Consider the following 57,671-nt stretch of genomic DNA (forward strand, 5'->3'; position numbering starts at 1 on the left):
GGCGATCTGGTAAAAGATGTAATGGGCAAACCCGTACCATCGCAACGCTTAAGTACCGGTGAGCTGGCTTTTGTGGCGACGGGCGTTCCGGCGTTTGGTAAAAAAACTTATACGGTTAGCGCGGGTAAGGCTTTTGCGGCAGGATTTGCCAGGATCTCTGAAAGTGGGTTAAGCAATGGCGTTTACGCTATTAAGATTGACCCACAAACCGGGGACATTGACCACATCGTAAAAACACAAGCCGATAAAGACTTAATTTTAGTCGACTCTGCCGGATTTAACCAGTACACCTACATGCCCGGCGATTCATTGCAAAAGATAGAGTCAACATCCGGTGCAACTATCAGCATCAAAGAGAACGGACCACTGGTAGTGAGCCTGTCGGTAACTTCAAAAGCACCCGGAGCCAATGGCCTTACGCGCGAGATCCGTTTAGTAAGCAGCCTGGATAAAGTCGAACTGATCAATACCATAGACAAAAGAGCTATCCGCCGTAAAGAAAGCGTGCATTTTGCATTTCCGTTTAAAGTGCCGGGTGCGCAGGTGCGTTACAGCATTCCCTGGGGAAGTGCAGAGGCCGAGAAGGATCAACTACAAAATGCTAACCGCAACTGGTACACCATGCAGCGCTGGGTTGATATTTCCAATGCCGGATTCGGTGTAACCTGGTCTAGTCCTGACGCGCCTTTGTTCGAAATTGGCAAAATCACCACTGCCGATTTGTTGGGCGGCCTGCATCATGCACCGCAGTGGATCACTTACACACCGCAGTCGTCACAAATTTTTTCCTGGGTGATGAACAACTTGTGGCATACTAACTTCCGTGTAGAGCAGGAGGAGGGTCCGGCTACGTTCCGCTATATTTTCAGCGCACATGCATCAGCCTTTAATAGTTTTAAGACCGAACAAACGGGCTTAGCTAATCATCAGCCATTAATAGCTGCCGCTGCTTCTGCCGATGCCGGTAAACTGTTCTTCAAACTAAGCGGCAATAATGTTTATGTAGAAGCCATTAAACCTGCCGATGACGGTAAAGGTGTGGTAGCGCAGTTGGTAAACGCGGGTAGTGTTGATGCACATGTTAGCATTACTCCTCAAACAGTGCCTGCCGTTAAAATCTGGCAAAGTAATTTGACAGAGGATAAGAAAGCGGTGCTGGCTAACAGTTTTGTTATCCCGGCGAAGGGGATGATGACGGTACGGGTGGAGCGGTAGACGTTTACCTTAGCACGTTGTCATTGCGAGCGTAGCGTGGCAATCGCAAGGAGAAAGTCTAAACGCGTGCGATTGCCGCGCTCGTTCCTCGCTCGCAATGACAACGTGAGTTTTCCCCTAACATCACAGCAACTTTACAAAACCATAATCAATCTGCCGTTTACAATGCTTTATATTTGCACAGGCAATCTGATCGGATTACCTATAACACATCAACACAAAAGCATCCTATGATTACTGCACTTGACCCTAAAACCGCACTGGTTTTAATCGATTTACAAAACGCTATTGCCGGTATGCAACCCGCGCATCCTTTTAATGACATTGTCGAAAAATCAAAATTATTGATTGATGCTTTTCGCGAGAAACAGCTACCGGTAGTTTTTGTCAGGGTTAGCCCTTTAGGCGCTAAGTGGACCTTAGTACGCGCCGATGTATCGCAGCTGCCAAAAACCGAAGAAGCTATCCGTGAAGCTAAAGCCGGTTGGGATGCTAACGGTCTCAGCAATATCGTATCGGCGCTGGAGGTTAAAGAGGATGATCTGCTTATCACCAAACATACCTGGAGCGCTTTCCCAAACACCGGCCTGCATGACGAACTGCAAAAACGCGGCATCACCGGCATTGTACTGGCAGGCATTGCTACCAGCATAGGCGTTGAAGGCACCGCCCGCGACGCGAGCGTATTGGGTTACAATTTAACTTTTGTGACCGATGCTATGAGCGATTTGACCATGGAAGCACACGAGCATAGCCTGAGTCGTATTTTCCCGCGTATTGGCGAGTTGGGTACTACAGAAGCTGTTGTTGCTAAAATAAAGGAATAACCTCTCCCGGCCTTCCGCCAATTGGCGGAAGGTTAGGAGGGGGCGCCTAATTAAAACTTGCCCTAAACTCCAGCGGAGAAAGGCTGGTCTTGGTTTTAAACAACTTACTAAACGATTGCGGATGTTCAAAGCCCAGCTGATAAGCTATCTCACTTACGGTTAAACCTGTGGTAGATAGCTTTTCTTTTGCTTTGGCGATGAGTTTTTCGTGAATGTGCTGCTGTGCGCTTTGGCCGGTTAGCACTTTTAACAATCCGCTTAAATAGCTGGTAGAAATGTTTAGTTTTTCGGCGATGTAGGTAACCGAAGGGAGGCCCCGGGTCATGATATCGTCCTGATTAAAATAGTCGGTCAACACTTCGTCCAGGCGGCCCAATAGCTGGTGATTAACAATTTGCCGGGTAATGAACTGGCGATTATAAAAGCGCTCGGCATGTTTGAGCAGTAGCTCCATTTGAGCAATGATGATAGACTGGCTAAACTTATCAATCCTCGACACATATTCCTGCTGAATGCTTTTCATCATGTCGATGATGGTAAGCTCTTCCTTCTCAGACACAAAAAGGGCCTCATGTACCGAGTAGTCAAAAAACTCATACTGCCTGATGGTTTTGGCCAGTGCGCTGTTCCATAAAAAATCGGGATGAAAGAGCAGCAACCATCCCGATCTTTTTATCACCTTAGCAACCTCGGCACTGATGCCAAACACTTGTCCCGGCGAAATGAAAAACATAATGCCTTCGTCAAAATCATACTCCTGCTGGCCGTATTTTATCTTAGCGTTAAAATCGCGCTTCAGCGAAACCGAATAAAAATCAAACACCATATTATACGATTCCTCGGCTATCGGTACATTGATAGTCGATAGATCGATCACGCTAATAAGCGGATGCTCAGGCTTGGGCAAGCCCATAACCTGGTGATACTCGCTGATGGTTTTTATCCGGTGTGGTTTCATGCTGATATTTTAAAGATACGCGTTATTGATTATAGACGGCGGCAAATTCTTGAGCAAAATCTTCCAATTTAACTTTGCCTAAGGTGGGTTTATGCTTTTCATAATCCTCATGCAACAGGCCGGTATGGCAAGCCGCGTACAATTCTGTCAGCTCGGCAGACAGTACAGGCGATACGCCATTGGCTTCCAGGTTGCTTTTAAATTGTTCATCGCTGATGATGATCCATTGAATTTCTTTGCCAATGGCATTACCCAAAACTTTGGCTGCCTCGTTACAGGTGCGTTCGTCGCTGGCTACATAAACTACCCGGCGGCCGTTTGCTGTCGATACTAATTCTTTAGCAGCAGCTTCAGCAATATCTAACGGCGATACAAAGGTTACCAGATCGTCGCCGCCATAATTAGTGTAAATATTACCGGTGGCTTTGATCATTTGCACATAAGCAAACGTGTTATAATAAATGTAGGTAGCGCGCAGTAACACCAGCGACTCTAAATTCAGATCACTTAAATCATTCTCAATAAAATGGTGATGTTTAATTAAGCCCGTGCCTTCGGCTAAATGCGCACCGTAACTGCTTACATACAGCACACGCTGTACACCCGATTGTTTGATAGCCTGCACCAATGCCTCGCCTACTACTTTGGTACGTACAACCGGGTCGGGTGCCGAAAGATCAGGCGGTACCATGGCGTGTATCACATCGGCGCCGGTAAAAGTTTTGGTCAGGAAATCTATATCATCCACATTACCAATGGCGGCTTTAGCGCCTAAGGCTTCAATCTCTGCTACGCGGTCTGCGCTCCTGGTGATTACCGTTACTTCATGCCCTTTTTTTACTAAATCTTCGGTTAATGGTCTGCCTATATGGCCCAGTGAACCTAATACAATGATCTTCATAATTTTCTGTTTTTTAAGATGATGTAAAGATCGGCAGACCCTGAAAAACAGAAGTAGCCAAATCGACTATTGTTGTAGCCGAAATTGTTGACCGCGCCAATTTGGCTAAAGCCATTTTTGTTTGCCTGGTTATCCGTCCCATAAATGGGACGGCAATGAATTTGAAATGCGCCTTACTATAGCGGGGGCTGTTTGTCAGCATTTCTATTCATTGCCGTTGGCTTCAGCCAACGGTTAATAATTAAATTGGTAAGAGGGCTTTAGCCCAAATCCCGTTAGCCAAAAACAAAATTTATAAACTACTGTAATTTATTATAGCCGACTGCAACCAAATCCCTTATAATCGTCGTATTGCATAACAGAACTGCATTAACCAAATCGTTATATTCGCTATAAACCCATTTACCATGACCCAGATTAAAAAAGAAGACATCAGCCAGGAAGTTTTTGATTTATATGACGATTACGCACACAATCGCTTGGATCGCCGTGGATTTATGCAAAAGCTGTCCTTATACGCCGTTGGTGGATTAACGGTGCCGGCACTGATGAGTTTCCTGATGCCCGATTATAAAAACAATATCCAGATAAAGGCGGATGATCCACGCTTGGAATCGGGCTATATTCATTACGCATCGCCAAAAGGCGGCGGCGATATCAAGGCCCTGCTATCAAAACCTAAAGATGCCAAAGGCAAACTGGGTGGCATTGTGGTAGTGCACGAAAACCGCGGACTGAATCCATATATTGAAGATGTGGCCCGCCGTGCGGCCGTAGCCGGTTTTATCACCATAGCGCCTGATGCATTAACGCCACTGGGGGGCTACCCCGGCAACGACGATGCCGGCCGCGATATGCAAGCCAAACGAGATCAGGGCGAAATGCTGCAAAACTTCATCGATGCTTTTGAATATCTGAAAAACAACAAAGATTGCAATGGCAAAATAGGTGTGGTTGGCTTTTGTTATGGAGGTGGTGTAGCCAACCAAATGGCCGTGCGCTTGCCTGATCTGGCCGCTGCTGTACCTTTCTACGGCGCACAACCGCCAGCTGTTGATGTGCCCAAAATACATGCACCATTGATGCTGCACTACGCATCACTAGATACTCGCATAACCGGGGGCGCGGCGGCTTACGAGGAGGCTTTAAAAGCCAACGGCAAAAAATATGAGGCCTTTGTTTATGAAAACGTAAATCATGGTTTCCATAATGATACCACGCCACGTTACGACAAAACTGCCGCGGAACTGGCCTGGAAACGGACCATTGAGTTTTTTAAAGAGCATTTAACGTAGTGTAAGGCGTGGGACTCACCCCGACATCGCTTTGCTCGTCGACCCTCTCTTCCGCAAGCGGGAAAGAGGGTGAAAAATTCTTGTCATTGCGAGCGTAGCGTGGCAATCGCAAGGAGGACGGCTTAAACGCGTGCGATTGCTTCGTCGTTCCTCCTCGTAATGACAAATAATATAATCCTCTTTCCGCCGAAGCAAAGACCGGGTGAGTCCCCCGCTATGCTTACTCACCCTGCCTAATCACCTGTCGTCCTCTCCAAAAACCTCTCAAATCGCACCCCTTTCTAATCTCATTTTAATGCTATAGTTAAATAATGTTAAAAACCCATAGCATAGCGGAGACTGGCTAACCAGCACCCAATTTATAGCCTATAATTGCCTCTATTATTACAATTATTTGCGATTGAACCAAACTGATATTGATAAAAGAGGATGAGAAAACTACTACCCCTATTGGTACTTGCAACCCTAACCACCCATGTACTGGCCCAACAAACGCAAAGGGCTTTAAAAAAAACCACCATTAACAAACTCTTTACCTGTTCGCTCGATCTGATGTTCGACACGTTGTCGAAGGACTACAATTTAAAGATTGTTTTTGAGCGCGATTCGGTAAGTCGTTATCACGTGGTCGATCATTTTTTGAATGAGTCTTTAGGGCATGTATTAGACGAGGTTTGCGGCAATAACAAGCTGCATTACTGGATCGAAGCCGACGGTACTATTTACATCCTGAAAAACATGGATGACCTTTCGCGGTTAAAGAAAATGTATGCGCTGGCAAGTGCCGGGCAGGGTGCCAATTTAAAACGAATAGCACCGCCTGAAGCGCCTCCTAAAAACTTCGACTTCTCCATCTCTGGCAAAGTGGTCGATCAAACTACGGGCGAGTCGGTGCGCTCGGCAACCATACGGGTCATGGGTACAAATTTGACGGCAACTACAGGTGCCGACGGGCAATTTGTGTTCTTCAATATACCGTCTGACACCTGCGTTATCGAGACCAGCTATTCGGGCTTTCAGACAGATCGTTTCAGGCTAACCGCTCAAACTATTAAGCTTCCTATTACTATTCCGCTGTACCCTTCATTGAACACCCTGAACGAGGTAAGCATCCTGGGTAAGAAGAGCGGTGTAATGAATACCGATGCTAAAAAAGTAGGCGTGCTACAATTAACCCCTGCGGCGCTGGATAAGCTGCCGGTAATGGGCGAAAAGGACGTTTTAAAAGCCTTCCAGTTAATGCCGGGTGTAAGCGGCACCAACGAGTCGTCTTCGGGCGCTTATGTGCGCGGTGGTACGCCGGACCAAAACCTGGTGGTTTTTGATGGTTTTACGGTATACCAGGTTGATCACCTGTATGGTTTTTTCAGCGCGTTTAACGCTAATGCAGTTAAGGATGTGCAGTTGTATAAAGGCGGCTTTTCGTCAAAATATGGCGGTCGTCTATCTAGCGTAACAGAAATAACAGGTAAGGATGGCAATACCAAACAATCTATTTTTGGGGTAGATCTGAGCTTGTTAAGCTTCAATGCTTTCCTGGAAACACCGGTAACTGATAATTCATCATTACTGGTGGCCGTTCGCCGCTCATACCAGGGGCCTTTTTACGATAAGATCTTTAAGCAATTTAACGCTACTACTGTTCCCGGTGGTGGTGGGGGCGGTGGCTTTGGCGGCCGCAGAGGCGGCGGTGGTTTTGGCGAGCAGGTTACCCCGGCGTCGCATTTTTATGATGTGGATTTCAGGTACACCTATAAAATCAATGCCGATAATACAATAGCCTGGAGTTTTTATGCCGGCGACGACAATACAGACAATAGCCGCGATCTGCCTACATTTTTCACCTCGACCATTACCGATGGTAAAATTACTGACTATACCAAGTATGGCAATACAGCCAGCAGTATTAAATGGTCATCAACCTGGAGTAAAAATCTGCATTCAAATACTTACATCACTTACTCGTCCTATTTTAATGATCGTAATCGTGGCACATCGGGCACCAATACCGACGATGGTGTTTCGACGACATTTGATAACGGAACGAACGAGACTAATAATTTAAAAGACATTGGCATAAAGTCTGAGTGGGAGTGGCAGTTGAATAACACCGTGAAACTGTCATATGGCGGGTTTGCAAATCATCAGCAGGTTAACTATCAATATGTACAAAACGATACCAGTAAATTGATAGATCAGCACGATAAAGCATTTTTAGGCGGCGGCTATGTTGAGCTGGAGCTTGACCCTACCGGTAAGCTGCATCTGCAACCCGGCGTACGCGAAACATGGTTCCAGCCTACGGGTAAATTGTATACCGAGCCGCGCTTTTCGGCTAGCTATACATTAGATAGCCATTACACCTTAAAGTTTGCAACCGGCCAGTTTTACCAGTTCATGAACCAGGTTACGCGCGAGGATCTGTTAAACGGCAATCGTAATTTTTGGGTGATATCCGACGGCAGCACCGTGCCCGTAGGTATGGCCAGGCACTATATGGGCGGCGCCAGCTATGAAAATGATCAGTTTTTAATTGATGTAGAGGGTTACTATAAAACACTGGATGGGCTGACCCAGTACACCATTGGCCAGCAAGGCGGCGGTGGTTTCGGGCCGGGAGGTGGCACTGCAACTTTACAGCAAAACTTTTATACCGGTACCGGTAATGCAAAAGGCATCGAGGTGTTGGTGCAGAAAAAATTAGGACTATACACCGGTTGGTTAAGTTACACGTTGTCGCAGACGCAAAATAAATTCGCGGTTTACGGCAATACCTATTACCCGGCCGATCAGGATGTGACCAACGAGTTCAAATCTATCAATATGTATCATTATGACCGTTGGAACTTTGCAGCAGTATTTTTATTCAGCACCGGGCACCCTTACACCGCGCCATTGTCAAGCTATACCGTAACCGGCACCGATGGCAACCGAATTACCGCGTTTAATGTTGGCGCAAAGAATGGCGAACGACTGCCGGATTATCACCGCCTGGATCTATCGGCAACTTACGACCTGCTCAAGATCAATGGTAACAAAATAGGCAGCATCGGCGTGTCGTTATTTAATGTTTACAATCATAAAAACATCTGGTACCGCGAGTACCAGTTTCAAGACAACCAGGTTATCACTACCGATGTTACTTACCTGGGCTTTACCCCAAACCTAACGCTTAGCTTAAGATGGAAATAAGAAGATCATCCCCAATCATATTCGCGCTTTTTGCTGTCGCGATATTTTTTACGGCCTGCACCAAGTATAACCCCGACGTTAAGAGTACCAACCTGCCGGTTATTGAATCGTACCTGGTACCCGGCCAGCCCATATCGGTTAAATTGTACCAGCAAAAAGCCCTGACCGATACTGCACAGTACGGCGCCCCTATTACCGGTGTACAAATGTTCCTTTCGGACGGTACACAGAAAGTGTCGCTTACAGAATCGGCAACAAAAGGTACTTATACTTATGCCGACAATAGCATTTTGGCTACCGGCAAGACGTATACGCTACAGTTTGATTATAATGGCTATCCCGTGTCGGCCAGTTCTACCATGCCTGCCAAGCCGGTAAATTTTGTATCGCAAAATGGCGGTATTACCATATCATCTGGCCAGGGGCCCGGCGGTGCAAGCACGGTATTGAATGTTTTTAGCTGGTCAAACCCCGACTCGTTGTACCATGTCCTGGCATTTAAGGCTGTCGGTGCCGTAGCGGCCAGCAACAGCTTTGGCGGCAACCGGCCAATTAACCTTGAGCTAAATGCCGCTAAAGCATCGTATTACAACATAACCAATGGTACGTTTTTCTACCTGGGTAATTACCAGGCTATTTTGTTCAGTGTCAATAAAGAATATTTCGACCTCATCAGCAATAATACCCGCACGGCGACGTCACAATCATTAATACAAACACCAACCAATATTATTAACGGCTTTGGTGTGTTTACAGCTATGCAGGCAGATACTTTGAGTTTTGTTACCTATTAACAAACATGTCGCTTAAGGGCGCAATCCGTGGCTGTTTTAATATGGTCACGGATTTTTTTTGCCGAATATCTAGCTGATATCCATACCCGCATTAATAATCAGGTCCACACCATTAATGTGGTTAGAAGCATTAACCAGTTGGAGTATAGATTGCGCAGCCTCATCCGTAGTTAAGAGTTTTTTAAGCGGGTGATTACCTGTCATTTGTTCGACAATCCGTTCATCCATGTCGCTAGTGAAACGGGTAAGCATGAAAGACGGCGAAACTGAGTTTGAGGTAATGTTATACTTACTGTTTTCTGTTGCCCAAACTTTGGTCAGTTGCTTTAAATAAGCTTTATTAGCCAGGTATATGGAGGCGCCCACCGGCGGTACATTTACTAATGCCGATGTTAAAATGGTGATTATTTTGCCGGCTTTCTTTTTTCTGAAAGCCAGGATAGCGGCTTGGGTAATAGTTATGGTGGGGATGATGTTTTGCTCAAATTCTGATAAGAAGTCATCAGCAGGCAATTTGTGAAAATGCGTTTTCAGAAACGACCCGGCGTAGGCGTTGTTGATTAGAACATCTAAATCAAGTCCGGCTATTTTGTCTTTGAGCGTCTCGACTTCGTCAGCAGCTTTAAAATTGCATTTAATGGCTACGGCGTTGGGCAAATCAGCCTCAATTGCTTTGGCTTTGTCGGCAGAACTGCTGTAAGTAAAATATACAGTATTGTCGCTATCGCTTGCCAATAAACGGGTTATTGATTCGCCCAAGCCCGATGATCCGCCGGTTATGAATACATTCATGCTAATAAACCAATTTGAATTTGACCTTTTGAAACAACTTTGCCTGCCGGGTTTTTAAAAGTAAACTTAAACTCCACAGCTTTTACCGCCTCCGAAACATTGGTTATCTGCGCGTTAAACAGCAATTCATCATGAAGATATACCGGCTTTTTAAACTGAATTTCCTGCGAAAGGATAATTACATTTTTATCAGGCAGGCACTCGCCAATAAAGTACGACAGAAAACCATTCAATATATTGCCATGCATTACCCGGCCTTCAAAGCCATGTGCTATGGCAAAAGCTTCGTCGGTATGTAGTGGGTTGGTATCCTTAAAGGTCGCGATAAAGCCATTGTAGACAGTCTCTGTAACCAAAAACTTTCTGTCAAAACTATCGCCGTTTTTAAAGATCATGCCCCTTTACTCAAAATGCAATCTAACATTTCGCCTACGTTATTCCAACTTTGTATCTCTTGCGAGGTGAAGCGTATTTTAAACGCCTTTTCAACAGCTACCACCAGTTGTATATGATTTAATGAGTCCCAATCTTCAACGTCATCTGCACTGGTAGTGTAATCAAGCACCAGATCTTCATCGTCAAGCACATCAATAAAAATAGCATTCACCTTTTGCAGCGCTTCGCTTTTGTCCATTTCGTTATCTTTCTTTTATGAAAATCTCTTTGTCGGTATAATCTTCGGTAGCTAATATCCATAAATTATCCTGAGGTTTAAATCCCAGGTTTAAATAATGATCGCGTACCATTTCATTTTTTGCTGTTGCGATGTATTCGCCTTTTACATACTTGAAACCATTTTGCCCGGCTATGGCTACTATCGAATTTAATACAAAATCTTCCATTCCGCGTTTTAACACCCGGCAACTCATAAACCAGGTGTCTATAAATAGGGTTTCATTATTCTCTTTATGGAGTATTATAACGCAAATTAAGCCATTGTCGCCAAACTTATCCTCGAGGGTGAAAGATAAGGTGTAATTGTTTTTTGATTGCGCCAGCGCTTCGATATCGGCTTCGGTATAACGCACGGTGCGTAAGTTAAATTGATTTGAGCGTTGCGAAAGCTGGGCTACCCGCGGGGCGTTAAATTTATTAAAAGGCTCTACCAGCGAAAGCATGTTCAGGCTTTTTAAAAAATCGTTTTCACTGCCGTGCGAAGCCTGCTCAACAGTACGCTTAATTTCTGTTTGATATTGTTTGGTACGTTCTGCATCCTGCTCCGAGTAAGAAGCCGTCTCAAACAAATTAAGGGTGTACAAATATTCCAGGTACTCGGCAGGATCTGCCGGTAATTCGGGCACGGTGACGTCCGGGATCAGCTCCCGAACGATATTTCGTTCAAAAGGGTTATCATCCAAAAACACCATCGAGTCGAAGCCGATATTTAAAGTGCGTTGTATGTACTTGATATTTTCGGCCTTGTTTTTCCAATTGGCTACAAATACCGCTATGTCATCCAGGTGCAGCACCATATCGGGGTGCTTTTCAAAAGGCTCTTTAGCTACCGACTCGGTATTTTTACTGCAGATTGCTAAAATGATGCCCCGGTTTTTCAGCTTCTTCATCCAGTATTGAAACTCGGTAAAAGCCTTGCCGATGCCCAGCGACCCAATCTGTATGTTCTCTAAACCGTCGTCGCCAATAATGCCGCCCCACATGGTGTTATCCAGGTCTATAATTAAACACTTTTTAAACTTACCGTACAGGGCGCCTATAATATCGAGTGTCGCGGTGGCAACCAGGGGTAGGGCATCAATGCTCAAAACCATCTCGGCATTAACATAAACCGATGGTTGAAACATAAATAATTTACCCACCTGGTTTTGAACGGAAGAGATGTCGCAAATGTAAAAGTTGGCGGTATTTGCCGCGTATTGCATCAACTCAAAATTGAGTTTACGCAGTTGAAATAAAAACGACTGTGCTGTTTTGTTGGCGTAGTTACCAAATACGTTATCGTTTATTTCCGGATAGTTGTAATAAATGATTTTGGCGCTTATTTTTGAGCGGATGGCCGTGCACAGGCTATCTATCAGTTGCAACTGGGTCCCGGCTAACGTGGCCTGAGCGTCGGCCGCCGATTTATCGTACCTGGCCAATAATTTATGAGTCGATTGAAATATGATAATCACTTCAGGTGCAAATTCGTACAGTTCAGACGCAGGGTCAAAAATCTGCCGCTCTATCTGGTTAAAATCTGCCTCGAAAATTTGTAGATCATATCCATAGTCATAGCCGGTGCCGCGCAAGGCATTTTGCAAAAACTGGGTAGCGGTATCGCCCAATAAAGCTATTTTAATTGCTTTTAGCTGCGAAAAATCTCTTTTTAGGTTTTTCTTTAAAGCAGAGAAATCTTTCATGCAAGAGATTGATTATTGAAGGACAAATAAAGCTAATTTTTTTAAGCTGTGGTAATTTGTTGCGCAAATTACCCCCTGTTTTTGTCGTAATTACACCCGATTGCTAAGTTACTTGTTGCAGATATTTGTGATAGAAAAACAATCACTAAAAAATATCATGAGAAAGTTAAAATTACAGGTACAAATGAGCCTTGATGGTTTTGTAGCCGGGCCAAATGGCGAAGGGGATTGGATATTTGCAGGAGGGCCGCCGGATGCAACGGCCTTACAAAAAGTAATTGACCTGGCCGATAGTTGTGATATCATTTTAATGGGCCGCGGCATGAGCGAAGAGTTTATTACTTACTGGGAAAACGTGGTAGACAATCAGCCTGACAGCCCACAACTGGCTTTGGCGAAAAGAATGGTTGATATGCACAAGATTATTTTTAGCCACACGCAAACCACCATAGAGGGCCGCAACGCCGAAATGGAAAATGGCGACCTGGCTACTGCAGTAAATGCGCTTAAAAATAAGCCCGGCAAAGACCTCATGGTTTATGGCGGCGCCAATTTTGTAAGCTCGCTAATAAGCGCTAACCTGATAGACGAGTATTATATTTATGTTAACCCGGTTGCATTAGGTAGCGGGCTTCCAATTTTTAAGGAAAAGAAAATATTGAAGTTGGAAAGCTCGACCGCCTTCAGCCATGGGAAAGTGCTTAATAAATATGTGTTAATATAAAGTCTACAGGTATTCGGAATATCAAATAGACCGTTGTCATCCTGAGCAAAGCGAAGGATCTTATATAATTGACAAGTTTCGGATATCCGTCTACCGCTCATACATCAGGTATATAAGATTTTTCACTTCGTTCAAGAGAATAGTTCTTCGCTTTGCTCAGAATGACAATAAATCCAATCTTTCGAACATATGTGCTGATATAAGGACTAATAACTTTAACGGGTAAGCTCGGCTGCTTTGGCAGTTGGCTTACCTATCCTTTTATCCCTGCGCGATACAAGTTCGCAAAGCTGAATGGCGGCGGTTTCAAAATCGTCATGCTCATCGCTAAGCAGCAGCCAGGCGGTATCAAACACTTCGCCTTCGTTAAATACAAAATCGGTGATGGCCGGTATGTCGGCTTTAAGGCTGGCATGATGCTCGCGCGTAGTCGCTATCCAAACGCCATTGTGGTGGCTATTTTTATTGAGCTTCCTGAAAATCAATACAATCTTTTTCTCCCAGTAAATATAATACATGCCTATGGCCGGTTTAATAACTACACTAGCCGGTAAATAATCTATCAAAAAATCAAAAGGCATTGGTTTTTTCACTGACGATTTATTTAATGTTTTTACTTTCCACGCGCTTTCTTATCCGGCTTAATGAGGGATTTGTTATACCCAAATAAGAAGATATATGGTAAGCCGGGATACGTTCAACAATATGCGGATGCTGCTCTAATAACCGGGTATAGCGTTCCTCGTGCGAGAAGAAAATAAATTCTTCAGTACGTGATTGGGCAATGGTAAAAAATGATTCTGCCAGCAACCTGCCAAATTTAGCCCAATGGGGGTGGGTTTCATAAAGACCGTCAAGGTCTTTATAAGAGATGAAGAATATTTCAGAATCTTCCATCGCTTCAATAAAATACCAGCAAGGGTTGCGCGATATGAAACTCCTGAAAGAAACTACAAACTGGTTTTCAGAGAAAAAGTAGATGTTCTTATCTTCTTCCGTATTTGGGTCGTGGTAGTAGATCCGGAATATCCCTTTAATAACCAAGCCCAAATCATTACAAACCATTTGCTGCATATTGAAGAAATCGCCCTTGTTCATCTTCCGGGTCTTCCAAAAAGGTTGGCTATCGCTGATGTCTTTATCAGTTAATGCGGCAAAATTTCTGAGGTGTTGCGCCAGGATTTCGTTTTTATCACTCATTTTTTTCTGCTATACCGGGTAGGTGCTAAAGCTCAAAGGTATCATCGTTTGTTATATTTCAAATATAACATCAATAGCACACAGGTAATTTCACTTAAGTTAAAATTACTACTGTAATGTAAACGTCAGTTTTAAGACTGTTTTCACTTAAGTGAAAAACGCGCCGAACGATACTCATGACCTTTGGTATCAGAAATCAATAATTAAAATCATGACATCAAACTCATCAACCAATGCAATAGCAGAAGTACAGGCTGTTGATACTGCCAGATCATTGCAAAAACTTTATTTTGTCCGCGCCGGCTTTTCCATACTTTGGGTAATTCTCGTCGCCCTTTTTTCAAAAAAATCGGTGGATGTTGCTACCGTACTACTAGTTATTTACCCTGCATGGGATGTAGCAGGCACCTTTCTTGATATCCGCGCAAATAGGGGATCTAAATCTAAAATGCCGCAATATATTAATGTGGTAATCAGTGCTGTCACTACGGTGGCTGTTGGGATTGCTTTGCAAAAGGGCGTGCCAGAAGCATTAATTGTTTTTGGTGCCTGGGCAATCGGAACAGGACTGATCCAACTGATTTTAGGTTTACGCCGTCGTAAACTTTTGGGCGGCCAATGGCCCATGATAATTAGCGGCGGCCAATCTATGATAGGTGGAACATCTTTTATCCTGCTGGCGCACGACCCTACAAAGGGAATAGCCAGCCTGGCCGGGTATGCGGCATTTGGCGCTTTTTATTACTTGCTTACCGCATTTCGTCTGTCAAAAACTATTAAGGGTAACATTCAAATCGCCTAAAGAAATAAAATCTTAACAACAAAAGCCCTGCACAAATGTGGGGCTTTTAATAAGTTAATGGCTGATGATTTACCATCCGTACAACTTTAGTTACCATATCTTCAACATCAAAGGGTTTACTGATATAGTCGTTTGCATCGCATTCGGCAGCAATTAATTCAATATTATTGGCTGTAGACAGGATGATAACCGGGACGATTGATAAAGCAGGGATTTTTTTAATCTGCCTGCATAAACGATGTCCCGGACGGCTATTAATAAATTCATCCAGGAGTATTACATGCGGGCCAAAAGGGATGATCTCCGAGAGATCTTCCGGCTCTGGTATGCTTAATGTTTCAAAACCTTGTTCTTGTAAAACAAACTCAACGATATGCCGGATATCCTGGTCATTCTCTATTATCAACACCTTCTTCTTCACGCACGCGGGATTTAATCTTTACTAAGATAAAATACCTAACGGTAATAAGCAACATTTATACTTAATTAAAATTGGCTGTTTTTACCTGACAAGGCAAAAAGCACTTTCAGGACATTAAGAATGGTTTATATCACTGAGAAATAGCCTGCTTAACTTATCCGTCGCCCTATGCCATTAAACAGCATGCTCATTTTAGGCAGCTGCCCGTCTTCATTCAGCTTTTTGATGTAAGGCAATAGTGATTTAGAGCTAAAGTTTTGCTTAACGATATACAAGGTAATATCGCATAACCTTGCCACAATGCTAACATCCGAAGTTGATTTACCAGGCGCGGTATCAACTATAATATGGTCGTAATTTGCACGCAGCCATTCAAATAAATCTTCAATTCTTTTACGGTCAAGCAGTTCTGAGAAGCTGGAAATATAAGCGCCGCAGGTAATAATATCCAGGTTGCGGTAAGTAGCAGAGGTTTGTATCACATCTTCTTTTAACGAGTTCCAGTCTAAATAACTGCTCAAACCCGGATGCTGCTCGGGTAAATTAAAAAACTCGTGAAATACCGGGTTGTATATATTCAACTCAATCAACATTGTTTTTTTGCCCGATGCAGCCAACGCAACCGCCAGATTTGCCGGAATAAAGCCATTGTCCTCGCCTTCCACACTTGAAGCAATCAAAGTAATGCGGCCCTTATTTTCGTTGTCATGCAAATAATGAAGCTGGGCGCGCAGGCGTCTAAACTGCTCAATTAGCTTGATGCTTAATTTTTCATTTATTGCATCAAAAACAATGGGCGATCTTAGTTTAACTTTTTTAAACTCGCCAACAATAGGCAGGCCGGTACCTTGTTCTATCTCGCTGCGGGTAAGCACGCGGTTTCTGATGGTGTCGCGTGCAAAAATAATCACCAATGGTATCAGCAGTCCCAGCAATAAAGCAGCGGCAAAAGGTATAAGCGCTTTGGTAGATTTTAATGGTAATACGTGCGCTTTATCAACCAGGCGGGCGTTTGCAAGGGTAGAGGCATAGCTTAATCCAATCTCTTCGCGTTTTTGCAGCAGGTAGGTATATAGATCGTCTTTAATTTTTTGTTGGCGCTCCAGATTTGTCAACTCTCTTTCCTGACCCGGAATTTGTTCGATAGACGATTTGTAGCCCGAGCCAAAGTTTTGCAACTGCTGCTGCATGGCCAAAAGCGATGACTTGATATTCTGTATATTGTCTTTTACAGCACTTTTAGTAGTTGCAATTTGCTTGTCTAAAGGTTCTAAAGCCGGGTTCTTGTCGGGCGTGGTTGCGGCCATCCTGCTGCGGTCTTGTTGCAGCTCGGCAAACCGTTGTACCAGGGTGAGCAATCCCGCATCTGCAATACCTAAAGTTGAAGGAATTTCGCGGTTGCCCGGGTTAGGCGAATTAAAATAATCTTCAATTTTGTTAATTACGTTTAATTGAACTTTAATGTCATTTAAACGGCCATCATTTGACTGCTGGTTTTGCAAAAATACCTGTGACTGTAAGCCTATGTTGGTCAACCCTCTTTTGGCCCTGAAGTCTTCAACCTTACCTTCGGCGTTGTTTAACTCAAGTGTAAGCGAATCAAGCCGCTGATCAATAAATTTAAGCGTGTTTTGCGTAGTGGCATTCTTTTCGGCAATGTCTGCTTTGGTATAAAAGACAATTAAATTATTTAAAAAATCTTTGCCGCGCTGCGGGATCTCGTCTGTTACCGAAATATCCAGCACAGATGCCAGTTTATCTGTCAGTACAACATCAATAGATTTTTGATAGCCATCAACTGTGCTTTCCGGATCATTGATTTTAATGGGCATAGTTGACCCTATATAATCTCTGATATTTACATTAGGATCAATTTTAAACGACCCCAGGCCATTGTTTATGGTGTCTTTAAACTGATACTCGGCTGTATCTGCATTAGGCATCTTGAATAAAAACGACTCGGAGTTTTTTATATAGATAACAAAACCCTTTGCTTTAACTGCCGCAGGTAAATTAGCCAGGTTGCTAAAAAGTTTGAAAGTAACAGGGCTTCTTCCGTACAGGTTCTGTTTACCAAGTATTTCGTTATACTTATAGTAATCTACATATAATTGTAAGTGATTAACTACTTCGGTAATTAAGTTTCGGGATTTTAATAGTTCAATTTCATTGTCAACAACTTTGTCGTTGCCGGTTACGTCAAGTTCTTGTAAAACAGAGCCGGCCGACTTGGGGGTGTTATTGACGTCGTTATGTTCCTTGATAATGATGGTGGTATCTACCTCATAAACCGGCTTTGCAAGTTTTGAATATACAATGGCTAAAGAAAGTGCAATGGCAATTGTTAATACAAACCAGGGCCAATAAAAAGTGTACTTTTTCAGTACATCCTTAATTTTAAAGGAATCATCCGTGACGAATGACCTTACTACTGGATAATTATCTGGTTGTTTAGACAGCATGTAGCATTAACTCCTGTAACCCAAAATAGTTGTGATTTTCAATGGTAGCGCCTAAAAAAGAAGGCCGGCGGTTATCAACCCAACAGTTAGAAGTTAAACTCAAAGAGTTTAGGTGTATATTGAAAAAAGTATTGCAATTCATTTGGGTTGTATTATTAAAACCACTGTCGATTTTAAACTAAAGCTATCTGCAAAAACCTGATGCCATTTCTTCTTGTAATAAACAGCATAGTATTGATTATCAATACCATGCTGTTTATCTGTTTTTGTCTACTTATTCTTGAAAAAATAGTAGGCACAGCATACTTAAAATTAAGCCTGATATTAGTCAAATATATAGATAAGATGCCGTTAAAATACCCTATGTGTAAAAGAAGATGCAATGTGTAAAAGTTATAAGCAGATTTGGTTGACCCCAATAATTGAAGAATTAACAAATAAACACGCTACACTGTTGATGCTAAAAAAAGACAAAAATTAAGTCAATATTGATTTCGGCTTTGAAACGTTGAGCTGCTTTAAAAAAAATAGCTTAGTTTTAGGCTACAGTTGATCACTGTCTGCTACCTGTATGAAAATAATTATTACTTCTCCATCGCTTGACATTAATACCAACGTCAGCGGTATATCGGCAGTTACTAACTTTATTATAAAGCTCAATACCCAACATACTTATATCCATTTTGAGATAGGCAAGAAAGACGGCGAGAGCCGCGGACTAGCCTGGTTACTGGGTTTACTGGTAATGTATTGGAAATGGTTTTTCCTGATGTGCACCAGTCGTGATTTTATTCATTTCAATTTTCCTGTAGATAAGCGGTCCATCATTCGCGATGGCCCAATGATATTATTGGCTAAACTGTTTAGAAAAAGAATGTTGCTGCATTTGCATGGCGGCGAATATTTAATGCATGATGACCATCCGGGTTGGGTAAAAACAATGATCCCGGCTATACTGTCAGGCAATAATCCCAAAATTGTTTTAAGTACGGTTGAGGAAGAATATATCATTAAAAAATACAACTGTAAAAACGTTTATACGCTACCAAATTGTATTGATTTGACAGAGGCGGAGAAGTTTGAACGCACAGAGCACCCCACCGACGGGTTAGTTTTATTGTTTTTAGGTAGAGTTGTTACCGATAAAGGGCTGGAATATATTTTTCAGGCATTAAAAGCATTGAAAAATCAAGGTTTACCATTTACATTTGTGCTGGCCGGTAAGGGGCCTGACGAAGAAGAATACAAAACGAAGTTTAACGACCTTTTGGGAAAATCATTCGACTTTAGAGGCGTTGTGGGCGGCAAAAGCAAATCAAACGCATTTAAAGATTGCGATGTTTTTTTATTGCCATCTTTTTTTGAAGGTTTACCTATTGCGTTGCTCGAAGCAATGTCATTTGGGTTGGTGCCTGTTACTACCGATGTTGGATCAATCGCGAATGTTGTGAAGCATGATATTAACGGCATATTAGTCAGAACAAAATCGAGCGAGGATATTGCGGACGCTATAATAAAATTAAGTAGCGACAGGGGATTTTTGCATCAATTAAGCACCAACGCGCGAAACACCATTTTTGAAGAATACAGCCCGGCCCGGTATTTTGATTTGTTGAATAACATTTATCAATATGAATAGAATTTTAAACTTTCATTTGGTTAATAATATGGATTGGTTTGAACGAACCATTCTATATATCAAATCTAAGTTTGACCTGGTGAGTACAGACACACTTGATCTGTACTATCAAGGTAAAGTTGATCTGAAAAATGCCGTCCATATCACTGTTGATGATGGCGACGAAACGTTTTACCGTATTATTTACCCGGTTTTAAAAAAACACCAGATACCGGCTTCGTTATATGTTTCTCCAAAAATTTTTAAAGAGCGAATAAATTATTGGTTTCAGGAAATTGAAGGATATGATAAACACGTTATGCGCGAAATCATTTCTGAAGTTACCAATACACCATTGAAAAACCTGGATTCGTTACCCAATGATAACCTGATGAAGGTGATGAAGATTGAAAGAATTCATGAAATTTTAGCCGAATACCGCAAACGTACTAATACACCATTAAAACCTTATCAAAACATGAGCATTGATGAGCTTAGGGAGGTAGATAGGGAAGGACTTGTAACTATTGGTGCGCATACCATGAATCATCCTATTTTGCATAATGAAACCGACGAGGTTAGCAACGACGAAATAGGTAGTTCTATAACAGAGCTTGCCGAACTATTAGGTCATGAAATTACCTGTTTCTCTTATCCAAACGGAATACCTGACTATGATTTTACAGACAGGGAACGTAATTGCCTTAGAGATAATAGAATAAAGCTGGGTTTTTCGACAGAAGCAACAGGTTTCTCAAGGAAAGACAGTATTTACAGTATCCCGCGTATTGGTGTTTCAAATAACGAAAGCAGCGCTTACTTTAAACTGAAGCTATTTGCAGGCCCTGCCTGGATTGTGATAAGAAAACTGAAGCCAAGCGGCGAGTATGTTAACCGTACCGAGATAAAACGGATTATTGTGAACCGATAACCGTATTGTAAAAGTCTAAATATTTTATTGCTGCCTTATCAACCTGGTATTTTTCTAAACTGGTTTCGCGTTCTTTTTTAATCTGCTCCCTGCTTAACGACAAACTTAATGCCTCATCAATTTTAGGGACAAATGCTTCGGGATCAAAGGAATCGGCAATGTAACAATAAGGCATTTCTTCGCCAATATCTGTAAGCGACAAAATAGGTGCTAATACACAAGGCTGCCCAATAAAAAAGGCCTCTAAAATAGTAATAGGCAAGCCCTCAAAAAGCGAGGTGTTTAAAAAACAATCACATCTATCCATCAACGAGTGGATTTGATCCGGCAACTTCACACCCAGGAAATGAATGTTGTTAACGGTTTTAAACAGGGCCAGGTCGCGCTCGCTGGTTTCTTCAAGAATACCGCAAATCAGGAATGATACTTTTTTATCCTGGTATAATGATGCTATGGCTACCGCCAGGGGATAGTTTTTCTGCTCTGAGAGTTTCCCAACCATCAGCACCAGTTTATGATCTTTATTGACTTTATATTCTTCAATAATTTTATCCGCGCTATCATTTACAACCGGCGGAATTATTCCATTATCAATAACCGTTTTTAAGCAATCTCTTTCAATACTGGTTTTAATAGATGCGTTTGAACAGTAGATGCCGGGCGTATGTAAATTTGTCAATAACGTTGGTTTGCTCCATGGTTCTGGCGCGTTGTGAATTGTTGCAATAACCCTGGCCTTCATGATGTTAAATTTGAAGGCTTTTTTATAGAGGCCCACAAACAAGTGCGATATTGGCAAATGTGTGTTAACAATATCGGGCTTAAATTCTTTTAAATATTCGCGGAAAAGCGTGAGGCTTTTAATAATGGTGAAGTTTCGGCCGGGTTTTCTTTGCAGTGTAAAAACCTGTATATCGTGTGCTTCAAGTTCGCCTATTAAAAAAGTTTCAAAAGCAGCGTTCTTACGTTTGTCAATTAAAACTATAGATACGTCATTGCCCAGTTTTTTCTGCTCAAGGGCTAATAAAACCAAAAAAGTTTGTGCCCCACCCGCATACAGGTTGCAAATAACATGACATATCCTCATACCAACAAATAACGTACTAAAGGGTATTAATATTTTTAATATTTAAATGTGTTCAATATAAAAATATTTCAAACAATAATCCCGCCCATTTCTGGTCATTAATTAATAGTTACTTTATCTGAAAGTAAATACCAGTTGTTAGCTATCTTATTGGTATTGGCCAACTTATAAGCTGGGTTAGCATCGGTTTGGCTGGCAAACAAACCAATAGCCAGTTTATATTTTCCGGCAGCAATACCTAAAAAACTGGCAGAACTTTGTTGTTTAACATCTGTATCTGATAGCCACTGCGACGGTTTTAAATCATTTAACCATTGTTTTTGAACAACATTGCCCGCATTATCAATAAGGGCAACAGCAGCAAAGCACGACTGATAAATTTGCGTAACGCCTTTATTTAAAACTTCGGTTTGTATAGTAAAACGTTTGTAATTACTAATTGATGTTGGAATAACAACGCTTTTCATAACAAAATGATAACCAACACGATTACCTATTTTTGTATACAGCGCCTTATTGGCGTTGTACATATCGTTATCAAATTGAATATAGCTGGGTTTGCCAATTTCAACGTCACTACTTAATAAATCGCTTACATTAATTCCGGCCGAAACGTCCCAGTCATAAGACGATGCATACTCAAACACAGATGGCTCTTTGCCTGCAGCCCTGGTGCATTCTTTACCATCAGAATATCTTAACAGCCCGTCTTCGCGCATGCCTATGCCGTTATTTACTGCCCAGTCGTAAGTGCTGTCAAAATCATCAACTCCCCAGGGAGTAATTAGCTGTGTATTTGGGAAGGCTGATTTATAAACTTGCAGATATTGATATTTTAATTGGTCTGCTGTTACGGCAGTTCCATCAATGCCATAAAGGTGCTGCTCGCCCCAGTTGCCGTACGATCTTATGTCAACAAATGCAATGTCTTTATTACCGTTATAACGTAATCCTAACTGTAATATAAATTTATCAAGAGCAGCAAGGAATATTGCATCTGTCCATACCGGGATAACCTGAACAATGGGGTTAGCGGGGTCAAAGTCAGTAGTAACCGTTCTGCTTTTAGCGCCCATGTTAAACACCCATTTGGGGGTTACGTATTGTCCTCCGTCAGGCGTGTCAGACGAGCGGGAAGTGTTTGCACACATAATGCCGAACGAGAATTTCTTTCCGGCAGCTTTGTATTGTTGTATTTGGTCATCAATAAGTTTCCAGTTGAAAACGCCGTTACCTGGCTCAATGTCGGCCCAATCATATCTGATGTAGCCGGTATTAACATTATCGGCATATGTGGCATCATATCCCCAGTATTGAACAAACCCTTTCCCCGGATTGGTGATTAATTCGGTGCTTTCTGCAGGATATACCGTTTGCGAACCAATGGTATCGGCTGGCGCAATTATTGAAGTGATTGTTTGTATAGTGCTGCCCAGGGTTTGGGGAACGGGCCTTAAGTCTGATTTCTGACAAGCAGTAATCAAGAGCATAAAAACTAGGTTAACCAATAGCATAGCTGGGGCCTTCATATTCCTTATTTTTAGGGGAGAACACGTATAATGGTGTTATACGGACACGTACCAAAATAAGTTGCGAATTTAATGATTATTGATTGAGCACAAGATTACTGTTTGATAATGAACAGTTTTGAACAGCATACTCGCTGATTTGCTGCCTGTTTTTTTCCAATAACGCATCGTTATTTACCAAATTTTGCATTTTATGGATAAGGCTTTGCAAATCTTTGTTTTTGAAAGAAAAGTTTTCTTTGTCGATGCAATATTCCAGCAGGCCCGGGCAATCTGATACCAGCACGGGTAGGTTAAAAGCATAACAGGTCATGATAACGCCGCTTTGCGTGGCATCAAAATAAGGCAATACGCATAGATCGGCATCGTTCATAATCTCGGCCAACTCTGCCAGGTCAATAAACCGATTACGGATATCAATATTAGGATAAGTATTACCCGTTAAAAATGACGGATTATATTCATCGCTTGCTTTACCGGCTATGATAAATGTTAATTGATCATTTGTTTTTGAAAGCGTAGTGGCGGCATCATAAAACAGCTCTACACCTTTATATGGCGATATGCGCCCAAAGAACACTATCTTCTTTGTTCCCGCTTTTTTTGCCGGTGTTTTTATGTTGAGATTTTGGAGCGTAAAAACCGGCATTTTAAAAGTCAATACCTTTGCCGCATAATCCGGATAATGCAATTTAAACTCCTGGGTTGAATAGGCCGAATACGTTATAAACTTTTGGATATAAGGAAAATATAATTTTTTAATTATCTCCACACGGCTCTTTTCTTCGCCGGTATGCTGTTTAGGGTCGTGGATGATATAAAATATTTTTTTTCGGCGAAGTCTTAATAAAAAATACCAGTCGGCCAGGCTTAGGTTTTCTATAATGTTAAAGTCGGCTTTAAGTATTTTATACTTTCGTAATAGCCTCATCCAGCCCAGTGCGTTTTTATAACTGCTTTCTTTATGCTGTTCAAACTTGCAAATAACATTTGCGCCTTCAAAATATGGCCGCAGGCGGTTGCCTGTTTCACCTTTAAGCACTTCATCTAATGGTAGTTCTTTGTCTAAATAAGTCTTAGCATCGGCAGCGCTTATGCCCAGGTAATTTGCAGTTTCGGGGCTAACTACCATGATAACGGTTAGGTTTACTTTTTTCTTGAACTCTTTGATAAACTCAACCGAAATGTCAAGAAACCAGGGGCGTGTTATATAATTAACGGTTAGCATAATATCTATAGGTTGTTATTCGGGCTGAGGGGTGTATCTTCCGGTTTTTTCTTTGATAAATCCAGAGATCCTTTTATCAGTTGTGGCTACCACGGTAAGTAATATTATCCAGAACGAAATAAACAATAAGTAGTTGTTGAGTAGGGGTGCCAAAAACACATATAAAGCGAAGCAGACCACCAAAGCAATATACCCATAGCAAACTTCCAGAAATGTTGAGACCTTATTTTTGATCAGGATATAATCCTGCAATAAGTGGAATACAAAAAACGAGATCAAGATGGATAAATTAACCACATGCAAGCTCCTGAAAAACGAACCGTAATTTTTAAGAAAAATAAACCCGGTTAAAGCCAGCGACACATTTACCAGCAGGCTGATGATGTTTAGCCACATATCCTTTTTTTCCAATTTTAAAACGATCAGGATGTTGGCCTGCAAAATTACGGTAGGATAGAAGAGCATGGTTAAAAACATCTCTTTGGTATAGAAAGCTGCGTCGGCAAAGTTTTTGCCGAAAGCAAGCTGGATAATAATATCGGCAAAAGAGTATAAAAACGTAAACGTTAAAAAGCCGTAAAGAAGGTATAGTTTAAAAAAGAAATGATAATGCTTATTAAACGTAGCCTGGTCATCTTCGCGGTATGATTTTAATAGTACAGCGAAGATTGTTGACGACACAATAACCGGAATAAGCTCTGCAACGGCAAAAAACTTAAATGCAACCTCATAAGTAGCGACATTAACAACCGGCAAAAATTTCGATATTAAGATACTGCCTATGCGCCAGTAAATAACAGATATACTGCCTACAATAATAAAGGGCCAGTTGGTGCGTACCAATTGTTTAACATAAGCTGCAGGCACTTTATGGTTAAAGATTGATTTAAATGTTGCCAGTTTAGAGGTTGAGATGGCAAGAAACAGGTTGAGCGTAAACAGCCGGATAAGTACCAGCAAAACAGATAAAGCAACGATGGTATACGGATAAAAGAAAACCACACAAGCCAGAATGACTTTTAATACCGCCTCGATGGTTAAAACGACAAAAGTTTTGTTTTGCTCAAATTGGGCAATGTTTAAGTTTTTAACGGTATAGATAATGTTATCGAAAATAATATTCAGACCAATCAATGCCGTGAGTACTTTGATCATTGGGTCGTCATACAAAAAGAAAGCTACCACAACGTTAACTACGTAAAAGAACACGCCAGAACTTATTTGTATTTTGAGGAACTTATTCAGAAATGCCTTCAGATCCGGTTCGTCCGGCAGTTGCCTGATAAACCACTGGCCCAACCCCAAAGCCGAAAACGAAGCCATGACCTGGTAAAGGGTGTTGGCAATTAAATAACAGCTAAAGTCTTTTTTCGGAAAGTTACGGGCAACAATCACAAAGAAAACCATCAGCAGCACATTCTGAATAATTTGGGATGCAAGCCCCCATATGCTGTTTTTTAATACACCTTTCATTTATTGTTCAATAATGACTACGCCTTTGTCGTATCGTTTACTATATGCAATCAGGATACAGACAATGGTTGCAACAAGCACTATTATCCGTTCGTCGCCCAATGAATATACCGAGTAAAAGCCGAATAGCCAGGTAATAATGGCCGAAATAAGGAAGATGATATAGAAATCTTTCACCCTGATAAAGAAAACTTTAAGCGCATTATAAATAGCGCCAAATATAAAAGCAAACACACCAAAGGTTCCTAAAAAGCCAAGCTCAACCAAAAATTTTAAATAACCGCTCTCTGGTTGGTCAAAGTATACTTTTTGTCCATCAACCAGCCAAAACTGATCTTTTAAAAAGAATTCGGCGTACTTTGAATAGTTACCCATGCCTATCCCAAAAATTGGATAGGTTTCGACTATTTTATAGGCTTGCTGCCAAATTTCATACCGTACCAGGTACGATTTCTCTAACGACTCGCCACGGTTAAAAATAGCCAGGTAGCTGCTTAATACCAATCCCGCTAAAAATAGCGTGGCGCCTCCTAAAAGGGTTGCTGCGCGTACTTTAGGGCTGCTAAACAGTGCTATAAAAGCTATGCCGCCAACTAAGCCCAATAATGCTGCACGCCCACCGGTTAAAAATAAGCCGATAATAGCAAATGCAAAAAGCAAATATTTATACCTGGTAAACTTAGGCGACGAGGGTGAATCAATCAACGTAATAAAACTCAGTGCGGATAAAAACTGGGCAAATTTTTGCGGGTCCTGGAAAATCCCGGGATATCTGATACTCTCAAAAGCGATGTTTGGATTATCGGTAATAAATAAGCTGAAATCTAGGCCCAAAGCCAGCTGAAACATCAAAAACACCAGCGAAACAACCAGGTTTATTTTCAAAAGATCAATTACCCTAAACAAAAACTTTTCATCATCTATACACTCATAAAGCAGTACATGGATGTATAGGATAATAGGTAAAAACCTGATAATATAAAGCAAAGAGTTGGCTATAAAATCTGATAGGAACGTGCCGATGAGCATGACACCTAATATGTACAACGTTAGACGGTGCGTATGCTTGGAGAATATGCGTTTATCTGTCCTTAACGAGTAAAAGAAAAAGAAATAGGTTGCTATCTCAAATACGCTGTACACGTGATCGGGCGAATAGATGACCGGAAAAAACAACAATACAAATACCACATAAGCACGCGACGGATTTGTATCTCTTAACAGATGATAAAAAAATAGCAGAAGTGTGATATAGGGTAATACCCCTAAAATGATTGGTTTCAAATCTCTGTAAAATTCAAAAATAGCATTATTTGACGTGCGTGTTTAAAACTACAAACAATGTGCCTATGTTTCTATATTACGATCAATTTAAAAATAAGCTTTTACCAATCACTTTCAATAATAAAATCACCTCTTTATAAAAAATCGGCTAATTCCATCCTACCTGTTGTACGGTACTTCATTAATCATATGAAAGCCGCGGCAGGTGCAACGGTACCTGATCCGGGTACCGACATGGTTTTATGTACCAGCACGGCTTTGACGACCTGGATGGCCACCATTGGGAATATATGTGGATGGACCCTAACGGTGTGCCGGAGCATCAGGCGTAATGAATGTTAATAGAAATTGCATGTAAACAATAAAGCCTCAAAGACATGTGAGGCTTTATTATTAAATTGGAATAGCCTGCATTAAGGTGGGGAGTAAATTGACTCGTTATTAACAGTGCCAAAAATTAATATGTGTTTATTTGTATATGACTGAATTCTGGGAATCTGCCTTTAACGACAAACAGGAAATGTGGGGGTTTGAACCTGCAAAATCTGCGGTATTGACCAAAAACTTTTTTTTGCAACAATCTGTAAAGGATGTATTGATTCCGGGTTTCGGCTATGGAAGAAATGCGCAGGTTTTCCTAGATGCAAAAATGAACGTGACGGGCATCGAGATATCAAAAACCGCCATTGATCTCGCACATCAGCATTATAATGCTGATATGATCATTTATCATGGCTCAGTTACGGATATGCCGTTTGACCAAACCGCATATGATGGAGTCTTTTGTTATGCCTTAATTCATTTGCTTGATAGTGAGGAAAGAGCAAAGCTAATCCATGATTGCTACGCGCAACTAAAACCAGGCGGCTGGATGGTATTTGCGGTGATCTCGAAGACAGCTCAAACTTATGGTCAGGGGAAACCAATTGGTAAAGATCGCTTTGAATTGTTTGGCGGAGTTAATATGTTCTTTTATGACCAGGAATCCATAGACGAAGAATTCGGTCAGGCAGGATTGGTCGAGGTTATTGAAGTAAAAGAGAACTATCCTTTCTTTCTGATAAAATGTTTAAAGTGACCCTGATATGGAGAAAAGGGTAACTATATAAAAATTTATAAAATTGCATGTTAAACAAAAAAGCCCCGCGGACGTGCGGGGCTTTTTATATCAAATCTATTCCATCACAACAGCTGTTATGAAGTAATCAAAAATACAACTCAACCATTTTTCGCCAACTGCGTGCGGTATGGGCGTAACCTTCCCAGGTGTGAAAGCGGTGCTGCGTGCCTTTCCAGCCTAATATTTCGCTAAACTCATAATTGTCGCCAATAAATGGGTCGGTTTCACCAATAGCAAGCAAAATGTCAATATTGCGTATTTGCTGCAATTGCTTTTCATTGTCCATATTGGCCATAAACTGAAGCGGCATATTAAAGTAAATGTCTTGATTATGATAGCCGTGAAAAAGGTCCTCAAAATATTTTACCGCGCGGGTAAGGTCATAACGGCCGCTCATGCAAACAAGCTTGCTAAACAGTTCGGGGTGCTTCAGGCTAATGTTAGCAGCATGATAAGCTCCTAAACTGCAACCTGCTGCTCCAAAATCGTTGTTGGCGTTCTTTGAGCGCATTAGTGGCAGCACTTCGCATAAAATATATTGTTCGTACTGTAAATGGCGATTTATTTTTTGTTGAGGATGTGCGTTGTTGTTGTAAAGGCTTTCTTCGTCGATACTGTCAACACAAACAAGCTGCAGTTGGCCTTGGTTTATCTTATCTTCAAGCGCACCTACAACTCCCCAGTTCTCGTAATCATAAAAACGGCCCATACGCGGTGGAAAAAATAATACGACCTTACCTGCGTGACCAAAGGTAAGTAACTCCATATCCCGGCCCAATCTATCGCTGTACCACCGGTGATATTCTCTATGCATTGCTAATTAAAAATTTGGCCAAATGTCCTGTTTTTTTATCAAGCCAACATTAACCTGCGGTTAATTATGAATTGCTTAACGCGTTTTTAACTATAGCAGTCCAAAGCTGGTAACCTTTAGGGTTTAAATGAAGGCCATCTTCCAGGAAATAAGAAGCATTGGGTTTGCCATCCGCAGTTAACATGGCGCTATAAACATCTATCCAGTGCCAGTTTGGGAGATTTTTTACCTCGGCAGAAATTATGAGATTGGTAAAATGGAACTGATCTGCCATATGCCAGCGTGCAGCACTGGGTTTAAGAGAAATAAAATAGCAAGGTATTAAGCCAAAGTGTTTTTCGGCCCTCGTCGCTAATTGCTGAAAAAAGAGAAAGACCTCTTCCGGATGGCGGCCGTCGCCCAGGTCATTATCACCTGCATAAACAACCAATCGCTCGGGTTTATAATCACTCATGACGCGGTCAAAGAACCAGGTACAGGCCGCGAGTGTAGAGCCACCAAAGCCAAGATTGATAGGAGCGTATTCGCTAAAGTCGGTTTTTAGATTTTTCCATAGCCTGATAGAGGAGCTGCCGTAAAACAGGGATTTAGGCTGCGATGTCAACTCCTGGCGCTGCTTTTCTAAATGTTTTATTTCGTCCTCGTACCAAAACATATGTAAACCTGTTAATTACTGAAAAACAAAAAGAGCCTTCAAGTTTGAACTTAAAGGCTCTAAGCGCTGCTCCTGAGGCTGGGCTCGAACCAGCGACCCTCTGATTAACAGTCAGATGCTCTAACCAGCTGAGCTACTCAGGAGTGCATTTCCGGTTTGGAGTGTGCAAAAGTATAATTTCTGCGCTTATTTCACAATCTTTTTTTAAAAAAAATATAAGTCGCTAAATATGAGTTTATTTATTTTTTGAATAGGTGTTGCTTGATGATTTTACTTTCAACCACCGCCGCGAAAGTAGCCGTATGATAAGTGGCGGATTTTCGCAATATTTGCGCAAAAAATAAAAATTTATAAATGAGTTTATTAGTTATTGGTACCGTAGCGTTCGACGCTATTGAAACGCCTTTTGGTAAAACAGATAAAATTGTTGGCGGCGCCGCTACCTATGCCGGTTTGGCTGCTTCTTACTTTTATGATAAAGTAAAAATTGTTGCTGTGGTTGGCGACGATTTTCCGCAAACAGAAATTGCCGATTTTAACAATCACGGTATTGATACTGAAGGATTACAGATCAAGAAGGGGGAGAAGTCGTTCTTTTGGAGCGGTAAGTACCATAACGACATGAACAGCCGCGATACGCTGATAACCGAACTGAATGTACTGGCCGATTTTGATCCCATCATTCCTGAAAACTACCAGGATTGCGAATACCTGATGTTGGGTAATCTTACCCCACAAGTGCAGCAAACGGTTATTAAACGCCTTAAAAACCGCCCTAAATTAATTGTAATGGACACCATGAACTTTTGGATGGACATTGCTATGGACGATTTGCTGGAAACGATCAAGTTGATTGACGTATTAACCATCAACGATGCCGAAGCTCGTCAGCTTTCTGGCGAATATTCATTGGTTAAGGCAGCCCGTAAAATCTTAACCCTGGGCCCCAAATATCTGATCATTAAAAAAGGTGAGCATGGCGCGTTACTGTTCCATGAAGACAAGATCTTCTCGGCACCGGCTTTACCTTTGGCTGAAGTGTTCGACCCAACCGGTGCGGGCGATACCTTTGCAGGTGGCTTCATTGGTTATATGGCCAAAGTGGGCAATGTTAACTTCCACAACATGAAAAATGCTATCATTTTTGGCTCGGCGCTGGCTTCATTTTGTGTAGAGAAATTCGGCACCGAAAAAATTAAAAACCTTACTGAAGCAGAAGTTTCTGCACGTATCCAGGAGTTTGTTCAGCTATCTTCTTTCGAGATTAAATAAGCTTAAATACTTTATAACAAAAGGGTGGCATGTTTAAATCATGCCGCCCTTTTTGTTTGTGAATAGTTTAGGTACTTATTTTTTTTGTTTATTTAATTTAATGCCAAGTGTAATTTGCAGGTTATTAGTATTCTGTGTAAACGTGCCTAACGACGAACTCACTTTTTGCGATTGCGGATAGTAGCTATAAGTGGCATCCAACGATAAACGCCTATAGCTATATCCGGCGCCTGCAGATATGCCATATCTTAACTTGTTCTCATAACTAACAGACTTCAAATAACTTTTTACGGCATTAACATACTGTGTGGTATCTCCGTAAGTTTCGTCAGTAAAGGTGATCCGGTTAACATCTTTCATAGGGATGCTTAGTAATGGTCCGGCTTTGATGCTGATATTTGGCGTTGCCCTATAAATCAAATGCACCGGCACATCAATGGTATAAGCCTTACGCGAGTTATTTATTTTGAACGTTTGTACCGTTTTAAAACCTTCTACATCTATAGTGTGGCTATAATCATAACTACCGGCACTGGTATGGGGCGTTAAAAACCGGCCTTGTGCACCTATTGCCCATTGATTATTTAAGTTGTAAGTAGTAAACAAACCCACATAAATATCTACCGGAAGGCTGCCGTAAAAGTTAGTATTTCTAACCTTAGGCGTAAAGCTGCCGTTACTATTAACGCCTAACAGCAATCCCCAATCAAGCTTGTCACCGCTCATCTGTTTTGTTGCTTTAGTCTTTTTACGTACTGATAACTGTCTGGCGGGTTTGAAAGGGTTAGCGAGTATTTTAGGCTGACTAGATGTATTGGCGACAATGTCTTCCCAGGTTAATGATGGAATAGGAGCAGGGGGCAATAATAGCAAACTGTTATTGTTAGCCCGGTTTTGAATGGTTGATGAGCTATCGTTAATCGCCTGCCGGGGGATAGAAACCAAACTGCGGGGGCTACCATTATTATTATTTTCTGAATGATAATTAATTGCCTGGTGATAATCATTTAAACGCGCGTTATTACTCAAGCCCTTTAAGTGATTATGATAACTAGAGGGAAAAATCGACGCGCCTTTGTTTTCGGTTGATCTATGACTGGCATCTTTGTTTGATGATGCTAAAGAACCATTCACATCGGCCGCATTGGCTTCGGGTTCATCAACAACACTATTACTTGCAGCGTTTGCAGATGAATCGGCAGTCGGTTTGATTTGACCCGCCGGGCTGTTTGTTTGCAAAGTGCTATTAGTAGTAGTGCTATCTTTCCTGATTACGGTTTTATTTGCTTTGTGATTTTTATTGATAGGATTGTTCTGTTCATGATGCATTAACACATAAGTGATTGCCCCGCCCAATATCAGTCCCGCTGCTACATATAATAATTTGAACTTAGCCAGGCGCATTAATTGGGCACCTGTATTTGAGCCGCCGCCGTTAGAACCGCCAACCGGCATGTTTTGATCCAAAAGATCATGCATCTCAGACCAGTCGGTCTTTATATCGCCGTTAACCGGCAGCTCGTTACGTTTTTGCTGCCAAAGCTCGTGGTGTTGATTCCGATTGCTCATACTGCTTTGTCCCTCCTTTCTGCTCCGCCATCAGTCAGGCCGGTTAATAGGATTCTTAATTTCTTCTTAGCTTCGGCTAAATGCCAGCGCGAGGTACCCTCGCTGATATTCAGTTGCTCTGCTATTTCTTTATGGCTAAAGCCATCCATTTCGTACAGGTTAAAAACTGTTTGGGTAGCATAGGGCAGCGTGCGGATTTTGGCCAGGATATCTTCAAAATATAGCTTCTCTAATGCCGACGCCTGGATGAAAAAATCGTCATCCTGGTCATGGTCAACCAGTGTAAGCGAAGTGAATTTTAGCTCCTTACGGCAAAGATCAATAGACGTATAGATCATGATCTTGCGTATCCAGCCCCCCAGTTCACCTTTTTCGACATCAAAATTTTTAATGGATTGAAAAACCTTTAAAAACCCGGTATTGAATGCTTCTTTAGCCAACTCCTTGTCAGGCAAATAACTGTGACATACCCGTACCATATCGGCATAGAAAAGCTTGTATAAAGCTTCTTGTGCCGCCCTGTTGTTGTTAACGCATCCGCTAACCAGTTCGCTGGCTTGGTGTTTTGGCAGGTTCATTCAAAATTAGTCGATCACATAGCTTCTCAAAGACGCTCTTCGCCGCGAATTACAAAAACGTTGGGTCCATTTTGAAAATATTTTTAAATATACATGAGTTGGCCAAACTTCAAACCAAAGCTTTTGTATTACTAATGAAATTTAAATAAGGGGAGCAGGGTTGAGCCACTCCCCAAGCCCGCAATTGCCGGTCATTATGCGGGTTAAAGTGTGATGTGTTTATGTTTTTAAGCTGTATTTCTTCTATAACGGTTTTTGTGTCTGACATCCTTTTGTACATATCATCGTAGAGTCGGTGAGAAACGTTGGGTCCATTTGAAAATATTTTTAAATAGCTATGCGTTGGCCAGATTTACCGGCCAAGTATTTTATTTGGCTGACGATTTTCACCCGTAAAATTACTTTTAGAGGTTGAGGACCCCGGGGCCTCATTTGCAGGGTCCCATAATGTTATTAACAAGAATAATGCGAAGGATATACAAGCTAATAATTCCATTTGATCTGTATTAAATTGATGTTTTTAAGGTGTGTTTATTGTGTCATCGCACCAGGATGGGAGAACGTTGGGTGGGAAAGAAATTTATTTTCAAGAAGTCATCCTGAACTTGTTTCAGGATCTCCGGCGACGGGTTGTCAGAGTTGCTTAGCAGGTGAGATACCGAAACAAGTTCGGCATGACATAGCTATGAAATATAGTTATGCCAATCTCCCAATCGCATCAAAATTCTGAAACACCCATTCATCATGCGGCGCATCGCCCAGTTCATGGGTCAAATCCTGGCCGGCCCAATGCTCATAATGCTTGCCATTGCGCCATAGGCGACTGCGGCTTACGTCATAAATTAACCCTTTGTAGGCAATCCATACCTCAGGCTTATCTTGCCCGTTGCGCAGAGCTAATTGAGATTTGGTGTATACAGGCAGTTCGTTCATGGTTTAAAAACTATGGCTTTAAGGTATAAAGCAACTTTATGCGTATTAGATATCCGGATGCGATGGTCCAGGATCTCATTAACCGGCATACGCTGGATCTTTTTGAATAATTGAAGATAATAGCTGTAAGCGGTATAAACGCCCAGCCGAACACCTTTTGGCAAAAGCCGGATGCCTTCAAGCCCTTTATCAAAATCTTTTTGGATATCGGCCTCGATAGTCTGTTTATCCTGTTGAGTGAAGTTATTGAAGTCGACACCGGGGAAATACGTGCGGCCGCGATCAACATAATCAGCCTTAATATCCCGCAAAAAATTGATTTTCTGAAAAGCCGATCCCAGGCTTAGCGCCATAGGTTCTAAGCGCTGGTAAAGTGCTTTATTACCCTCACAAAATATTTGCAAACACATCAAACCAATCACACCGGCCGAGCCATGGATGTAAGTTTCGTAATCGTTATCCGTATAAATTTGATGATCAAGATCCATTTCCATCGAGCGCAAAAACTCTTCAATAAGCTGGCTGTCGATGTCGTATTGATTGACTATCAGTTGAAAAGAGTGCAACACCGGGTTCAAACTTATTTTTTGGTCGATAGCTTTAAAAGTATCCTGCTTAAAATCGTGGATGAGTGCGGTTTTGTCGTGATTATGGAAAGTGTCCACAATCTCGTCCGCGTAGCGTACAAAGCCATAAATAGCATAAACAGGATACCTGAATTGCTTACTAAATGCCTTAATACCTTTGCTGAATGAAGTGCTGTATTTTGTGGTTATTAATTTACTGCATTCAAAACAGGCTTCGTCATACAGATCCATTGTCTCACGTGTGCGCTGGGCTTCAAAAGTACATATTTCAACCCGCCCGCAAAACAATTTGCTTACTTTAGGCCGTCAAATTTATGCAGCCCCAAAAACATATCGTAGTAATAGGCAGCGGCTTCGCCGGGTTGTCGGCCGCCTGTGTTTTGGCTAAAGAGGGGTATAAGGTTACCATCCTCGAAAAAAACGACCAGCCCGGTGGCCGCGCGCGGGTTTGGCAACAGGATGGTTTTACGTTTGACATGGGGCCAAGCTGGTATTGGATGCCCGATGTTTTTGAGAATTTCTTCGCGCTGTTTGGCAAAAAACCATCGGATTATTATGATTTGAAAAGACTTGACCCTGGCTATCGAATTTATTATGGCAAAGATGATTCAATGGATGTGCCCGGAACGAGATTGGAACTCGTTCACCTCTTTGAAAGTATCGAACCCGGCAGCGGTGTTAAACTCGACGAGTTTTTAAAACAAGCCGAATACAAATATCGCGTGAGTATGAGCGATTACGTATTCCGCCCATCGCACAGCCTTGGCGAGTTTCTGGATTTTAATCTGATCAAAAAAAGCCTGAAAATGCAACTGCTCAGCAGTATGCGCAGCCATATAAACCGGTATTTTAAAAACCCGAAGCTGCGGCAATTGCTGGAGTTTCCGGTGTTGTTTTTAGGGGCGACACCGCAAAATACTCCGGCCATGTACAGTCTCATGAACTATGCCGATTTGGTACTGGGCACCTGGTACCCGATGGGCGGCATGCGCCAAATTGTTAACGCTATGATTAACCTGGCCGAAAGTTTGGGTGTCGAGGTCAAAACTGATACCGAAGTAACTAAAATTGAGGTGACCGGCAATCGGGCGACAAAAGTCAAAACTAACAAAGTGGATATCGATGCCGATATGGTTATAGCCGGAGCAGACTATGCGCATGTGGAGCAAAAGTTACTGGATGAACCTTACCGAAACTACACCGCCGAATATTGGGATAAGCGGACGATGTCGCCATCAAGCCTGATATTTTACATCGGCCTGAATAAAAAAATAAAGGGCATTCAACACCACAACCTATTTTTTGATGCCGATTTTGAGCAGCATGCTAAGCAAATCTATACCTCGCCACAATGGCCGGATGAACCGCTGTTTTACGTTTGCTGCCCTTCAAGAACTGATATCACTGTAGCGCCAGAAGGTTGTGAAAATCTGTTCTTCTTAATGCCTGTAGCGCCCGGACTGGAGGACAATAAATACATCCGCCAAAAATACTTTGAGCTTTTGCTAACACGATTTGAAAGCATTACCGGGCAAAGTATACGCAATAGCATTGTGGTGAACCGCAGTTATGCCATCAATGATTTTAAAGCTGATTATCACTCTTTTAAAGGTAATGCCTATGGATTGGCCAATACTTTAGGCCAGACAGCTTTTTTTAAACCGGCCATGCGCAATGAGCATGTTAAGAATCTGCTATATACAGGGCAGCTGACAGTGCCCGGGCCGGGCGTGCCACCGGCTATTATCTCCGGGCAGATTGTGGCGAAGGAGGCGATGAAATATTTGAAGGAACGCGGGTGACTCACCCCGACGTCGCTTCGCTCGTCGACCCTCTCTTCGCCTTTGGCGAAAAGAGGGTGAATATAAAATGTGAAAAGTCAAATAACCCTCTTTCCCGCTTGCGGAAGAGAGGGTGGTCCAGCGAAGCGTAGACCGGGTGAGTCCCTCCGCTGTGCAAAAGCATCCACCTCCAAACCATAACCCATCCCAATTGTACTTAAGATGATAAATTAAAAAATATGATGCCCTTAGCTACCCAGGTTGCCTGGTTATTTATAATTGCTATTCCCGTTGCCTGCATTGCCTGGACCGTTACGCATGAAGAAGTATTTCGCGAGCCGCGCGATTATTGCATCAAACAAAGTAAAAGCGAAGGCAGCTTGTTGAAACGTAAATTCTTTTACCTTTTTACGTGTGAGTATTGCTTTAGTCACTATGTGACTATTTTAATGCTGATCTTTACAGACTATAAACTATTGCTGAGCGATTGGCGCGGATATGTGCTCGCCGGCTTTGCCTTAGTATGGATAGCCAATTTATACATGGCCATCTTTGCGCTCATTAAAGTGGATGTTAACCTGGAACGTCTGCAGGTAAAAAAAGAAGAGCAGGAGCAGAATAAGAAAGATTCTTAAAGCCTATTTAAATACCGTTTTCTGATAAACCAGCGGGCTTTTACCGGTGATGCTTTTAAAGTATTTATGAAAGCTGGTGAAATTATGAAAACCGCTCTCATAGCAAATTTGCTTTAAATTCATTTTGTTTTCAATCAGCAACTTACACGCATGACCAACGCGGATCTCATTAATAAACTGCAAATAGGTTTTACTGGTGCGCGATTTGAAGTACCGGCAGAAAGAATTTGGACTGATATTGGCCACCTCTGCCATTTCTTCGATCTGGATCTTACGCTTAAAATTGGCTATCGAATAATTATAGATGGCATTGATACGATCGTTCTCTGAGGTCGCAAAATCAACCCGCGAGCCAATAGATGAGATCACCTCTACCTGTTTGGCACTGCCGACACGCATCAGGGCTTCCATCAGCAGCATGATCTTTTGTGGGCCTTCTGCTTTTACGGTTGCTTCAATCAGCCTGCCCAATGAATGTCTATCGTCGCCATTGATCTTAATGCCGTGTTTCGATTTTTCGAGTATGTTGCGAATAACAGTGTTTTCAGGCAGTTGCAGAAAGCTGTCACCCCAAAAATTCTCGTTAAAGTGTATTACGCTTACGTCCGCATGGTTATTCTCTTCGTCCTCAAAATATACGTTATCAAAGCGCCAATAATGCGGCAGGTTGGTGCCTACCAAATACACATCGCCCGACTGAAAATGCTGTATGCTATCGCCAATAAAGCGCGTGCCATTGCCCTCTCTAAAGTAGATTAACTCTACCTCCGGATGATAATGCCAGTGGTTGTTCACATAAGGCACTTTGTCTTGCCTTGAACTGAACGAGTGCACCAGGTCATTAGATACTTTGAGTAATTGCGGTTTCATTGGACGATAATATTATCTAATTTATTCTTAATAATAAACATTATATTGAAAATATGCCAAAATAATTTAATAATTAGACAATAACGTAAAGTTTTTTAAACGCTTATTCTGCTTTCTTTGGTATAACCGAATTATAAACCAAACCACGCTAAGTGGCCATGATCAAACTAAAAACCATGAGAAGATCAAAACTATTACCGGCATTATTAATTGCGATGCTTTCTTTCTCGGCCGCAAGGGCTCAGAAAATGATAGGCACCGAAACCGATGCGCAAAAGCAACAACGAATGGCCTGGTGGACAGACAGCCGTTTCGGTATGTTTATCCACTGGGGGCTTTACTCGGGTGCTGCCCGTCACGAATGGGTGAAGCATAACGAGGCCCTGAGCAACGAGCAATACCAAAAGTATTTCGATGCATTTAATCCCGATTTGTTTGAACCCACTAAATGGGCCAAAGAAGCCAAAGCCGCAGGTATGAAATATGCGGTATTGACCACCAAACACCACGAAGGTTTTTGTTTGTTCGACTCAAAATATACCGACTATAAAGCACCCAACACCCAAGCCAAACGCGATTTGGTTAGAGAGTATGTTAATGCTTTCAGAGGGCAAGGCTTAAAGGTGGGTTTCTATTATTCACTGCTTGACTGGCACCATCCTGATTACGTGATGGATGATATCCACCCGCTAACTCAAAAAGATAAAAGCAAAGAGCACTATGCGCAGCTAAACAAAGGCCGTGATATGGCTAAATATCGCCTGTACTTACGCAACCAAATCACCGAGCTGTTAACCAACTATGGTAAAATAGATATCCTTTGGTTAGATTTTTCGTTCCCTAATAAGAAAGACAAGATGCGTGGTAAGGATGCCGATGACTGGGGCGCTGTGGAACTGGTGAAACTGATCAGGAAACTGCAGCCGGGTATCATTATTGATAATCGCTTGAACCTGGATCAATATAAAGACGGTGCTGACTTTGAAACACCTGAGCAAGTGAGCACCAAAGAGTTAGAGAAATACCGTGGCCATACCTGGGAAACCTGTCAAACCTTCTCAGGCTCATGGGGATACTATCGCGATGAGAACACCTGGAAAACACACCGTCAGCTACTTGACCTGCTGATCACCTCGGTGGCTAATGGGGGTAACCTGATCCTGAACGTAGGCCCAACCGCCCGCGGCGAGTTCGATTACCGTGCTACCAACGCTTTAGATAGCATGTCGTACTGGATGCACGCCAATAACCAGTCTATCTATAACTGTACTTATGCGCCGAGTTCTTTCTCAGTGCCTGAAGGTGACAGGCTGACTTATAACCCGATAACCAAGAAGCTGTATCTGCACTTATTCAACTACCCAACCGATGGTGTGTTGACACTGCCGGGCTATGCCGGCAAGGTTAAGTATGCACAGTTTTTGAATGATCACTCAGAAGTGCTTAATAAAGCAAATAATGATGATTTGGTTGTAACTTTGCCAAAGAATAAACCCCCTTATGAGATACCTGTTGTGGAGCTTAGCCTGCAATAGCATCACATAAATCATATATACAACTGATACAATGTCTGTTCAAAAAGAAACTGTTTTAAGAATACATCCACATGATAATGTGTTGGTGGCCTTACAAGATCTGCCTGCCGGTACTGTTATCCCTTTTAACGGGGATAGCATCACGCTGGCGACCGATGTAGCCGTCAAACACAAATTTACCATAAGCGACCTGGATACCGATGCCGAAATTTACATGTATGGCGTGCTGGTGGGCAAAACCAACAGGCCTATAGCCAAGGGCACTGCTATCACGGTAGATAACATCCACCATGCTGCCAGCGACTTCAAACTGGGCGAACGCAAGCTCAACTGGCACAAGCCCGAAGTTGACAAGTTTGCACAGCGCACCTTCTTAGGTTATCACCGTGGTGATGGCTCGGTGGGTACGGCTAACTACTGGTTAGTGATACCGCTGGTGTTTTGCGAGAACCGCAATATCATGGTGTTAAAGGATGCATTGGTAGAGAAACTGGGTTTCCGCAAGGCTAAGACTTATGAGACAGAGGTGGACAGCCTGATAGACCTGTATAAGACAGGCAGTTCGGTTGAATCGATATTGAATGCTGATTTGCAGATGCAATCGGCAGAGAAAGGGCGGAGCAAGCTGTTTGAGAACATAGACGGCATCAAATTCCTGACCCATGATATGGGTTGCGGTGGCACCAAGTCAGACTCTGACGCTTTATGCGGATTGCTGGCTGGCTACATTACGCACCCTAACGTGGCGGGCGCTACCGTATTAAGCCTGGGTTGCCAGCACGCGCAAGCCAGTATCCTGGAAGACGAGATCAAGAAGCGCGACCCTAACTTCAGCAAGCCGCTCATCATGCTGGAGCAGCAGAAGATAGGTAAAGAGAGCGTGTTAATGCAGGAGGCCCTGAAGCAAACCTTTGCCGGCTTAATAGAAGCTAATAAACAAGAACGCCGCCCGGCGCCGATCAACAAGATCTGTATTGGCTTGGAGTGCGGTGGGTCCGACGGATTTTCGGGTATATCGGCTAACCCGGCTTTGGGTTATGTGTCTGATGTGCTGGTGAGCCTGGGTGGCAGCGTGATATTGGCTGAGTTCCCCGAGCTTTGTGGGGTAGAGCAGGAGCTGAGCGACCGCTGTGTAGATGTTGATACCGCACAGAAGTTCATGCACTTGATGCGTACCTACAATGCCCGCGCCGAGGCAGATGGTTCCGGCTTTTACGCCAACCCTTCGCCGGGCAATGTGCGCGATGGCTTGATTACCGATGCCATCAAGTCGGCAGGTGCGGCTAAGAAGGGTGGTAACTCGCCGGTTACTGCTGTGTTGGACTATCCCGAGAAGGTGACTAAACCCGGCCTTAACCTGTTATGCACGCCAGGCAGCGACGTGGAAAGCACCACTGCCGAGGTAGGCTCGGGTGCTAACATTGTACTATTCACTACCGGCCTGGGTACTCCAACCGGTAACCCTATAACCCCGGTGATCAAGCTATCTACCAATACCCGCATTTATGAGCGGATGCCGGATATCATTGACATTAACTGCGGTACCATTGTGGAGGGCACCGAAACCATCGAGCAAACCGGCGAGCGCATTCTCAACTATGTCATCGACGTAGCTAGCGGTGTGGTTCAGCCAAAATCGGTACAGTTAGGGCAGGATGACTTCATCCCGTGGAAGCGCGGTGTTTCGTTATAGTGTTTTGTTTCACGTGTGTGTGTCATAAATGAAACAAGTGAAACAGCCTTATCTGTTAGGGTATTGATTGTTAGGATTTTATGATTTTTAAGTGAAACAAAATGAAACAGTAAAAATGACTTTTAAGTACTCTTTTGTTTCATTTTGTTGTTAAATGACATTACTTTCACCACCACGTCATCGTGAGCGCTAGCGTGACGATCTCTATACGACAAGAAGGTAAACAAGCGATCCGGAGATCGTCACGCTCGTACCTCGCTCACGATGACGGGGTGGAGGGTGCGACGGCCGTCTTGGTCCCTACTGACAAAACACTGTCACCACTTCGCTGAAAAATACCCGGTATCTTGCATAAAATCTTAAATTATGCAATACGATCCCATTCACAATCCTTCCTCCGAGCGTCCGCCCGAGATCGAGCTCCTCCGCAAATCTGTCCGCGGTCCCTTAACCAAAAAAGAAACCAAAAAACTTAACGAGTACTTTCGCGGCCCTGAAGACTATAAATATGCTTTCATAACCAAGACTGCCGGCGACTGGCTGCGAGTAGCTAACGACGGCCCTAAAGTCAGCAATATGTTATTTGGCGATTTCTGGTACCAGGGCGAGCTGGCCATTATGTTTGCCGATACTAACGTGGGTAAATCTATCCTGGCCGTACAAATTGGCGACAGCCTGAGCAGGAGCGAAGCTATTCCCGGTTTTAGCACAGCCCGCAAACCCGAAATGGTTTTATACTTTGATTTCGAGCTGAGCGCCGCGCAGTTCAGGCAGCGTTACAGTAACGATGATCTCGGCGACCATTATTTCAGCGACGATTTTCTCCGCCTGGTTTTTAACCCGGATGCCAATTCGCGCAAGTTTGATACTTATGCCGAGTACCTCAATAATTCCATCGAAAATGTGCTGGTGGCCAGCAAAGCACGGATCATGATCATCGATAACATTACCTGCCTGCGCAGCGGAACCGAGGCGGCGGCCACCGCCATAAGCCTGATGCGTAAGCTGCAAGCCATTAAACAACAATATGGTTTGTCTATTTTGGTATTGGCACATACGCCCAAGCGTAACCCCGCAAAACCGCTCAGCCGGAATGATTTGCAGGGTAGCAAAATGCTCATCAACTTTGCCGACAGTGCTTTTGCCATCGGCGAAAGCCAAACACAAAAAGACCTGCGCTATATCAAACAGATCAAGCAACGCAGCGGCAATCAAATTTACGGTGCCGACAATGTCTGCCTGTGCCGCCTGGTCAAGCCCCAAAACTTCCTGCATTTTGAATTTACCGGCCAGGCCAATGAAGCCGCGCACTTGCTGCACTACACCGATCAGCAACGCAAATTCACCGAAAACCGTATCCTCGAACTGCACAAACAAGGTATATCCGTCCGCGCTATCGAGTCGGAAACGGGGATTGCTTATAGTACAGTTTTTAGGTTGATCAGGAAATTGGAGCGGGTAGGGGCGGTGTAATTAAGTCAAATTCAATAATCAAACTGTCATTGCGAGCGAGAGCGTGGCAATCGCGAATATGCTCGGCAAAATATCACGCCCCACCACGTCATTGTGAGCGAGGTACGAGCGTGACAATCTCCGGATCGCTTGTTGAGGAGCTGGCGCAAGTATGAGGGGTTGGGTTTGTGTGAAAAGGCTACTCGTGACTCTCTCACCACGTCATCGTGAGCGAGGTACGAGCGTGACGATCTCTTCACCATCACGTCATTGCGCGGCCACTACGCAATCTTTACATATGCTAATCAATTGTGGCGATCTCCGGATCGCTCGGTTAGCATATCTCCAGCTGGCGCAAGTATGACGGGCCAGGCACGTGTGTATAGGTTTACTTGTGCCTTCTCCTCTCCACCACGTCATTGTGAGCGAGATACGAGCGTAACAATCTCCGGATCGCTTGGTTGGCTTATCGCTTGATGTCGCTCATTCGCCGCTAGGGCTATTACTTTGTCTTGATACAAAGTAATCAAAAATCAAGTCATACGGAATGCTTCTTTTGCCGTACAAGGCCTTTACCCCGCAAATCAGGTAAAACCTGGGGAGGGGGCCTGTTGCCGCCGGTTGTCGCGCATGGGCCAACGCTTCAGGCAACATTCCTAACACCCCTGCAGCCGCACAAGGCCATCATTGTTTTACCTGATTTCGCCCGAAGCTGTCCGTCTGACGGTCCCGCGCTTTTTTGTTCATCCATTGCCTTTACATCCAGTACCGTCATGCCGAACTTGTTTCGGCATCCCACGTGCTAAGTAGGCCGCCACACCTCCCCGCCGCGTCATTGCGAGGAACGAAGCAATCTCTACACATGCTAATTAATTTGGCTACTGATGAAGTTAGGCTATCGTTATACTTTGATCAATATGGGCTATAATGGGAATACTTTTGTTATGAGATTTTTCTCAACAACTAATATATCACAAGGTACAATCGGATTTAAAATTTTATAAATCATTTTGGCATTATCTAGTGACGCTATATGTAATGCATCTGCAATAGCCATATTAAAAACCGGTTTCCCCGTTTCATAGTAACCACAGTAGTAATAATAAATTCCTGTAGAACATTCTTGAATGATCCAGTATTTATAATCTTTCATTGATTGGCGAGATAATTCCAGTAATTGACTGTGTTCCAAATTTAAAAAGTTTTCAACTTGTTTTGGTACGTTTATGCAAGCAGAATGCCTGCGATATATCAGGACGAAGTTACGCTGTCGCTAAACTTCGACCGGTATGGGAAATTAATTTAATCTGATTGAGACGTCGGACCAAATGTGTAATGAATGTCAGTTAGAATTTGCTTGTTTTCTTCTATTAACGTTATTAATAGATCTTCACGCATTACTGCCGTGTTGGTTATGAATAACCGCTCACCTAAATCAGGATTCGACGCAGGTAGCCCTTGCTCATATGATTGTTTATCCGTGTCAGAAAGTTCAGTGCTGTGCTGAGTTACCTCCCAATTAACTTCACCTTCTGTTTTTGTTCTAATCCAAAGGTATCCATTTTTTAAATCTTTTAAAATGAGTGGCAGATTTGCTCTAAGTTTCTCGTAGTCCTTAGTAACTGCAAAAATTCCGGTACCAATCATGCCTAACGTCAAAGTCGTTACAATGCAACCAACATGTGTATTTACTTTCAATATCACGACGCGATTTGCCCCCATAACGTCAGTAATCCGTCGTTCCAATAGCTGCGCAATAAACATTGATACTTGTAGTTGAAGGCCTTCATCAGCATAGCGCTCACGTAAAAAGCTTCCTCCCGTGTAAATAGTAACAGATCCGATAGGGATTACTTCTACTTCCATAAATTTAGGTTTTTGCTAAAATAATATTTTAAATGATATGACACTAACTAGATTCATCGCCACCACTGCTCGAAGTTTTCAAATCGACCTAAAATATGGCAAGTTTTCAACTTGCTTTGCAGTGCTCATAGGCAAGCAGAATGCTTGCGACATATTAGGTCAAAGTTACGCTATCGCTAAACTTCGACTAGAATGGGCGATCCGGAGATCGCCACACTCGTACCTCGTTCGCGATGACGTGGTGAAGAGACTGCCACCGCTTGTGCACGCGTGTGTCAATATCAGATTGCACCCGCTACCGCAAGTGTTCCGCTTGCTGTTAACAACTAATAGATAAACGCGACCCCTAGATCGCCACACTCGTACCTCGTTCGCGATGACGTGGTGGTGAGCGTGTGTGTATGAATGCCCGCGTTAGCGATAGCAGCGGATACCGGCCTCGCGGCTAAGGCCTTGCGCAGTATGAGCGAATAGCGCGGCCCGCTTCTATCAGCGGGAACGCCCTTATCGATTCACTAACACACACCTGCAACCGCATCGCCCACCGCGTCCCTTCTCAAGAGGGCAACCCATCCTCACCGGTCGAAGTTTTCAACTTGCTTTGCAGTGCGCATGCAAGCAGAATGCTTGCGACATGTCGGCCATTTTAAAAATAATTTTATTTCCCCGCTACTTCTCTTTTTGAGCTTTACCAACTACAGCGTTACGTATACCATCGCCAAACAAGGCACCTATTAAAAGCAATATCAGCAGCACAGAACCGGCCATTGAAATTTTTTCGCCGGTGTAATAGGATGCAGGGTGAAATATAAATTCTACCTTATGCTGTCCCGGGGGGATGACGGCGGCTCTTAACAGGTAATCGGCTCTGAAATAGGGTTTCTCTGTGCCGTCAATAAATAACTTCCAGCCCTTATTATAATAGATTTCAGAGAAAATGGCCACTCGAGCGGTTTTGGCTGATGATTGATAAACCATATGATCCGGGTTATAATTAGTAAGCTTTATCACGGCAGTAGTATCGCCTCCCGGCGTTTCACTGCCCAAAAGGTTTTGATATTGCTTATCTATAATGGCCTCATGTTTCGGTGTAAAATGACTGAGTGCTTCCATCTCGGCATCGGCACCTGCTACGTACCTGATGTTTTTTACAAACCAGGCATTTCCACAGGCTTCGCTATTAGGATACAGTGTTTCGCCACGTTTGGTTGAATCAGGCGCAATGATGTATTTGGCATTCAGCATGTTCAATATGGCAGGATTGGTTTCTTTAGCAAACTGGTTGTCAATCAACTCATCATACCGCTTCATACGCGCGGCCGAATACCCGCCTAAAGATTTGTGGAAAAAGGGATTCTGTACGTCTTGTTTGATAGAAGCCGTAGCGTCAAACACCCTGAAATCGGGGTCGGTATCTTTGGCTATCTCTGTATCAACGGGCCTTGGCTGCAAGGCTACGTCTTGTTTATCGGTAAAGTCGGTATCCTTCAAATAACGCTTATCTACCTGCCAAAGATCAACCAGTGTCACTGCAAGTAGCGCCAGCGAAAGCGTGGTAAGGTTTACTTTTTGCTTGATAAATAGCCATACAATACCAAAGGTTACCAATACAAAAGCCAACGATCTGATCGCATCGGCACGTTCAAGATTGGTCCTGTCTTTTATCACAGCATTAGCTAAGGCGTTGGCCATTGCAGCATCGCCTCTCAATCCCTGGGTTAAATTAGCCACGCTGCTTTGTTGATCGCCTGGCCTGAAACTCAACAGCAATTCGGGCATAATAATCAATACCAAAACAATGCCACCAGTGATATACAGGGCCAGCAATAATTTTTTGGTTAGCACTTTTTTATCTTTTGTAATGATAATTTCCTGTATAGCCAGTAAGGCCATTATCGATACACAAAAGCCGGCTAAAGCCAAAATAAATTCGGGTGCGCGAAACTTATTATACAATGGAACATATTTTAAAAACAGATCAGGCAAGTACGGCCAGTTGCCGCCGAATGATAATAACATAGTTAGCACTACGGTAATGATTAACCACCATTTAAGCCGGTTTTTAACAATGATTAACCCCAGCACAAACAACAGGCAAATGCCTGCGCCAAAGTAATAGGGGCCGGCGGTACTTGGCCGTTTATCGCCCCAATAGAGCGATAGCCCTGCCATGTTTGGGTTGGTGGTTATTTGTTGTACTATATTTAATGCTTGTTCTGCAGATTGTCCTTTATCGGTAAGCACTTTAACCATTTCTGAGTCCTCATTAAATAGCTCAGGACCCGAGGCTCCGCCGGAGGCATTTGGTACTAAAAAAGTAAAGCATTCGGCCACGCCCTGGCTGTATTGATAGATATAATCTCTGGCCAAACCATTTTGCGGCTCTTTAACATTATTGGTTAGGTTGGATTTGCCGCGGTAGCTGTCTTTACCATATTCATAAGTGCTCCATAGGGTAGATGCATTTACCGTGAATGCCAATAATGAGGCTGCCGACAGATATCCAAGCGATTTAAACAGCGTGCCGGTGTTTTTATTTTTGATGGCATGATAAAGCTCAAAGCCTATTAAAATTAATATAGCAAACAACAAGTAATAAGTCATTTGCAGGTGGTTAACCTTAATTTCGAGCGCCAAAAACAGCGCCATTAATGACGAGCCTAATAAATACCGCCCTCTCAAGGTTAACAATATACTTGCAATGATAGGTGCAAAAAAAGCGATAGCAAAAGCCTGGCTGGCGTGCCCCGCTGCAAGTAAAATGATGTTGTTGGACGTAAAGGTGAAAGCAACGGCACCCGCTGCTGCCAGCCAGGGGCTGAGTTTTAAAACGTTAAACAAAAAGTAGGTGCCTAGTAAAAACACCAATATAATACCAACCGGACTGGGAATAGCGTAAGCCAGCACACTCACAATATGTGTAGTGATGTTGGCTTTGTAAGGTGCCCAAACCTGGTAGGCAGGCATGCCGCCAAAAATTTGGTTGGTCCATAAAATGGTGGTATCGCGGGCACGATAATCCATAATTTCTTTGGTGGTTGATTGCGCACCCAGTACATCGCCCTGGCCCAGCACTTTCCCCTGAAAAGCGGGCGCAAAATAGACGAAACATAATACGAAAAAAACGCCCGCAACAGCAAAATGTATCCCGTTACGCTTTAACCAATCTATCATAGGTGTTTGTAATTATATACTTCAAAGATAATATTATGAGGCACATAATAAATTATTCAGGGCTATAGTAAAAACCCCGCTTGTGGTTATTGAGGCTATTTATTATTAAAATATAAAGGCCGCCCCCCCTGGTCGAAGTTGAAAACTTCGACCTAAAATAGGGCAAGTTTTCAACTTGCTTTGCAGTGCTCATATGCAAGCAGAATGCTTGCGACATATTAGGTCGAAGTTACGCTATCGCTAAACTTCGACCAGAATGGGTCTCGCTTGCTCTTAACAACTAATATATAAACGCGGATCCGGAGATCGCCACACTCGTACCTCGTTCGCGACGACGTGGTGGGGAGGATGCCCCTGCGTTAGCGATAGCAGCGGATACCGGCCTGTGGCTAAGGCCTCGCGCAGTATGAGCGGATAGCGCGGCCCGAAGGGAACGCCCATGTTATCCTTATCGCTTTATTAACACACCCCTGCAGTCGCGCCACTCTTAAGGGGGGAACCAGTCTGCGCCACATGCAACCTTTAACTTATAACCTGCAACTCACAATCCGCCACTCCCTATCCAAATTATTACAAAACGAACGGCCGATTTTTGCCCCTCGTAGCTAATTAATTGTAACTTTATTATTCGAACAAACCCAACGTAAACTAACATATTCCAATACCATGGAAAAAAGAAGAGAATTTATCCGCAAGGTGGCTATTACCGGCGGCGGCCTTGCTTTGGCTGGTAAAACATTTGGCTTTACGGCTAAAAGTTACAATCGCATTATTGGCGCTAATGAGCGTATCCACGTAGCTATTGTGGGGCTTAACGGCCGCGGTGGCAGTATGTGTACTACGTTTGCCAAACAGGCTAACTGCCTGGTAAATACCGTGTGCGATGTGGATTCGCGTACGATCCCGAAAACTCAGAAAAAAGTAGCTGAAGCTGCAAACGGAAATACCCCGAAAGGCGAGGGCGACGTACGCAAGGTTTTGCAGGACAAAGATATTGACGCCATATACATAGCCGTGCCCGACCACTGGCATGCGCCAATGGCTATTATGGGCTGCCAGGCTGGTAAACACGTTTACGTAGAAAAACCGCTAAGTCATAACCCACATGAGGGCGAGTTGGCTATACAGGCGGCCCGTAAATATAACCGTATTGTACAAATGGGTGCGCAGCGCCGCTCGTCGCCACTGGCTATACAATGTGTGCAGGAGTTGCATGACGGGATTATCGGCAGGGTTGGGTTTGCCAAGGCCTGGTATACCAATAATCGGAAGCCATTATTCCTGAAACCTGCACCGGTACCAGATTGGCTGAACTATGAGTTGTGGCAGGGCCCGGCTCCGCGCCAGGCTTACCAGGATGGGCTGATTCATTATAACTGGCACTGGAAATGGATCTACGGTACCGGCGAGGCGTTGAACAACGGTACGCACGAGGTGGATTTGGCGCGTTGGGGCTTGGGTGTTGATTTGCCTGTCCGCGTGTCGTCTATGGGTGGCCGCTATCAATACCAGGATGCCTGGGAGACCCCGGATACACAGATTGTGACTATAGAATACCCTAACCGCGTGATGCTGATGTGGGAAAACCGCAGCTCGAACGGTAAGAAAATTGAGGGCCAGGAGCGTGGCGTCATTTTCTACGGCGACAAAGGCAGCATCAACAGCGATGGTGAAGAATACCAGGTATTTGACCTGGATGGCAAACTGATCAAAGAGGTTAAAAAGCAAGGCCCGGCAGAGGATGCCGGTATCCAGGGTCGTAACACAGCCAGCCCAAGTTTGGGTATGGATGCGCAGCACGTGGCTAACTTCCTGGAGAGTATCCGCGATAATAAAAAACCTAACTGCGATGTGGAGTTGGGTTACAAGAGTGTGGTGGCCATGCAGTTGGGTAATATTTCATGGCGCGTTGGTCGCGATTTGCATTTAGACCCAACAAATGCGCATATTTTGAATGACCCCGAAGCAGCAAAACTATGGAGCCGCACCTATGAGCCGGGATGGGCGCCAAAAGTTTAATTTTTTATAAATTAGTAGAAAACCAATAATTCAGTAGATGAGAAAATATACTGCTTTTGGCAGCGCCGTGTTAACGGCTGCTGCTTTATTATTAAATAGCGGCCTTGCCGATGCTAAGGTGCCGGGCAAGCCGTCGCCAAAGAAAATTACGCCTAAACATGCTATTGTTGAAACCAACCGCATGGCCTGGTGGAGCAAGGCCCGCTTCGGTATGTTTATTCACTGGGGCGTGTACAGTGTGCCCGCCGGTGTTTATGATGGCAAAAAATACCCGGGTTTGGGCGAATGGTTGATGCACGATGCTAAAATTCCGGTTGACACTTACCAGGCTTACGCCAAAGATTTTAATCCAACACAATACGACCCTGAAAAATGGGTGCTGATGGCTAAAGCTGCCGGCATTAAATACATTGTGATTACCACCAAGCACCATGACGGTTTCGCCATGTTCGACTCAAAAGCCAGTGACTGGAACATTGTACAAAGATCGCCATACCATAAAGACGTGATCAAGATGCTGGCCGACGCTTGCCGCAAATACGGCATGAAGCTGGGCTTCTACTACTCGCAAGCTAACGACTGGAACAATGCGGGCGGTGCCGCAGCCGGTGGTCATTGGGATAAAAAGCAGGACGGCAGCTTTGATACTTATTTAGATAAAGTAGCTATCCCGCAGATCAAAGAGATACTAAACAATTATGGCGACGTGGCCGAATTATGGTGGGACGTACCAACCGACATGACCAAAGAGCGCGCCGCTAAGATCACTCCGCTATTGGCTGCTCATCCGGAGATCATCACCAACAACCGCCTAGGCGGCGATGTGCAAGGCGATTTGGAAACGCCGGAGCAATACATTCCTGCAACCGGATTCCCGGGCCGCCATTGGGAAACTTGTATGACCATGAACGATACCTGGGGCTATAAAACCTACGACGATCATTGGAAATCAAGCCAAACGCTGATCCGTAATTTGGTAGATATTGCTTCGAAAGGGGGCAACTATTTGTTAAATATCGGCCCAAAATCAACGGGAGAAATTCCGCAGCCTATTGTTGATCGCTTAAAAGATATGGGCGATTGGATGAAAGTAAACAGCGAGGCCATTTATGGTACAACAGCTAGTCCGTTTAAAAAATTGGGTTGGGGCAGATGCACCACCAAAGAAATGGCTGATGGGAATACCACCCTCTACTTGCAGGTATTTAACTGGCCTACTGATGGACAATTGTTAGTGCCGGGATTGAAAAACGAAGCATTATCGGCTAAGTTATTGGCTAATGGTTCGGCTTTGAAATTTAAAAAAGTAGCCGATGGCCTTTCTGTTTCTGTTCCTTCAGCTGCGCTGGATGAAAATGCGACGGTTATTAAATTGGTGATCAAAGGGAAGCCCGATGTAGAAAATGTTATTCCTTCTGCTAACGCTGATGGCTCGTTTGTATTGAGCCCGGCGGATGCTGATACGAAAGGCGGTGTGCAGTCAGAACACGACATACCGAATTTAGGGTATTGGACCAGCGCTGAGGCAACCGCTTCATGGCAGATCAAAATAACTAAACCGGGTACTTACAATGTGGAAGCGCCTATAGGAGCTGTTGGCGATGGCAATAAGTTTACTATTAAAGTTGGCAATCAAATATTAGAAGCAACTGCTAAGGCTACCGGTAACGATGGTAAATATGTGGTAAACAAACTTGGCCAGATCAAAATTGACAAGGCTGGCTTAACCACCATTACCGTTACTCCGATTGCTGAAAACTGGGAACATATAAACATGCGCGCCATCACCTTTAAACCTGTTCAATAATAATGAAGAAAAATATATTCCTGATAGCATGCCTGTTATTCGCGGTAAGCTTTGCCAAAGCAGCCAAGGTTGACACGGTAGAAACCTACAGCGATGCCATGCATAAAAAGATCAAAGCCATCGTTATAACCCCTGCTGATTATGAGCAGGGTAAGCAATTTCCGGTGGTGTATTTGCTGCATGGCGCCGGTGGTAACTATAAGCAGTTTTACGACTTGAACCACGCCATTGCCGATTGGGCCGACCATTATCACCTGATGATTGTTTGTGCCGATGGTGGTGTTACCAGCTGGTATTGGGATAGCCCGGTCGATCCTAATTTTAAGTATGAAACTTATGTATCGAAAGAGCTGGTAGGCTATATCGACAAAAATTATAAGACCATTAAGAACAAAACCGGTCGCGCTATATCCGGCTTGAGTATGGGTGGCCAGGGTGCTTTTTATCTGGCGATACGGCACCAGGATATTTTCGGTGCGGTAGGCAGCATGAGCGGTGGGGTGGATATCCGCCCGTTCCCGAATAATTGGGATATGGCCAAACGCCTGGGTTCTTATGACCAAAACCCCGACATCTGGGAGAAAACTACGGTAACCAATTTGCTGTACCTCATCAAACCAAACTCATTAGCTATTACGTTTGATTGCGGTACTGATGATTTCTTTTATCGCGTAAACTGCATTCTGCACGATAAAATGGTAGAGCGTAACATTCCGCATGATTTTACTTCACGCCCGGGCGCGCATACTTCAGATTATTGGGCAAATTCGGTTTTGTATCATTTGATGTTCTTTAATAATTACTTTAAGAAGAACGCACCAAAGGCGTAAACTCGCCCACCACGTCATCGCGAACGAGGTACGAGTGTGGCGATCTCCGGATAAGCAGCAATCGTGCGTTCAGAGATCGCCACGCTACGCTCGCGATGACGTGGCAGGAGTGAAAAGCTTTAATCACGCTGTCCGAAGTTTGCAACTTCGGACGACTATGACTGTAGTTTTGTAACTACAATCTGCCCGATAGTCACAGACTATCCGCATATTGATCTGATTTGCAAACGTCGGACAGCCATTTTTAATAGAACATAACAACAACAAATACATGTCTTACCAACCATCACCCCAACGTTACCAGTCAATGCCTTATAAACGCAGCGGCAAAAGCGGCTTGAAGCTGCCTGCTGTGTCATTGGGCCTTTGGCAAAACTTTGGCTATTATGATCAGCTTGAAAATTGCCGTAATATCCTGAAAACGGCTTTCGATCACGGCGTTACGCATTTTGATTTAGCTAATAACTATGGGCCGCCTCCGGGTAGCGCAGAAGAACAGTTTGGCCAGATTCTGCATTCTGATTTCCGCGATCATCGCGACGAACTCATCATCTCATCAAAAGCCGGTTACACCATGTGGGACGGCCCTTATGGCGACTGGGGTACCAAAAAATACCTGGTATCAAGCCTGGACCAAAGCCTGAAACGCATGAAACTGGATTATGTAGATATTTTCTATCATCATCGTCCCGACCCGGAAACGCCGCTGGAAGAAACTATGGCTGCGTTGGATCTGATCGTTCGCCAAGGCAAAGCTTTATATGTGGGTATATCCAACTACAAAGCTCCCGAAGCTAAGAAAGCCATCACCCTGTTAAAAGAAATGGGTACGCCTATCATTATCCATCAGCCTAAATATTCTATGTTTGAGCGTTGGGTTGAGGATGGCCTGCTTGATGTACTGGAAGAAGAGGGCATAGGCTGTATCCCTTTCTCGCCCCTCGCACAAGGCCTGCTCACTGACAGGTACCTGAATGGTATCCCCAAAGATTCGCGTGCCCTTAAAGTTGGCGACTCGCTAACTGAAAATAGTATCACCCCGGATAAAATTGAAAAAGTTAAAAAGCTAAACGAAGTTGCCAAACAGCGCGGCCAGAAACTGGCGCACATGGCGCTGTCATGGATCTTGAAGGATGATCGTATTACCTCGGTGCTCATCGGTGCCAGCAAACCCGAACAACTGCTCGACTCTTTAAAATGCCTGGACAATACCAAGTTCACAGCAGAGGAGTTGAAGCTGATTGACGAGATCCTGAAATAAAGTCTATGCTATAAAAAATAAAGGCTCCAAGTCAAAATGATTTGGGGCCTTTTTAATGCCCATAATCGACACTTAAAATAGCCGTTATTCAATTTCGGTTTCAGCAGGCCTACTGCTATATTCAAGAATATCACCCGGCTGGCAATCAAGCGCATGGCATATCGCTTCTAAGGTGCTGAACCGGATTCCTTTAGCTTTGCCTTGTTTAAGTATTGACAGGTTTGATAACGTAAGGCCAACTTTTTCTGATAAAGTATTGAGCGACATTTTGCGCCTGGCCATCATTACATCCATATTTATAATAATACCCATCGTTATATAACCAGTTCCTTATCTTCTTCCAATGCCAATCCTGTTCTGAAAATACCTTCAACAGCAAGCAGCACAATTCCCATCAAAAAACAGTTAATATTAAAATTGTAGGTAAGGTCAAGGTGATCAAAAATGAAGATCTGCAATAGAATTTTATTTACTGCGATAACAAAAAGCCACTGTATAACTGAATAGCTTATTAATACAAAAGCGATATACCTTACCCGGTACATATTTGATTTGTGAAAAGGCTGGTTTTGTTTAAAGCTTCCAAAGATCTTTTTTAGCTGATAAGTTATCATTACTACAACGGCAAACAACAAACCATATCCTGTTAACAATATCATTATGTTTTGCCAACTCGCTCCGATATGTATGCTTAATATACCATCGGTTGTATTGAGGATGCTGAAATCGCCATTGCGTTTAGCAGAATAAATTTGTAGCATGGAGGTTGACGAATACGAAATGGGTACCTGCAACGCAAATGCTTTGCGGATGTGTGCTGCTGTAAATAACATAACCACAAATACGCTCCCGGCCGCCAGTTCGGCCCAAAAAAGTAAGGTTGCTACAATTGCCAGGAATGCTGATAAAGATTTGTTGCCTAATATTTTCATCTTGATTTGATTTAGTCTTCAATTATAATAAATATTTATTGATAATCAATAAATATTTATTATTTTAAATTTACCCTAACAAAAAAAAGCCCCGGATTTGGGGGCCTTTTAGGTTTATATTGTGGTTTAGTAAAGGTGCTTTAAAAGCCGTAATTAAATGAAATAACAGCGGACGTTTGTTTTCATGTAGTGTAAGGTCAAGGTTAGGTGTTTTTGCTGTCCGGCTGTTATTTCATTATAGTACGGTATATCGGTAAACTTTCCGGGCCAAATGGCCGTTGGCGTCTATGCCTTCAATGGTTACGCGGTAAGTACCGGTTTGGTCGCTGTTAAAATAGCTTATGCTGGCTTTACCAGCAGTATGTGTCAATACAGCAGGGTTCCAGTAAACTGTGCTGCGCAGGTCTGACGGTGCCGGCCCTGTTTCTGGTTCCTCATACATAGGCGTATAAAATTGTTGAACCACATTATAACCTTTTGGCGCGTAGTAAACAGTTGCCGGGTTTGGTCCGCCATACCGGTAATTACCGTTTTTGGTATAAATGGCCAGTACCGGCGGTGGTTTCTGAAATTGTACGCCGGATGCGCTTAACAACTTTGCCTGTATAGCCGGGCTTTCATGTACAGCGTAAATCTTACTGATGTTTCTTACACTGTCTGTCAGTAAAGTCTGGTAATCGCAAGGGTTGTTCACCACCATTCGGTCTATAATCACCACCATATGGTCCCGCTGTACTGTGGGTATCCAAACCGGGCCGCATATATCATTCATTTCCTGCACGAACCTTATCCGGCTTTTATACAGTTCCTCCAAACATTCTCTTAAAGAGCCGCATGGCGCACGGCTGTCCGGGCGATAAACTTCATCTGCCTGGCTTTCAGAAATAGCTGCGGTGCCAAATCGGGCCTTAGCTGCTTTGATTCTAACCTCTCTTAACTGCTGCATACGGCTAAGCATACCATATTTAACCAGTTCCTCGTCTTGTTTAAGCTCGTTATCAACCGCGGCTTTGATTTGCTGCGGGATGTCCGGGTTTACATCGCCCAGGTTTGGGTTGTTGCCGGGGCCAACCTTAGCATATTGATCAACATGAGTAACCACGCTGGTATGGCTGCCCTTTGGCGGCGAACCCTGGATGGTAAACTCATTGCCATCTGTAAAGAAGATCTTTTTGAACTTAAACCGCCCATCCTTGTCGGTAACGGTATCTTTAAAAAAGCCGGATTTGTTGCTTACGATAGCCACTCTACCAAAGGGGATAGGTTTATGATTAGCAGTGGTAAGCGTACCACTTATCTCAGTGCCCAGCGGTTCGGCTTTGTAATAAGGTGCTACGGTGCTGCCCGATAATATATTTTTCCATAAGAAACGGCGATAGCCCTGGGTAAGCATTAATATATCCAGGTTGGCGCGGGTTTCTTCGTTTTGATTAGTGAAGTAATAATTGGGTTTTTCGATATACCCTTTGATATCTGAGCTTAACAGCAATTGCGAAAGTATTGAGTTTTCGTTTGCTTCGTCGGACGGTACAGCCGTTTCACTCACTACCGAAACCGAGAAATTACCACCTACCGGTTTGCCGGTTTGGTCCTTCGCATCAATATTTAACTGCACCTTTTGCCGGCGGGTATAGGCCTGTTTATCGCTGCTGATGCTGATGTTATTATTGTCTTTATTTTGGATGAAGATAAGGCGCTCGTTTAATGGCTGCGCATCGGCGCTGAACAAGGTAAACTGCATAATGCCCGATGGTATATCGCTGATGGGCAGGTACAATAAAGCACCGCTTTTACTTATCGGCACCGGACTCGAAAAATAGACCTTGCCGTTTGATTGACCCACCAGACTAAGGCTGCCACCACTTAATCCTTTCGGCGCGCTGATTTTTACCAATACCGAGTCGTTTTTTGAGGTTTGATAAACCGAGAGGGCATATGCATCATTTGCAGCATCCGGTAATTTAACCGTATTTGAGGTACCGTCGGGGTAGGTGATTTTAGCGCTATAGCTTTTGCCGGCTTCGGGAGTCAATAAAAAATAGCCCATGCCCAGGTGACTGGTGGTGATTTTGGCAACCTCGGTATTGCTATTATCTATAACACTGCCGGTGATGTTGGCACCAAGACCATTTGGGGCAACCGCTTTAAACGCCACGCGGCTTTTTACGCCGTTAACCAGGTTGCCGCCTTCGGGGAAAAACTGCACATCGGTTTGCAGCGACGCGGTTTTAATAGGGAAGGTTTTGGCCACCGTTTCTTCTGCCGATAAGTTAATTTTGGTAGATAAGTAGGTTTGGCTCAGCTCTCCGGCTTTTTTGTTAGGTAGTTCGATGCTTAACTCGCCCGCTGCATTGGTATTACCGCCGCCCGAGGAGATCACATCCCAACTTTTATGTAAGAGGTAGCTTACGTGTTTATTACCATAAGGTTGACCTTTTTGGTCGGTATATTTCAGGATAGCTTTTACCCGGGTTTTATCGCCACTGGTAGTGTATACATAATCAATTTTGGCAAAGACATTATTAATTAAAGAGTTGCCGATGGTGAAAGTACGATCATAAAAATATTCAGGACCGGCATTGCGCATCCATTGCGTATAGGCCCTGATATGGTAATTGCCATCATGTATCAAATCATCACTTAAAATAAAATCGCCCACGGCCATACCGGTGGTAATGGGTATTTTAAGCGAAGCAGCTACCGAGTCGCCCTCATTGATCAGATCGACATATAAGGCGCCGCTTATAGCCGAAAGCTGATGTTTGGCCCCGGTAGTTACATAGGCCTTGAACCAAATGGTATCGCCAACTAAATAGTAAGGCTTATCGGTTTGCAGATAAACTTTTTCCTGCGGATTAGCATTCGACCATTTTTGCAGTGCGCTCACTATTTTATCTACCGGGTCATCAGCCTTATTGATAAAGGCCAGCGTGCCTGCAAGCAATGAAACCAGCAGTAGCTTGATAGGTAAAGTAAATCTATTTTTCATTTCGTAGCAATAGGGGTAAAGCCGGGTATTTTAATTGTCCATAGTAAAAAAGGCGTGCAGGATGCCTTATAAATGGTTGATAACATGCGAAATAGGATCTAGGTTGAAAGCCCAATCTAATGTAGATAACTTATTACTTAGTTTTAATAACTATTATTTAAAAATGACTTATAAGTCATTTTTAAACGTTTAAATGGAATTAAAAA

48 protein-coding genes and 1 tRNA gene (1 of these 49 only partly in view) are annotated in these 57,671 nt (G+C 43.3%); 20 read left to right on the plus strand and 29 right to left on the minus strand.

Annotated features, from left to right (window positions below; all coding sequences use genetic code 11):
* Together HB679_RS12620 and HB679_RS12625 are read left to right on the plus strand one after the other, a co-directional pair.
* Nucleotides 1-1,215, plus strand: partial view of a glycoside hydrolase family 38 C-terminal domain-containing protein gene (locus tag HB679_RS12620; protein ID WP_214072340.1) — the end only. It extends 1,674 nt beyond the left edge of the window; 1,215 of the gene's 2,889 nt are visible here — the last part of the coding sequence; the start codon falls outside the window, past its left edge; its stop codon occupies nucleotides 1,213-1,215.
* 230 nt (nucleotides 1,216-1,445) lie between these two features.
* Nucleotides 1,446-2,042, plus strand: a complete 597-nt coding sequence (locus HB679_RS12625; RefSeq protein ID WP_214072341.1) for an isochorismatase family protein — start codon at nucleotides 1,446-1,448, stop codon at nucleotides 2,040-2,042.
* Between the two features lie 46 nt (nucleotides 2,043-2,088).
* Here HB679_RS12625 and HB679_RS12630 read toward each other — a convergent pair whose 3' ends face one another.
* Both HB679_RS12630 and HB679_RS12635 read right to left on the minus strand, forming a co-directional pair.
* On the minus strand, nucleotides 2,089-3,000 hold the full coding sequence (locus tag HB679_RS12630) for a helix-turn-helix transcriptional regulator (RefSeq protein ID WP_214072342.1): 912 nt from the start codon (nucleotides 2,998-3,000) through the stop codon (nucleotides 2,089-2,091).
* Nucleotides 3,001-3,022: 22 nt separating this feature from the next.
* Nucleotides 3,023-3,901: an NAD(P)H-binding protein gene (locus tag HB679_RS12635; RefSeq protein WP_214072343.1), complete on the minus strand. Its 879-nt coding sequence runs from the start codon at nucleotides 3,899-3,901 to the stop codon at nucleotides 3,023-3,025.
* Between the two features lie 407 nt (nucleotides 3,902-4,308).
* Here HB679_RS12635 and HB679_RS12640 point away from each other — a divergent pair, with 407 nt between their 5' ends.
* From HB679_RS12640 to HB679_RS12650, 3 genes are all read left to right on the plus strand, one after another.
* Nucleotides 4,309-5,196 carry a dienelactone hydrolase family protein gene (locus HB679_RS12640; RefSeq protein WP_214072344.1) on the plus strand — a complete coding sequence of 296 codons (888 nt, stop codon included), beginning with the start codon at nucleotides 4,309-4,311 and terminating at the stop codon, nucleotides 5,194-5,196.
* 429 nt (nucleotides 5,197-5,625) lie between these two features.
* Nucleotides 5,626-8,388: a carboxypeptidase-like regulatory domain-containing protein gene (locus HB679_RS12645; protein ID WP_214072345.1), complete on the plus strand. Its 2,763-nt coding sequence runs from the start codon at nucleotides 5,626-5,628 to the stop codon at nucleotides 8,386-8,388.
* Nucleotides 8,379-9,182, plus strand: coding sequence for a DUF4249 family protein (locus tag HB679_RS12650; protein ID WP_214072346.1), 804 nt, complete (start codon nucleotides 8,379-8,381; stop codon nucleotides 9,180-9,182). Before HB679_RS12645 ends, HB679_RS12650 begins: the two co-directional genes overlap by 10 nt.
* Nucleotides 9,183-9,251: 69 nt before the next feature.
* Here HB679_RS12650 and HB679_RS12655 read toward each other — a convergent pair whose 3' ends face one another.
* Genes HB679_RS12655 through HB679_RS12670 form a run of 4 tightly spaced genes read right to left on the minus strand, consistent with a single transcriptional unit; the run spans nucleotide 9,252 to nucleotide 12,334 of the window.
* Complete coding sequence (locus tag HB679_RS12655; RefSeq protein WP_214072347.1) at nucleotides 9,252-9,974, minus strand: SDR family oxidoreductase; 723 nt, start codon at nucleotides 9,972-9,974, stop codon at nucleotides 9,252-9,254.
* Complete coding sequence (locus HB679_RS12660) at nucleotides 9,971-10,369, minus strand: MaoC/PaaZ C-terminal domain-containing protein (protein ID WP_214072348.1); 399 nt, start codon at nucleotides 10,367-10,369, stop codon at nucleotides 9,971-9,973. The genes HB679_RS12655 and HB679_RS12660 overlap by 4 nt, the downstream gene beginning before the upstream one ends.
* Entirely contained in the window at nucleotides 10,366-10,608 is a 243-nt protein-coding gene (locus tag HB679_RS12665; protein WP_214072349.1) for an acyl carrier protein, read from the minus strand. The genes HB679_RS12660 and HB679_RS12665 overlap by 4 nt, the downstream gene beginning before the upstream one ends.
* A 4-nt stretch (nucleotides 10,609-10,612) precedes the next feature.
* Nucleotides 10,613-12,334, minus strand: a complete 1,722-nt coding sequence (locus HB679_RS12670; RefSeq protein ID WP_214072350.1) for an HAD-IIIC family phosphatase — start codon at nucleotides 12,332-12,334, stop codon at nucleotides 10,613-10,615.
* A gap of 157 nt (nucleotides 12,335-12,491) precedes the next feature.
* On the opposite strand from HB679_RS12670, the gene HB679_RS12675 reads away from it, so the two are divergent.
* Entirely contained in the window at nucleotides 12,492-13,058 is a 567-nt protein-coding gene (locus HB679_RS12675) for a dihydrofolate reductase family protein (protein WP_214072351.1), read from the plus strand.
* A 215-nt stretch (nucleotides 13,059-13,273) separates the two neighbouring features.
* On the opposite strand, the gene HB679_RS12680 is transcribed toward HB679_RS12675, so the two are convergent.
* Nucleotides 13,274-13,651 (minus strand): hypothetical protein, encoded by a 378-nt coding sequence (locus HB679_RS12680; protein WP_214072352.1) that lies wholly within the window; start codon nucleotides 13,649-13,651, stop codon nucleotides 13,274-13,276.
* Between the two features lie 7 nt (nucleotides 13,652-13,658).
* Nucleotides 13,659-14,258, minus strand: coding sequence for a Crp/Fnr family transcriptional regulator (locus HB679_RS12685; protein WP_214072353.1), 600 nt, complete (start codon nucleotides 14,256-14,258; stop codon nucleotides 13,659-13,661).
* Nucleotides 14,259-14,469: 211 nt separating this feature from the next.
* On the opposite strand from HB679_RS12685, the gene HB679_RS12690 reads away from it, so the two are divergent.
* Nucleotides 14,470-15,060: a hypothetical protein gene (locus HB679_RS12690; protein ID WP_214072354.1), complete on the plus strand. Its 591-nt coding sequence runs from the start codon at nucleotides 14,470-14,472 to the stop codon at nucleotides 15,058-15,060.
* A 46-nt stretch (nucleotides 15,061-15,106) separates the two neighbouring features.
* On the opposite strand, the gene HB679_RS12695 is transcribed toward HB679_RS12690, so the two are convergent.
* Both HB679_RS12695 and HB679_RS12700 read right to left on the minus strand, forming a co-directional pair.
* Nucleotides 15,107-15,481: a response regulator gene (locus HB679_RS12695; protein ID WP_214072355.1), complete on the minus strand. Its 375-nt coding sequence runs from the start codon at nucleotides 15,479-15,481 to the stop codon at nucleotides 15,107-15,109.
* A 149-nt stretch (nucleotides 15,482-15,630) separates the two neighbouring features.
* Nucleotides 15,631-17,943, minus strand: coding sequence for a tyrosine-protein kinase family protein (locus HB679_RS12700; RefSeq protein WP_214072356.1), 2,313 nt, complete (start codon nucleotides 17,941-17,943; stop codon nucleotides 15,631-15,633).
* A gap of 571 nt (nucleotides 17,944-18,514) precedes the next feature.
* Here HB679_RS12700 and HB679_RS12705 point away from each other — a divergent pair.
* The gene (locus tag HB679_RS12705; RefSeq protein WP_214072357.1) at nucleotides 18,515-19,582 is read left to right on the plus strand and encodes a glycosyltransferase family 4 protein; all 1,068 of its coding nucleotides are present in this window, start codon (nucleotides 18,515-18,517) and stop codon (nucleotides 19,580-19,582) included.
* Entirely contained in the window at nucleotides 19,575-20,492 is a 918-nt protein-coding gene (locus HB679_RS12710; RefSeq protein ID WP_214072358.1) for a polysaccharide deacetylase family protein, read from the plus strand. Before HB679_RS12705 ends, HB679_RS12710 begins: the two co-directional genes overlap by 8 nt.
* On the opposite strand, the gene HB679_RS12715 is transcribed toward HB679_RS12710, so the two are convergent.
* The 5 genes from HB679_RS12715 to HB679_RS12735 all read right to left on the minus strand — a co-directional run bounded on the left by HB679_RS12715 (nucleotide 20,476) and on the right by HB679_RS12735 (nucleotide 27,093).
* On the minus strand, nucleotides 20,476-21,579 hold the full coding sequence (locus tag HB679_RS12715) for a glycosyltransferase family 4 protein (protein WP_214072359.1): 1,104 nt from the start codon (nucleotides 21,577-21,579) through the stop codon (nucleotides 20,476-20,478). The genes HB679_RS12710 and HB679_RS12715 overlap by 17 nt on opposite strands.
* Before the next feature lie 98 nt (nucleotides 21,580-21,677).
* Nucleotides 21,678-23,108 (minus strand): DUF4832 domain-containing protein, encoded by a 1,431-nt coding sequence (locus HB679_RS12720; protein WP_214072360.1) that lies wholly within the window; start codon nucleotides 23,106-23,108, stop codon nucleotides 21,678-21,680.
* A 76-nt stretch (nucleotides 23,109-23,184) separates the two neighbouring features.
* On the minus strand, nucleotides 23,185-24,336 hold the full coding sequence (locus tag HB679_RS12725; RefSeq protein WP_214072361.1) for a glycosyltransferase family 4 protein: 1,152 nt from the start codon (nucleotides 24,334-24,336) through the stop codon (nucleotides 23,185-23,187).
* Nucleotides 24,337-24,351: 15 nt separating this feature from the next.
* Nucleotides 24,352-25,809 carry an oligosaccharide flippase family protein gene (locus HB679_RS12730; RefSeq protein ID WP_214072362.1) on the minus strand — a complete coding sequence of 486 codons (1,458 nt, stop codon included), beginning with the start codon at nucleotides 25,807-25,809 and terminating at the stop codon, nucleotides 24,352-24,354.
* Entirely contained in the window at nucleotides 25,810-27,093 is a 1,284-nt protein-coding gene (locus HB679_RS12735; protein ID WP_214072363.1) for an O-antigen ligase family protein, read from the minus strand. It abuts the gene before it with no gap.
* 478 nt (nucleotides 27,094-27,571) lie between these two features.
* Between HB679_RS12735 and HB679_RS12740 the strand changes: the two genes are divergently transcribed.
* Nucleotides 27,572-28,171, plus strand: coding sequence for a class I SAM-dependent methyltransferase (locus HB679_RS12740; RefSeq protein WP_214072364.1), 600 nt, complete (start codon nucleotides 27,572-27,574; stop codon nucleotides 28,169-28,171).
* 127 nt (nucleotides 28,172-28,298) lie between these two features.
* Here HB679_RS12740 and HB679_RS12745 read toward each other — a convergent pair whose 3' ends face one another.
* The 3 genes from HB679_RS12745 to HB679_RS12755 form a co-directional block, all read right to left on the minus strand.
* Nucleotides 28,299-29,027, minus strand: a complete 729-nt coding sequence (locus HB679_RS12745; RefSeq protein ID WP_255547599.1) for an alpha/beta hydrolase-fold protein — start codon at nucleotides 29,025-29,027, stop codon at nucleotides 28,299-28,301.
* Between the two features lie 64 nt (nucleotides 29,028-29,091).
* On the minus strand, nucleotides 29,092-29,682 hold the full coding sequence (locus HB679_RS12750) for an SGNH/GDSL hydrolase family protein (RefSeq protein WP_214072365.1): 591 nt from the start codon (nucleotides 29,680-29,682) through the stop codon (nucleotides 29,092-29,094).
* Between the two features lie 69 nt (nucleotides 29,683-29,751).
* Nucleotides 29,752-29,825, minus strand: a tRNA-Asn gene (locus HB679_RS12755).
* Nucleotides 29,826-30,036: 211 nt separating this feature from the next.
* Between HB679_RS12755 and HB679_RS12760 the strand changes: the two genes are divergently transcribed.
* A complete protein-coding gene (locus HB679_RS12760; protein WP_214072366.1) occupies nucleotides 30,037-30,954 on the plus strand; it encodes a PfkB family carbohydrate kinase in 918 nt (305 codons plus the stop codon).
* A 75-nt stretch (nucleotides 30,955-31,029) separates the two neighbouring features.
* Here HB679_RS12760 and HB679_RS12765 read toward each other — a convergent pair whose 3' ends face one another.
* From HB679_RS12765 to HB679_RS12780, 4 genes are all read right to left on the minus strand, one after another.
* Nucleotides 31,030-32,523, minus strand: coding sequence for a porin family protein (locus tag HB679_RS12765; protein WP_214072367.1), 1,494 nt, complete (start codon nucleotides 32,521-32,523; stop codon nucleotides 31,030-31,032).
* A complete protein-coding gene (locus HB679_RS12770; RefSeq protein ID WP_214072368.1) occupies nucleotides 32,520-33,101 on the minus strand; it encodes a sigma-70 family RNA polymerase sigma factor in 582 nt (193 codons plus the stop codon). Before HB679_RS12770 ends, HB679_RS12765 begins: the two co-directional genes overlap by 4 nt.
* 696 nt (nucleotides 33,102-33,797) lie before the next feature.
* Entirely contained in the window at nucleotides 33,798-34,034 is a 237-nt protein-coding gene (locus tag HB679_RS12775) for a cytochrome b5 domain-containing protein (RefSeq protein ID WP_214072369.1), read from the minus strand.
* Nucleotides 34,031-34,852, minus strand: coding sequence for a phytoene/squalene synthase family protein (locus HB679_RS12780; RefSeq protein WP_214072370.1), 822 nt, complete (start codon nucleotides 34,850-34,852; stop codon nucleotides 34,031-34,033). Before HB679_RS12780 ends, HB679_RS12775 begins: the two co-directional genes overlap by 4 nt.
* 83 nt (nucleotides 34,853-34,935) lie before the next feature.
* Between HB679_RS12780 and crtI the strand changes: the two genes are divergently transcribed.
* Together crtI and HB679_RS12790 are read left to right on the plus strand one after the other, a co-directional pair.
* Nucleotides 34,936-36,423 (plus strand): phytoene desaturase family protein, encoded by a 1,488-nt coding sequence (crtI, locus tag HB679_RS12785; protein WP_214072371.1) that lies wholly within the window; start codon nucleotides 34,936-34,938, stop codon nucleotides 36,421-36,423.
* Nucleotides 36,424-36,641: 218 nt separating this feature from the next.
* The gene (locus tag HB679_RS12790) at nucleotides 36,642-37,037 is read left to right on the plus strand and encodes a hypothetical protein (protein WP_255547600.1); all 396 of its coding nucleotides are present in this window, start codon (nucleotides 36,642-36,644) and stop codon (nucleotides 37,035-37,037) included.
* A 3-nt stretch (nucleotides 37,038-37,040) separates the two neighbouring features.
* On the opposite strand, the gene HB679_RS12795 is transcribed toward HB679_RS12790, so the two are convergent.
* Entirely contained in the window at nucleotides 37,041-37,907 is an 867-nt protein-coding gene (locus HB679_RS12795) for a helix-turn-helix domain-containing protein (protein ID WP_214072372.1), read from the minus strand.
* 176 nt (nucleotides 37,908-38,083) lie between these two features.
* Here HB679_RS12795 and HB679_RS12800 point away from each other — a divergent pair, with 176 nt between their 5' ends.
* From HB679_RS12800 to HB679_RS12810, 3 genes are all read left to right on the plus strand, one after another.
* A complete protein-coding gene (locus tag HB679_RS12800; RefSeq protein WP_214072373.1) occupies nucleotides 38,084-39,442 on the plus strand; it encodes an alpha-L-fucosidase in 1,359 nt (452 codons plus the stop codon).
* Between the two features lie 31 nt (nucleotides 39,443-39,473).
* Entirely contained in the window at nucleotides 39,474-41,135 is a 1,662-nt protein-coding gene (locus tag HB679_RS12805) for an altronate dehydratase family protein (RefSeq protein WP_214072374.1), read from the plus strand.
* Nucleotides 41,136-41,501: 366 nt separating this feature from the next.
* Nucleotides 41,502-42,608 (plus strand): AAA family ATPase, encoded by a 1,107-nt coding sequence (locus HB679_RS12810; protein WP_214072375.1) that lies wholly within the window; start codon nucleotides 41,502-41,504, stop codon nucleotides 42,606-42,608.
* A 901-nt stretch (nucleotides 42,609-43,509) separates the two neighbouring features.
* On the opposite strand, the gene HB679_RS12815 is transcribed toward HB679_RS12810, so the two are convergent.
* From HB679_RS12815 to HB679_RS12825, 3 genes are all read right to left on the minus strand, one after another.
* Complete coding sequence (locus HB679_RS12815; protein WP_214072376.1) at nucleotides 43,510-43,740, minus strand: hypothetical protein; 231 nt, start codon at nucleotides 43,738-43,740, stop codon at nucleotides 43,510-43,512.
* A gap of 149 nt (nucleotides 43,741-43,889) precedes the next feature.
* Nucleotides 43,890-44,453, minus strand: a complete 564-nt coding sequence (locus tag HB679_RS12820; protein ID WP_214072377.1) for a hypothetical protein — start codon at nucleotides 44,451-44,453, stop codon at nucleotides 43,890-43,892.
* Nucleotides 44,454-45,122: 669 nt separating this feature from the next.
* Nucleotides 45,123-47,627: a YfhO family protein gene (locus HB679_RS12825; protein WP_214072378.1), complete on the minus strand. Its 2,505-nt coding sequence runs from the start codon at nucleotides 47,625-47,627 to the stop codon at nucleotides 45,123-45,125.
* Between the two features lie 666 nt (nucleotides 47,628-48,293).
* Between HB679_RS12825 and HB679_RS12830 the strand changes: the two genes are divergently transcribed.
* The 4 genes from HB679_RS12830 to mgrA all read left to right on the plus strand — a co-directional run bounded on the left by HB679_RS12830 (nucleotide 48,294) and on the right by mgrA (nucleotide 53,544).
* Nucleotides 48,294-49,646, plus strand: a complete 1,353-nt coding sequence (locus tag HB679_RS12830; RefSeq protein WP_214072379.1) for a Gfo/Idh/MocA family oxidoreductase — start codon at nucleotides 48,294-48,296, stop codon at nucleotides 49,644-49,646.
* A 37-nt stretch (nucleotides 49,647-49,683) separates the two neighbouring features.
* On the plus strand, nucleotides 49,684-51,453 hold the full coding sequence (locus HB679_RS12835) for an alpha-L-fucosidase (RefSeq protein ID WP_214072380.1): 1,770 nt from the start codon (nucleotides 49,684-49,686) through the stop codon (nucleotides 51,451-51,453).
* Nucleotides 51,454-51,455: 2 nt separating this feature from the next.
* Entirely contained in the window at nucleotides 51,456-52,283 is an 828-nt protein-coding gene (locus tag HB679_RS12840; protein ID WP_214072381.1) for an alpha/beta hydrolase family protein, read from the plus strand.
* A 271-nt stretch (nucleotides 52,284-52,554) separates the two neighbouring features.
* Nucleotides 52,555-53,544, plus strand: a complete 990-nt coding sequence (gene mgrA / locus HB679_RS12845) for an L-glyceraldehyde 3-phosphate reductase (RefSeq protein ID WP_214072382.1) — start codon at nucleotides 52,555-52,557, stop codon at nucleotides 53,542-53,544.
* Between the two features lie 84 nt (nucleotides 53,545-53,628).
* On the opposite strand, the gene HB679_RS12850 is transcribed toward mgrA, so the two are convergent.
* The 3 genes from HB679_RS12850 to HB679_RS12860 all read right to left on the minus strand — a co-directional run bounded on the left by HB679_RS12850 (nucleotide 53,629) and on the right by HB679_RS12860 (nucleotide 57,465).
* Nucleotides 53,629-53,856: a helix-turn-helix transcriptional regulator gene (locus HB679_RS12850; RefSeq protein WP_214072383.1), complete on the minus strand. Its 228-nt coding sequence runs from the start codon at nucleotides 53,854-53,856 to the stop codon at nucleotides 53,629-53,631.
* A 2-nt stretch (nucleotides 53,857-53,858) separates the two neighbouring features.
* Nucleotides 53,859-54,476 carry a DUF2975 domain-containing protein gene (locus HB679_RS12855; protein WP_214072384.1) on the minus strand — a complete coding sequence of 206 codons (618 nt, stop codon included), beginning with the start codon at nucleotides 54,474-54,476 and terminating at the stop codon, nucleotides 53,859-53,861.
* Between the two features lie 235 nt (nucleotides 54,477-54,711).
* Nucleotides 54,712-57,465, minus strand: a complete 2,754-nt coding sequence (locus tag HB679_RS12860; RefSeq protein ID WP_214072385.1) for a carboxypeptidase-like regulatory domain-containing protein — start codon at nucleotides 57,463-57,465, stop codon at nucleotides 54,712-54,714.
* Nucleotides 57,466-57,671 lie beyond the last annotated feature (206 nt).

The sequence above is a fragment of the Mucilaginibacter sp. dw_454 genome (genome assembly GCF_018449775.1).
Lineage (GTDB): Bacteria > Bacteroidota > Bacteroidia > Sphingobacteriales > Sphingobacteriaceae > Mucilaginibacter.

What these genes read in the sequence shown, in the direction of transcription:
- HB679_RS12770 (WP_214072368.1), bottom strand. Translation starts at nt 33,101, where the DNA reads ATGAACCTGCCAAAACACCAAGCCAGCGAACTGGTTAGCGGATGCGTT.
- HB679_RS12765 (WP_214072367.1), bottom strand. Translation starts at nt 32,523, where the DNA reads ATGAGCAATCGGAATCAACACCACGAGCTTTGGCAGCAAAAACGTAAC.
- HB679_RS12645 (WP_214072345.1), top strand. Translation starts at nt 5,626, where the DNA reads ATGAGAAAACTACTACCCCTATTGGTACTTGCAACCCTAACCACCCAT.
- HB679_RS12800 (WP_214072373.1), top strand. Translation starts at nt 38,084, where the DNA reads ATGAGAAGATCAAAACTATTACCGGCATTATTAATTGCGATGCTTTCT.
- HB679_RS12655 (WP_214072347.1), bottom strand. Translation starts at nt 9,974, where the DNA reads ATGAATGTATTCATAACCGGCGGATCATCGGGCTTGGGCGAATCAATA.
- HB679_RS12700 (WP_214072356.1), bottom strand. Translation starts at nt 17,943, where the DNA reads ATGCTGTCTAAACAACCAGATAATTATCCAGTAGTAAGGTCATTCGTC.
- HB679_RS12835 (WP_214072380.1), top strand. Translation starts at nt 49,684, where the DNA reads ATGAGAAAATATACTGCTTTTGGCAGCGCCGTGTTAACGGCTGCTGCT.
- HB679_RS12730 (WP_214072362.1), bottom strand. Translation starts at nt 25,809, where the DNA reads ATGAAAGGTGTATTAAAAAACAGCATATGGGGGCTTGCATCCCAAATT.
- HB679_RS12635 (WP_214072343.1), bottom strand. Translation starts at nt 3,901, where the DNA reads ATGAAGATCATTGTATTAGGTTCACTGGGCCATATAGGCAGACCATTA.
- mgrA (WP_214072382.1), top strand. Translation starts at nt 52,555, where the DNA reads ATGTCTTACCAACCATCACCCCAACGTTACCAGTCAATGCCTTATAAA.
- HB679_RS12630 (WP_214072342.1), bottom strand. Translation starts at nt 3,000, where the DNA reads ATGAAACCACACCGGATAAAAACCATCAGCGAGTATCACCAGGTTATG.
- HB679_RS12685 (WP_214072353.1), bottom strand. Translation starts at nt 14,258, where the DNA reads ATGAGTGATAAAAACGAAATCCTGGCGCAACACCTCAGAAATTTTGCC.
- HB679_RS12745 (WP_255547599.1), bottom strand. Translation starts at nt 29,027, where the DNA reads ATGCATAGAGAATATCACCGGTGGTACAGCGATAGATTGGGCCGGGAT.
- HB679_RS12790 (WP_255547600.1), top strand. Translation starts at nt 36,642, where the DNA reads ATGATGCCCTTAGCTACCCAGGTTGCCTGGTTATTTATAATTGCTATT.
- HB679_RS12720 (WP_214072360.1), bottom strand. Translation starts at nt 23,108, where the DNA reads ATGAAGGCCCCAGCTATGCTATTGGTTAACCTAGTTTTTATGCTCTTG.
- HB679_RS12725 (WP_214072361.1), bottom strand. Translation starts at nt 24,336, where the DNA reads ATGCTAACCGTTAATTATATAACACGCCCCTGGTTTCTTGACATTTCG.
- HB679_RS12690 (WP_214072354.1), top strand. Translation starts at nt 14,470, where the DNA reads ATGACATCAAACTCATCAACCAATGCAATAGCAGAAGTACAGGCTGTT.
- HB679_RS12750 (WP_214072365.1), bottom strand. Translation starts at nt 29,682, where the DNA reads ATGTTTTGGTACGAGGACGAAATAAAACATTTAGAAAAGCAGCGCCAG.
- HB679_RS12705 (WP_214072357.1), top strand. Translation starts at nt 18,515, where the DNA reads ATGAAAATAATTATTACTTCTCCATCGCTTGACATTAATACCAACGTC.
- HB679_RS12850 (WP_214072383.1), bottom strand. Translation starts at nt 53,856, where the DNA reads ATGGGTATTATTATAAATATGGATGTAATGATGGCCAGGCGCAAAATG.
- HB679_RS12715 (WP_214072359.1), bottom strand. Translation starts at nt 21,579, where the DNA reads ATGAGGATATGTCATGTTATTTGCAACCTGTATGCGGGTGGGGCACAA.
- HB679_RS12825 (WP_214072378.1), bottom strand. Translation starts at nt 47,627, where the DNA reads ATGATAGATTGGTTAAAGCGTAACGGGATACATTTTGCTGTTGCGGGC.
- HB679_RS12760 (WP_214072366.1), top strand. Translation starts at nt 30,037, where the DNA reads ATGAGTTTATTAGTTATTGGTACCGTAGCGTTCGACGCTATTGAAACG.
- HB679_RS12665 (WP_214072349.1), bottom strand. Translation starts at nt 10,608, where the DNA reads ATGGACAAAAGCGAAGCGCTGCAAAAGGTGAATGCTATTTTTATTGAT.
- HB679_RS12740 (WP_214072364.1), top strand. Translation starts at nt 27,572, where the DNA reads ATGACTGAATTCTGGGAATCTGCCTTTAACGACAAACAGGAAATGTGG.
- HB679_RS12640 (WP_214072344.1), top strand. Translation starts at nt 4,309, where the DNA reads ATGACCCAGATTAAAAAAGAAGACATCAGCCAGGAAGTTTTTGATTTA.
- HB679_RS12710 (WP_214072358.1), top strand. Translation starts at nt 19,575, where the DNA reads ATGAATAGAATTTTAAACTTTCATTTGGTTAATAATATGGATTGGTTT.
- HB679_RS12830 (WP_214072379.1), top strand. Translation starts at nt 48,294, where the DNA reads ATGGAAAAAAGAAGAGAATTTATCCGCAAGGTGGCTATTACCGGCGGC.
- HB679_RS12815 (WP_214072376.1), bottom strand. Translation starts at nt 43,740, where the DNA reads ATGAAAGATTATAAATACTGGATCATTCAAGAATGTTCTACAGGAATT.
- HB679_RS12805 (WP_214072374.1), top strand. Translation starts at nt 39,474, where the DNA reads ATGTCTGTTCAAAAAGAAACTGTTTTAAGAATACATCCACATGATAAT.
- HB679_RS12775 (WP_214072369.1), bottom strand. Translation starts at nt 34,034, where the DNA reads ATGAACGAACTGCCTGTATACACCAAATCTCAATTAGCTCTGCGCAAC.
- HB679_RS12675 (WP_214072351.1), top strand. Translation starts at nt 12,492, where the DNA reads ATGAGAAAGTTAAAATTACAGGTACAAATGAGCCTTGATGGTTTTGTA.
- crtI (WP_214072371.1), top strand. Translation starts at nt 34,936, where the DNA reads ATGCAGCCCCAAAAACATATCGTAGTAATAGGCAGCGGCTTCGCCGGG.
- HB679_RS12840 (WP_214072381.1), top strand. Translation starts at nt 51,456, where the DNA reads ATGAAGAAAAATATATTCCTGATAGCATGCCTGTTATTCGCGGTAAGC.
- HB679_RS12810 (WP_214072375.1), top strand. Translation starts at nt 41,502, where the DNA reads ATGCAATACGATCCCATTCACAATCCTTCCTCCGAGCGTCCGCCCGAG.
- HB679_RS12860 (WP_214072385.1), bottom strand. Translation starts at nt 57,465, where the DNA reads ATGAAAAATAGATTTACTTTACCTATCAAGCTACTGCTGGTTTCATTG.
- HB679_RS12650 (WP_214072346.1), top strand. Translation starts at nt 8,379, where the DNA reads ATGGAAATAAGAAGATCATCCCCAATCATATTCGCGCTTTTTGCTGTC.
- HB679_RS12670 (WP_214072350.1), bottom strand. Translation starts at nt 12,334, where the DNA reads ATGAAAGATTTCTCTGCTTTAAAGAAAAACCTAAAAAGAGATTTTTCG.
- HB679_RS12820 (WP_214072377.1), bottom strand. Translation starts at nt 44,453, where the DNA reads ATGGAAGTAGAAGTAATCCCTATCGGATCTGTTACTATTTACACGGGA.
- HB679_RS12625 (WP_214072341.1), top strand. Translation starts at nt 1,446, where the DNA reads ATGATTACTGCACTTGACCCTAAAACCGCACTGGTTTTAATCGATTTA.
- HB679_RS12855 (WP_214072384.1), bottom strand. Translation starts at nt 54,476, where the DNA reads ATGAAAATATTAGGCAACAAATCTTTATCAGCATTCCTGGCAATTGTA.
- HB679_RS12660 (WP_214072348.1), bottom strand. Translation starts at nt 10,369, where the DNA reads ATGATCTTTAAAAACGGCGATAGTTTTGACAGAAAGTTTTTGGTTACA.
- HB679_RS12780 (WP_214072370.1), bottom strand. Translation starts at nt 34,852, where the DNA reads ATGGATCTGTATGACGAAGCCTGTTTTGAATGCAGTAAATTAATAACC.
- HB679_RS12795 (WP_214072372.1), bottom strand. Translation starts at nt 37,907, where the DNA reads ATGAAACCGCAATTACTCAAAGTATCTAATGACCTGGTGCACTCGTTC.